The organism is Streptomyces sp. NPDC047841 (assembly GCF_040704085.1).
Taxonomy (GTDB): domain Bacteria; phylum Actinomycetota; class Actinomycetes; order Streptomycetales; family Streptomycetaceae; genus Streptomyces; species Streptomyces argyrophylli.
Map to the genome: position 1 here is coordinate 1 of NZ_JBEYRP010000028.1, position 57,671 is coordinate 57,671.

A 57,671-nucleotide genomic window follows, 5' to 3' on the forward strand; every position below is an offset into this window, starting at 1 on the left:
CGGACGACGCAACTCTGGCACATCTTCGCGACGCCCGGACGCAGGGGTCCGCTAGGAGGCATTCGCCCACCCCACCAGGGTGGTGGCCGTTTTCGGCCCCCGCCCCCGTCTCCCGGTGCGCGGCCCACCCGCATCAGTAGCCGCGCGCCGGATCCACCACGTTGCGCAGCGGCCGACCCGCGACGAACCGGGCCAGGTTGTCCAGCAGGAGGTCCAAGCACCGCTGATCCGTCTCGGGCGTGGCGTCCGCGCTGTGCGGCGTGATCAGCACGGCGGGCTCCGACCACAGCGGAGACGACGCGGGCAGCGGCTCGGCGGCGAACACGTCCAGAGCCGCGCCGGCCAGCCTCCCGGTGCGGAGCGCGGACAGCAAGGCGGCCTCATCCACCACCGGGCCCCTGCCGACGTTGACCAGCACGGCTCCCGGCCTCAGCAGCGCCAGTTCGGCGCTGCCGATGAGCCCGGCGGTCTCCTCGGTCAGCGGCACGGCCACCACGAGGACATCGAGTCCGGTGAGGAACTCCTCCATCCGCTCGCGCCCGTACACAGACATCCCCGGGACCGGGAAACCGGCACCCGGGCCGCCTCCCGCACCGCGCCGACAGCCCCTCACCCGCGCCCCGAACGCGTCGAGGAGGCGGGCCGTACGGCTGCCGATGTCCCCGAGACCCAGGACTCCGGTCCGCCGGCCGCGCAGTTCCGCGGCGACCGGCACCTTCCAGTCCCGCTCCCGCTGCGCCGCCAGCGTCTGCGGGAGGCCCTTGAAATGGGCCAGCAGCAGCGCCAGGACGTGTTCCGCCACCGCGCTGCCGCGCGTCCCGGCGCCGTTGGTGACCGTGAGACCGGTGGCGTCCGCGTGCCGCAGCACCGCTCGCGGCACCCCCACGGCGGTGGTGTGGAGCCAACGGCACTCCGGGTGCGCTTCCAGGAACGCCGCCACCTCGGCGTCGTCGCCCTGCCACACGAGTGCGGCGGCGCAGGGGCCTGACGTCACGGCGTCTTCCGGTCCCGTGCCCGCCGGCGGGCCCGGCCACAGAGCGGCGACCCGCTCGCACGCCTGTGGCGGCAGCCCGAACAGCCGCAACCACTCACGCTGTTCCGAGGCCACCTAACCCTGCGCCCCGGTACGCTCCCGCACACTGCGCGGACGCAGGTCGGTCCACACCGTGTCGATGTGCGACAGGCATTCGTCGCGCGTACCCGTACGCCCCTCCCTCCGCCAGCCCTCCGGCAGCGCACGGTCCGCGGGCCAGATCGAGTACTGCTCCTCGTCGTTGACGACCACCGCGAACTGCTCCGTGTTTCCCTGTGTTTCCATCACGATGATTTCCTTCTCTCACTTCATCCGGTGAGCGGAGACAAGAAAAAAGGTGAACTACTCAAGAGCCTATTTCTTGGACCAGCGGAGTCGACAGCGGCGCGGAGGTGATGCTCTCAGCGGATTGTTGAGGCGTTTCCGCGAACCCATGACCGTAGTTGATCCGGCCGTTCATTGCCCCCGGCTCCGGGTCTTCCTAGGGTTTTGCGTGGGCGGTCGCATCGCGGACTGCCCAGCGCGGTACCGGACGCGAGCGACCGAGTGACGAGCAGAGAGTCTGGGTCAACCGAATGGATCGCACCAAGCATCTGTTGGACACCTGCGTGGCCGGACTCCACCGCCATCCCGCGGTGCGTGAGGCCATCGGCACCACACACAGCGACGGCGAGCCGATCGTGTACGTCGTCGTCGAGGACGGCCACGCCTTCGACGAGGCGGAGTTGCGCCGGCACCTGGAAGAGGAGGCTCGTCCGGTGCCCGACGGGACCGCTCTCGTCCCCGTCCCGGAGCTTCCGCGCGCCGGTGACGGCTCCGTGGACCGGGCGGAACTCCCCGCGTTCGGCATCCTCGGTGGTCTGCTGCCCCTGTGGCGGGAGGCGTTCGAGGACGACGGCATCGGCCCGGACGACGACTTCTTCTCGCTGGGCGGCTACTCGATGCTGGCCATGCGGCTCGTCGGCAGGATCGCCGACCGCTACCACGTCGACCTGCCGTTGGCCGACTTCTTCGACCTGCCGACCGTGCTCGACGTGGCACACCGGCTGACCGAGCTCGGCGCGCGCCCCTCGACACCGGAGGTGTCCCCGCACCCGGCGGACGAGCTGAGCCTCGAGGACCTCCTCGCTGACATCGACCTCCTCTCCGACGAGGAAACGCTCAGGCTGCTGGGGTCGGACGGCCCCGCGGCCGACGACGCCGCGCACGGATGACCACCGGCACCGCCGCGCACCTGACCTCCCCACGGAGCTGAGCATGTACCGGATAGACCTGACCGACGCCGACCGCGCGCTGGTCGACGCCCTTCTCGAGGAACTGCTCGCCGAGGAGCCGGCGACCGACGAGCAGCTCCTTGACGCCGTCGCCCTGCGCGCGCAGGAGATGCCGCGGACGCTGCGGGCCCGGCTGAACGCCTTCCGCCTCAAAGAACCCTCCGGCGGGTGCGTAATCAGCGGCTTCCAGGTGGACGACGCCGCGATCGGCGCGACGCCAGCGCAGTGGGGCGAAGCCGACGACGACGGTCGCACCCGACGTGAGGACATGTTCCTGCTGATGTGCGCCTCACTGCTGGGCGATCCCATCGCCTGGGCCACACAGCAGGACGGGCGGCTCCTGCACGACGTGGTGCCGATCAAGGGCCATGAGCACGCCCAGCTCAACTCGTCCACGGCCGAGCCCCTCACCTGGCACACCGAGGACGCGTTCCACCCCTACCGCGCCGAGTACGTCGGTCTCCTGTGCCTACGCAACCCGGACGCGGTGCAGACCACCTACGCGCTCTTCGACGACCTGGAGCTGGACGAGGAGACCAGACGGGTGCTGGCCGGCCCGCGCTACGTCATCCGCCCGGACAACTCCCACCAGCCGGAGAACCGCACCGCGCGCAGTCGTCTCCAGGCACCGGCCGACCTCGTCGAACGCAGCGCCCGCAGGATCGACCGGCTCAACACCGCTCCCGAGAAGGTGCCGGTTCTCTTCGGCGACCCGCGGACACCCTACGGCCGGCTCGATCCCTACTTCATGGACCGGACGGACGACGACCCGGAGGCGGCGGCCGCGTTCGAAGCACTCGTCGAGCAGATCGACGCCAAGCTGACCGGCATCGCCCTGCGGCCGGGCGATGTGCTCTTCATCGACAACTACAAGGCCGTCCACGGCAGGAACCCCTACCAGGCCCGCTACGACGGACACGATCGCTGGCTGCGCCGGGTCAACGTCACGCGCGACCTGCGCAAGTCCCGGGACGCCCGGGTGAGTGCCGACTCACGTGTCGTCTTCTGATCGCCGCCGCGCGCCCCTCCGTCCCAGGCATCCAGCGAAAGGCGTGACCGCCCCATGAGGAAATACCGGCTGATGGTCCCGGGGCCCACACCGACACCTCCCGAGGTCACCGCGGCCGCAGTGCTGCCCGTCGAGGACGAGCGCACCCATGCCTACGCCGAGGTGTTCACCCGGGTCGTCGCCAACCTCCAGCGGACCTTGCGTACCCGCGCCGACGTGCTGCTGTTCGCCTCCAGCATGACCGGCGCGTTCGAAGGCACCCTGCAGAACCTGTTCTCGCCCGGTGACCGGGTCCTGGTGGCCACCAACGGCGCCTTCGGCGAGCGCTGGGTCCAGATGGCCACCGCGTTCGGGCTGGACGTCACCGAGGTGCGGCACGCCTGGGGCGAGCCGCTGGACCTGACCCGGATCGCCGCGGCGGCCGCCGGCCCCGGCCTGAAGGCCGCGATCTCCGTCCACTGTGAGACCTCGACCGCCATGGTCAACGACATCCGCGGATTCGCGGCCGCGTGCGCGCCGCTGATCACCGTGGTGGACTCCGCATCCGGGGTCGGCGCCTGTGAGCTGCGCACCGACGACTGGGGCGTCGACGTCGTCGTCGGCGGCTGTCAGAAGGCACTGATGACACCGCCCGGCCTGGCGTTCACCAGCGTCGGCGAACGCGCCTGGGAACAGCACCGGCACGCCCGCCTCCCGCGCTTCTACTTCGACTGGGACGAGGCCCGGGCCGCACTCGCGGCACCGATCCCCCGCACCCCGTGGACTCCGGCCGTCTCCCTGATCAGCCAGCTCGACGTGGCCCTGCGGCAGATCCACGCCGAGGGACTGGACCAGGTCCTGGCCCGTCATGTGCGGCTCGGCCGGATGGCCCGGGCGGGCGTGCGCGGTCTCGGGCTGCGGCTGTTCTCACCGGACGACGACCGGCACAGCGCCGTCACCGCCGCCGAAATGCCTGCGGGTGTGGACGCGACCGCGCTGGTCGACCGGCTGCTGGACCGCTACGCCCTGCAACTCGCCGGTGCCCAGGCACCGTTGGACGGCCGCGTTCTGAGGATCGGTCACTGCGGCTTCATGGACGAGTTCGACGTGCTGACCGCGCTGTCCGCCATCGAACTGGGCCTGGCCGAGTTCGGTCACCCGGTGCGACCCGGCAGCGGCGTCACGGCCGCGCTGGAAGTCCTCCACGGCCTGTCCCCCACCTCCGCCACCACCGCAAGCCGCACCGTGCTTGAGGGCCATCCCGTGCCGTGACCGGCGGCGGCCGGCCGCCGCCCGCACGTCCCGAACGGAACGCCTCGAGGACCCGCCGAAGGACCGCGTCCCCCTCACGAATCAGGAGCACGCCATGCATCTGCCACGCGCCGCCTTGGAGGACTGGATGCGTGACTTCTACTTCGACACGTCGATCGACCTAGGCAGCAGCGGTGTGCAGTGCTGGTCCCTGGCCGAACTGCGGCGCCTTCTCGGGATCACCGTCGAGGAACTGGACGTCATCAGCCTGGACGACACCCCCTCCTACGGAAGCACGGCGCTGCGCCAGGCCGTCGCCGACCGCTTCGCCGCCGGTGACACGAACCGTGTGATGACCACCCACGGCTCCACCGAGGGCATCTTCGCCGTGATGAACGCCCTGCTGTCCGCCGGTGACGAGGTCGTCGTCGTGGATCCCGCCTACCACTCGTTGACGTCCGTCGCCGAGGCCATCGGTTGCCGGCTGGTGCGCTGGCGGCTGCGTCCCGAGAGCGGCTTCACGCCCGACCTCGACGACCTGCGCGCCCTGGTCACATCCGGCACCCGCATGATCGTCGTCAACTTCCCGCACAACCCCACCGGCGCCCACCTGACCCGTGAACAGTTGAACGACCTGCTGACCCTGGTGGACGGCCACGACCTGCACCTGGTGTGGGACGGCGCCTTCGCCGAACTGGTCCACCACGGCGAGCAGCTGCCGGACCCGGCCACCCTGCACGACCGCTGTATCGGTCTGGGCACGATGTCGAAAGCCTACGGACTGCCGGGCACCCGCGTCGGCTGGTGCCTGGCCGCGCCGGAGATCCTGGCCCGTCTGGTACCGCTGCGCGACGCCCTGACGATCTGTCTGTCGCCCGTGACCGAGTTCCTCGCCGCACGCGCTCTGGTCGGCGCGGACCGCATCCTCGCCGACCGCCGTGCCCAGGCGGCGCGCAACCTGCGCCGGTTGGGCGCATGGGCCGAGGAGAACGCGGACCTGGTGTCGTGGACATCGCCGTCGGGCGGTGTCACGGCCTTCCCCGCATTTCGGGGCGTCATCGACACCGAGGACCTCTGCCGGGTCCTGGGCAGCCGCTACGACGTGCTGCTGGTCCCCGGCGCCGGCTTCGGACATCCCGACCGCGTCCGGCTGGGCTTCGGCGGTGCCGAGGACGCCTTCGGCGAAGGCCTGGCCCGCTTGCACAAGGCACTGGTGGAACGACGGGGGGCGCTGGCGCTGTGACGGACGTGGCGGACCTCCTCGCCAGGCTCAAGGAACTGCCGCCGCAGCAGCGGGCCCTGGTGGAACGGAAGCTGCGCGAGCGCGGCGGCCCGAAGACCTACGAGACCTCGGTCACCCAGCAGGGACTGTGGCTCATCGACCAGATCACCCCCGACGACCGGCTCTACACGATCGGCTGGCGCCTCAGGTTCGGCGGCCGTCTGGACACCGACGCGCTGACCCGGGCGGTGGACGCGCTGGTCGCCAGGCACGCGGCTCTGCGCACCACGTTCACCGTCGAGGACGGCCGCCCGCTCCAGGCCGTGCAGCCCCGGCTCCGCATACCCGTCCCGGTCGACGACCTGCGCGAGCTGGACGGCCCCGCGCGCGAACAGCGGACGGCGGACCTGTGCGCGGCGGAGGTCGCCACCCCGTTCGACCTGGAGAAGGGTCCTCTGGTCCGTTTCCGGCTGATCCGCGTGGCGGACGAGGAACACGTCTTCACGATCGTCGTCCATCACATCGTCTTCGACGCCGTCTCGGTGGACGTGGCCCTGCGCGACCTCTCCCGCGTCTACAACGCTCTCGTCGCGGGCGACACGCTCCCGGACACCGCGCCCGCGCCCCAGTACCCGGAGTTCGCCCGCTGGCAGCGCCGCCACCTCACCGGTCCGCGGCTGGAGCAGCTGATCGGCTACTGGCGCCGACAGCTCGCCGGCGCACCGGGCCTGCTGGCCCTGCCGACGCTACGGCCGCGCCCGGCCGAACAGTCGCACGCCGGAGCGGAGTACACCGCCGTCCTCCCCGTCGAACTCAGCGAGCGACTGCGCGATCTGGCCAGCGAGGAACGCAGCTCTCTCTACACGGTCCTGCTCGCCGGCTTCCAGCTGGTCCTGTCCCGCTACAGCGGACAGCGCGACATCCTCGTGGGGACCGTGGTCCACGGCCGGGTCCGCAGCGAGTTCGAGCAGATGATCGGCTACTTCGTCAACACGCTGGTCATACGCGGCGACCTGACGGGAGATCCGAGCTTCCGGGAGCACCTGCGCCGCACCCGGGCCACGTTCCTGTCCGCCTGCGACCACCAGGCGCTGTCCTTCGACCGCCTGGTGGAGGAACTCGCCCCGCACCGCGGCCTCAGCCACAACCCGCTCGTCCAGGTGGTGTTCGAGTCCCACGACGAGGACGAATGGCAGCAGCGGACCCGTTTCACCGGCTTGGAGATGGGACAGCTCCTGCCCATCGAGCTCGGCCGCTCGAAGTTCGACCTCAACGTGTCGGCCGTCGAGCGCGGCGGCACCATCGACGTGACCGTGGAATACGCCACCGATCTCTTCGACGAGCCGGGCGTCGCGCGCATGGTCGCCCACTACCGGCAACTCCTCGAGAGCGCCGTGGCACAGCCGGACACGCCCATCGGCGCCCTGGAGATGCTCCTCCCGCGGGAACGGCTCCTGCTCACCGAGCAGCCCGCCCCACCGGGACGCCCCGCCTGCCTGCACGACCTCGTCCGGCGGCACGCGATCGCCACGCCCCAGGAGCCGGCCGTCACGCACGGCGAACGCACTCTCTCCTACGGCGACCTCGACGCCGGCGCGACCCGGCTCGCCCAGCGGCTGACCACCCACGGAGTCACCCCGGAGACGGTTGTGGCCGTGGCCCTGCCCCCGTCGCCGGACCACGTCCTGGTCACCCTGGCGCTCCTCAAGGCGGGTGCCGTGTGCCTGCCCGTCGACCCGCGGGCGACGACGGACACGCTGCGCGCCGTCCTGGCCGACGCCCGCCCGGCTCTGGTGATCACCGACAAGGCGGCACTGCGCGAGCCGCTGGACGCCGAAACTGTTCTCCTGCTCGACGACGAAGCCCTCACCACCGACACCGTCGCCCTCGCCGGCACCCCCCGGCCCGCCCGCGTCCTGCCCGGCCAGGCCGCCTTCCTGCTGTACACCGGAGCGGACGACGCCGAACCGCACGGAGTGCTGCTCACCCATGGCGGCCTCGCGAACGGGCTTCATCACACGGCCACGACCCTGGCGGTGACGCCGGGCAGCTCGGTCCGACTGCACGGCGCCCCGGGAACCGACCTCGCTCTCTGGGAAACCTTCACGGCGCTGACGACCGGCGCCCACCTGGCCATCGCCTCCGCCGACCAGCCGTCGACCCACCACCTCACCGTCGTCGAGGGCCCGGGCCGCGCCCGGGTCCTCACTCTCATGGACGAGGGCCCGGTGACACGGGGCGCCCGGCAGGACAGTGAAGACGCGCCGACCATCGGGTACGGACAGACCGAGACCTCCGTCCACGCCCTCACAGCCGAGCTCCGGCCAACCTCGTCCGGGCTGCTCCCGGCCGCCCCGGCCGCCGCGGTGCGCGTCCTGGTGCTGGATGCGGACCTGCGCAGGCTTCCGCCGGGCGTGACCGGAGAGCTGTACATCGGCGGGCCGGGTCTGGCACTGGGGTACCACGGACGGCCGGCGCGCACCGCGGCACGGTTCCTCCCCGACCCCTATGGACCACCTGGGGCACGGATGTTCCGTACCGGCGATCTCGCCCGCCTGGACGACCGGGGGCGGGTCGTCGTCCTCGGACGCGCCGCCCATCGAGTCCTGGTGCACGGCCTGCCCCTGGAGCCCGGCGCGGTCGAGGCCGCGCTGCGGAACCACCCGGCGGTGGAGCGAGCGGTCGTGTCGACGGCCGACCACGCCGACGGCCCGCGCCCGGTGGCCCACGTGGTGCCGGCCCCGGGCGCGACCGTCGATCCGGGAGAGCTGCGGCGGTACGTCGCGGGTCTGCTGGCGGCCCACATGGTGCCCGTGGCCGTCCTGGTGGCCGGCGATCTGCCCACCGCACCCAACGGGCGGCTGGACCGGGCCGCCCTCCCCGCGCCCGACCCCGACTGCGGACCGGCCGGCCGGGAGCCGGTCACCCCCCGCGAGGCCGTGCTGCGCGACCTGTTCGCCGACGTCCTCGGCCTGCCCTCGGTCGGAATCGACGACGACTTCTTCGACATCGGCGGTCACTCCATGCTGGCGGCCCGCCTGATCGCCAGAGTGAGCGACGTGCTGAACGTCGAGATGAGGCTCCGGACGCTGTTCGAGGCGCCGACGGTGGCAGAACTGGCCCGCGCGCTCGAAACCGCGGACGAGGCGCCGGAAGCGGTCGCGGGTGACCTCGACGTCGTGCTGCCGCCGCGGATACAGAGCGATGGGACGAGTGAGCCGGGTCGGCCCGTTTCCGGCCTCTCGCCGGAGGACCTCCCCCCGCGGCAGAGCGAACCCGTCGACGCCGACTCGATCGCGTTGCGGGCTGCTCTCGACGGGGCCGCGCCCGTGCCCGCGTCCACGGCTCAACGCGCTTTGTGGTTCCTGGACCGGGTCATGGAGCCGGGTGACCGGTCCGCCTACAACCTGGGCAAGGCGATGACCTTGCACGGCCCTGTCGACCCGGACCTGATGGAGCGATGCCTGACGGAGATCGTCCGCAGGCACCAGGTGCTGCGGACCACCTTCACGGCCAAGGACGGCCTCCCCATGCAGGTGGTCCACGAGGCTGCCCCGGTTCGGCTCCCGGTGCGAGACGTCACCGCGCTCCCGTCGGCGGAGCGGGCCGCGGCGGTGCGGGCGCTGGCCGAGTGCGAGCTCTCCCGCCCGTTCGACCTGGCCCAAGGGCCGCTCTTCCGCACCCTGCTGGTGCGCTCGGCCCCGGCTGAGCACACCCTGGTGCTGGTCTTCCACCACGCGGTCTTCGACGGCTGGTCCTTCGGCGTGCTCTTCGACGAACTGGCCGCGTTGTACGCCGCGTTCGGAGCGGGAGACGGCTCGCCGCTCGCGGAACCGGCGTTGCAGTACACCGACTACTCGTTGTGGCAGCAGAGCCGGTTCGACCAAGGAGCCCTGACCGAGGGCCTCGCCTACTGGCGGCGTGCCCTGCACGGCGCCCCTGGCCTGCTGGCCCTGCCCACGGACCGGCCCCGCCCGGCCACGGCGTCGTACACCGGTGCGCAGCTCGCCTTCGTCCTGCCTCCGGAGCTGACGGCCGCCGTCCGCTCCCGGGCGCGCGCGGAGGGCTGCACCCTGTACATGGTGCTGCTTGCCGTCTACCAGGTGCTGCTGGCGCGGCTGTCGGGGCAGCGCGAGGTCCTGGTGGGATCCCACGTCGCCTGCCGGCCACGCACCGAACTGGAGGGGCTTCTCGGGTTCTTCGTCAACACCGTTGTGCTGCGCGGAGAGGCCGCGGACGAGCTCTCCTTCAGGACGTACCTGCGGCGGACCCGGCAGACGGTGCTCGAGGCACTGGAGCACCAGGACGTGCCCTTCGAGCTGGTCGTCGAGGAGCTCAAGCCGGAACGGACCCTGAGCCACAACCCACTGTTCCAGGCCATGTTCACCCTCCAGAACAGCGGCGCCGAGGACCCTGTGCGACTTCCCGGCATCGAGACCGTCCCCTGCGAGGTGACCACCCGTGACGCCAAGTTCGACCTCAGCCTGGACGTGGTGGAGGACGGCGAGACACTGCGGTGCGAGATCGGCTACCGCACCGACCTGTTCGAGCCGGAGACCGCGCGGCGGCTGAGCCGGCGCTACACGCATCTCCTCGCCCAGTTCCTCGTCGAACCAGAGCGCACTTTGGGGAGCGCGGACCTGCTCCTGCCCGAAGAGGCGTCAGCGCTGCTGCGCCAGGGCCGCGGCCCGGTCGTCCCGGGCACGCCGGGCACGCTGCACGGCCTGATCGAGGAGCAGGTTCGCCGCACACCGGACGCCCCGGCCGTGCTGTGCGACCGCGTCGACACCCCCGGCGAGATACGGGTGCCCTCCACGGTGGAGGGTGAGGTCGCCCCCGAGCGGGAGGAGCTGTCGTACACCGGTTTGAACGAGCGGGCGAATCGTCTGGCGAGGGCCCTGGTCCGGCACGGCGTCGGCCCGGAGTCCTTGGTCGCGGTCGCTCTGCCCCGATCGGCGGACCTGATCGTCGCCTTGCTGGCCGTGCTCAAGGCCGGTGGAGCCTACGTGCCGATCGACCTCGACTACCCCGCGGACCGCATCGGCTACATCCTTGACGACGCCCGACCCGTCACCGTGATCACGCAGACTTCCTTCCAGGAGACGAACCTGCTGTCCGGGCGGCACTGCGCCGGCGTCCTGCTCCTCGACGCCCCGGAGACGATGTCGCTCCTGAGCGACCTGGACGGGACGGACCTCACCCACTCGGACCGCAACGGGCTCCTGTCGCCCGAGCACCCGGCCTACGTCATCTACACCTCAGGCTCCACCGGCCGGCCCAAGGGCGTGACCGTCTCCCACAGCAGCGTGATCAACCAGTTCGCCTGGATGCAGCGCGAGTACGAGCTGACCGCTGCCGACCGCGTTCTCCACAAGACTCCGGTGGGATTCGACGTCTCGCTGTGGGAGCTGTTCTGGCCGTTGATGTCGGGAGCCTCCATAGTGGTGGCCCGGCCGGGCGGCCACCGGGACACCCGTTACCTCACCGGGCTCATCCAGGACGAGCGGGTGACGGTCGTCCAGTTCGTCCCGTCGATGCTCCAGGTGTTCCTCGACGACCGCAGGGCCCGCGACTGCGTCGGCCTGCGTCTGGTCATCTGCATCGGTGAGGCGTTGCCCCCGGAGCTGCATCGTGCGTTCGACGCCCTGTTCGACGTCCCCTTGCACAACCTCTACGGCCCGACCGAAGCCACCGTCGCCGTGACCTCGTGGACCGGCCGGCCCATGGGCCCTGACGGCGGACCGACGCCGATCGGCCGCCCCATCGACAACACGCAGGTCTACGTGCTGGACGCCTCCCTCCAGCTCGTTCCCCCCGGTGTCGCAGGGGAGCTGTATCTGTCCGGCGCACAGCTGGCCAGGGGGTACTTCCGGCGGCCCGCCCTGTCGGCGGAACGGTTCCTGCCCAACCCCTACGGTGGTCCGGGCGAGCGGATGTACCGTACCGGCGACGTCGTCAAATGGAACGCCGACGGCACACTCGCCTACCTCGGCCGCACGGACGACCAGGTCAAGGTTCGTGGCTTCCGTATCGAACTCGGCGAGATCGAGTCCGCGCTCCTGACGCATCCGGCGGTGAGGCAGGCCGCCGCCGCAGTCCGCGAGGACATTCCGGGTGACAAACGGATCGTCGCGTACGTCGTGCCGACGACGGGCGCCGCTCCAAAAGCCGCCCTCCTGCGTGCACATGTGGCGGCGGTGTTGCCGGAGTACATGGTGCCTGCGGCCGTGGTGACGCTGGAAGCGCTGCCCCTCACGGCGAACGGCAAGCTCGACCGATCTAGGTTGCCGGCACCGGCCGTGGACCGGCCGACGAGGGAAGCCGTCGAAAGACCACGCACCCTGCACGAGCGCCAGGTCGCGGACGCCTGGGCAGAGGTCCTGCACCGGGACGACATCGGCCTGCACGACAACTTCTTCGACCTCGGCGGCAACTCCCTCTCGGCCATGCGGATGGTGGCCCGCATCGAACAGGCCTGCGGCCGGACCGTCCGGCCCGCCGCCGTCTTCCAGGCACCCACGGTCGAGCAGCTGGCCGCCCTGCTGAGCCGAGAGGACGCCACGGCCGACGCGTCGCCCCTGGTGACGTTGCGCGGCAGCGGTGCCGGGGCGCCCGTGTTCCTCGTCCACCCCATCGGCGGCAACGTCCTGTGCTACGCCGGACTGTGCGACGAACTGGGCTCCGACCGGCCCGTACACGGCCTGGTCGCGCGCGGACTCAGCGACGAGGAGGTGCCGCGCGACAGCATCGAGGCCATGGCCTCCGCCTACCTGGCCGCCCTGCCGAAAGCCGCCACCGACGGGCCTTTCCTCCTCGCGGGCTGGTCGATGGGAGGCGTCGTCGCCCTGGAAATGGCCCGCCAGTTCCTGCAGTCGACGGGTCGGACGCTCCCGGTGGTGATGCTCGACAGCCACCCGCCCCGGCCGACGGTCGACCCGCACGGCGAGCACGACGAGATCGCGCTGCTGGCCGACTTCGCCGCGGACTGGGGAGGCACCCTGGACGTCGACTTCGGCCTGGCGCACAGCGATCTCGCGGAGACCGGAGTGCGCGCCGGCCTCGAGCGGTTGCTGGCACATGCCAAGGCCGCAGGCGTGCTCTCACCCGACGACGACGTGGTCCTGCTCGACCGCCTGTTCCGGACATACGCGGCACACGCCGTGGCGATGGACCGCTACCGGCCCGCCACCCCTTACCCGGGACCGGTGACCCTGCTCGCCACACCCACCGGGCGGCCGGGCGACGCGGTGGACCACGGTTGGTCCCACCAGGTGACAGGGCCGCTCAGCGTGGTGGAGGTGCCGGGAGACCACTACAGCATCCTGCGCGAACCCCTGCTCCCGCACACTGCCGCTGCCCTGCGGGCGCAACTGACGGCGAGTGACCCCTCATGAGGCTTCCGCCCGCGCCACTCCCACATCGGGCCCGCCCGGCAGCACACATCCACCGGGCCCAGCCCGTCGACGGAGCCGCCCGGCGCCCCGGGCGTACGACGAGAGCGATCGGAGACAGCCGTGGCAGGCAAACCCTATGTACTGATCGGCGGTGACCCGGACGCGGCCGCGTGGCGCGTCCTGCTGGTCCCGCACTCGGGAGCCGGAGCGGCCAACGCACGCGTGCTGAGCCCGCACCTCCCGCCGGACTGGCAGCTCGCGGCCGCGCGGCTGCCCGGCCGTGAGTCCCGTATCCGCGAGCCGGTCGGGGACCTGAGCACCCTGGCCGCCGATGTGGCGGCCACCGCACGCGCCCTGCCGGGCACGGCACCTCTGCTGGTGGTCGGCGTCTGCGCCGGTGCCGTGATCGCCCTGGAGGCGGTGCGCGCGCTGCAGAACTCCGCCCCGGGACTGGTGGCCGGTCTTGTCACGGTCTCCTACTGGTCGGTCGACCGTCCGCCGCACACCACGCGCCTGCTGCCCGACAGCGACGATCCGGCCGAACTCCTGGCGGCGGTACGCCGCTTCGGCTACGTGCCCGAGCACGTGGCCGACGACGACATGGCCCACACCTACCTGCCGCTCATCGTCGCCGACATGCGCGCCGTCCAGGACTACCAGAGCGGGCCCGAACCCGTGCTGACCTCCGCCCTGCTGGTGGTCTCCGGCGAGGACGATCCGCTGTGCCCGCCCGACCGGATGGCCGGCTGGGCGCCGTTCGCCAAACGGACTCGGCAGGCCCGAGTGTCGGGTGGCCACATGCTCCTGGTCGAACGCCCGGCCGAGCTGGTGGGGGCGATCAAAGCGAACCTGGACCACTTCCGGTGAGCCCTCACCGGCCGGCCGCACGGCGCGACGCGACACCCATGAGGCCACACGACGAGAAAGGCGCACAGTGATGGAATCGACCGACGCGGCGGCCGGAGCGCGGCTGGACCGCCTTCTGCGGCGGCAGTGGGAGCGTGAACCGGACCTGCCCGCGCTCATCCACGGCGACGTCGTCGTCACGGCGGGCGAACTCGAAGACCGTGTCCTGGCGCTGGCCGCAGCACTGCGCGACCGGGGCGTGGTCGACGGCGACCGGGTCGCGGTCTACCAGCCGCGCTCCATCGAGTTCGTGGTGTCCGTCCTCGCCGTCGTATTCGCCGGTGCCGCCCATGTCGCCTTCGACGTGGGCGACCCGCCCGAACGAACCCGGCACGAGATCGAGGACTGCGCCCCGCGCCTGGTCATCACTTCTCCGCACGGCGCGGCCCGGCTCGACCCGCCGGTGCCGGTCCTGTCCTTGGACGGCCGCGGGCTGCCGCCACCACGCACTCCGCGGCCGGACACCGACGGCGCACCGGACGCACCCGCGGTCGTGCTGTTCACCTCCGGCTCCACCGGCCGCCCCAAGGCCTCCGTCATCAGTCACGCCGCGGTGGCCTCCCGGATGACGGCCTTCCAGAGCGGCCACCCAATAGGACCCGGTGACCGCGTCCTGCACCACACCACCTGCACCTTCGACCTGTATCTCGCCGAGCTGTACTGGCCTCTGCTGGCCGGCGCGGCCGTGGTGATCGCCGAACCGGGACGCCAGCGCGACGCCGCCCACCTGGCCCGGCTGATCCGTGACGCCCACGTCACGACGCTCTGCTGCGTGCCGTCGCTGCTGGAGCTGTTCCTCCTCGACCGCGACGACGACGAACGCTACGACGGCCTCAAGTACGTCATCGTCGGTGGCGAGGCCCTCCCTCCCGACCTGGTCCGGCGCTTCCACGCGCGCTCCACGGCCTCGCTGACCAACATCTACGGGCCCAGTGAGTGCACCGTCTTCGCCACCGCCTGGACCTGCCCGCGCGACCCGGATCCGGAGCTGGTGCTCATCGGCCGGCCAATACCCGACACGACCGTGCACCTCCTCGACGAGAACCGTCGGCCGGTCCCCGACGGACAGCCGGGAGAGATCTACATCGGCGGCGTGGGAGTGGCCGACGGATACCTGGGCCGTCCGGAACTGACGGCTCAGCGGTTCGTCTCCGGCGTTCCCGGCACCGAGGGCCGCCTGTACCGCACCGGGGACCTGGCCCGCCGCCACGCGGACGGCGCACTGGAGTTCCTGGGGCGTATCGACCACCAGGTCAAGATCCGTGGGGTGCGGGTCGAGAGCGGGGAGATCGAGGCGACGGCGCTGCGGTGTCCCGGGGTGCGCCAGGCCGCCGTGGTCGCCGCGGGCGACGGCGGCGACAAACGGCTGTACGCCTACGTCGTACCGGAGCCGGACGCGGATCGGACGGCGCTGCCCGGCAAAGTACGTGATCACCTGGGGAAATGGCTCCCGCAGGCCATGCTGCCCTCCGCCGTCGCCGTCCTCGACGCGCTGCCCCTGACCCAGAACGGCAAGCTGGACCGGGGGCTGCTGTCGCAACGTGCCCTGGCCGAACGCCCGGCGCCGCCCGTGCCGCTTCCGGCGGCCACCGACCTGTCCACCCCCGAGCGCATGGAGGATCTGGTGTCCGGGATCTGGCAGGCCGTACTGGGTGTGGCCCGGCTCGCCCCGGACGAGGACTTCTTCGACATCGGGGGAGACTCCTTCCGCGCGGTACAGGTCATGGACGCCGTCCGGGCCGCGCTCGGCCGCAAGGTTCCTCTCGACGTCCTGCTGCGCCGGCCGACCGTACAGACGTTCTCGGCCGGGCTGCTGGCCCTGACCAAGAACGAAGAGCCCGCGCGCTGACCCCCTTCCGCTCGCGTTCGCCCGCCCGAAGAGACCGGAGCTCAGTCATGGCCACCACTTCCACCCTGGACTGCCTGATCATCGGCTACAACGACGTACCGTTCTCACAGCAGTGGAACCGGGTCAGCAGCCGCGGCGCACGGGATCCCGAGCGCCTGATGTTCATGCGCGACCATCTGCTGTTCGACGGTGAACGGCTGCCGTACATGGACGTGATGAACAAGGTCCTGCACCGCGCGGGAAAGCTGGACGAAAACGTCTACATACACGGCGGCGAGACACCCAACCTCGCCGCTCACTACCTGGCCAACTACCTCATCAAACGCGGCTTCTCCGCTGAGTGCACCAGTCTCTTCGGCTGCGAGCAGGACCGCATCCGCGACATCCTCCAGACCAGGCGCCCCCGCGCCGTGGCGATCACCACCACGTACTACATCATCCCGAACCCGGTCGTGGAGATCACCCGCTTCATCCGCGAGCTGCTGCCCGAGACGACGATCGTGGTGGGCGGTCCCCTGGTCGGCAACCTGCTCAAGGACCTGGAGAAGGACGAACTCTCCGAGGTGCTGACGTGGATGGACGCCGACGTCTACATCAACGAGTCCCAAGGAGAGTGGACCCTCACCCAGGTCGCCGCGGCGCTGCGCGACGGCGGCGACCTGAAGGACGTACCGAACCTGCTGCTGCCCACCGGCGCCGGTGACTACGCACTCACCCGCATCAAGGCCGAGGCCAACGTGCTGGACGAGTGCGCCGTGGACTGGTCCGTGTTCGGCGACGGCCTCGGCCCGACCGTGCACACCCGCACCGCACGCAGCTGTGCCTTCAAGTGCAGCTTCTGCGACTACCCGGTACGTGCGGGCGCGTTGACGCTGGCCAGTGTGGAGACCGTGGAACGGGAACTGCGACAGCTCGACCGGATGGGCGTCAAGCAGATGGTGTTCATCGATGACACCTTCAACGTGCCCGGGCCCCGGTTCAAGGAGTTGTGCCGGATGATGGCGCGCAATGACTTCGGATTTCAGTGGTACTCCTTCTTCCGCGCCGGCACGGCCCGTGACGAGGAGACCTACAATCTGATGGCGGAGAGCAAGTGCCGCGCGGTTTTCCTCGGCATCGAGGCCGGCGACGACGGGATCCTGCGCAACATGTCGAAGGTGGCCACGCTTGACCGCTACCGGCTCGGCATCGAACGGCTGCACGCGCGGGGCATCGACACCTTCGCCTCGTTCATCTCCGGGTTCCCCGGTGAGACCGAGAAGACCGTCCAGAACACCATCGACTTCATCAACGAGGTCGGGCCGACCTTCTGGCGCACCGAGCCCTGGTGGTACAACCACCGTGCGCCGGTGCAGAAGCAGGCGGCCGAGTTCGGGCTCTCCGGACGGGAGTACGACTGGCGGCACAACACCATGGACATCAACGGTGCGGTGGACGCCTGCAACGCCCTGTTCGACCAGGTGACCAACTCACTGTGGATGCCGGGGTACAACTTCGACTTCTGGGCGCTTCCCTACCTGCTGGGCAAGGGCCTCCAGATGCCGGACATCATCGAGTTCCACCGGCTGGCCCGGCAGATCATGGAGTTCAACGACCGCCCGGGTGCCGGTCCGGCACCCGAGATCGTCGACCGGATGTACCACGTCTTCGACAACGCGCCGCGCATCACCGGAAAGTACCGTCCGCCCGCGGGACGGGAGGCCGTGCCCGCGATGGCGGCCTGAGCGACGCGGGCCGCGCCTCGCGCAACGCCCCCTTTCCGACCTTCCGCAGCGCCAGACCACGAGGATGGAACCGCATGACCGCGCCCCAAGACCTGCTCACTCCGGGGCTGTCCCCCGGAACGTCGTCCGAGACCGCCGGCGTGCACGACGTCTTCGCCCGGCGTGCACGGGAGCATCCCGCCGCGACCGCCGTCGTCACGGTGTCGGCCTCCGGCACCGACGGGGCCGGCACCGGACAGCTCACGTTCGCCGAACTCGACGCTCTCGCCGACCGCTTGGCACACCGGCTGGTCGCGCTGGGCGTCGGCGCCGAGTCCCGGGTGGGTGTCTGTCTCGAGCCGTCCGAACGGCTGGCGGTGGCCATGCTCGGCATCATGAAGGCGGGCGCGGCCTTCGTGCCGCTCGACCCCGACTATCCCGCCGCCCGGCTGAGCCACCTGCTGGAGCACTCCGGCGCGGCCGTGGTCGTCGCACAACCGGAGACGGCGGCGCGGCTCCCGGACGGCAACGCCGAACTCCTGCTGCTGGACGCCGGATTGACAGAGCTGGCCGGTGTGCCCGCGCTGCCGCCGCGGGGGGAGACCGACCCGGACAGCCTGGCGTGCGTCATCTACACCTCAGGTTCCACCGGCGCGCCCAAGGGTGTGCTGATCACCCACCGTGGTCTCACCAACCTCGCGCAGGCCGCGGCCGGCACCTTCGGTCTCGGGCCCGGTCACCGGTTCCTGCAGCTCGCCTCCGTCAGCTTCTCCGCCGCCCTGGAGGAGATCTTTCCCGCCCTGCTCAGCGGGGCGACGCTGCTCATGGCCGGCTATCAACGGGCGCTTCCGACCGTCCGCCACTTCCTGGGGGTCCTGGAGCGGTACGAGGTCACCGGCTTCGAGATCACCACGGCCTACTGGCACCAGCTGGCCGACGAACTCACCGAGTCCGGACAGCGCCTGCCCGACACGGTCCGCTTCGTGGTGATGGGAGGCGACCGGGTGCGGCCCGACCGGGTGCTGGCCTGGCGCGAGTCCAGGATCCCGCTGATCCATGTCTACGGACCCACCGAGTCGACCGCCACCGCCACCTACCACCACTCGGGCCGCACCGTGCCTCGCGCGGACGGACTGCTGCCGATCGGCACCGCCATCGACAACACCGACGTACGGCTCCTGGACGGCACGCTGCTTCCCGTGGCCAAGGGCGACGCCGGCGAGGTGTTCGTCGCGGGTGACGCCCTGGCCCGCGGCTACCACCGGGCGCCCGGCGAGACCGCGGCTCGCTTCCTGCCCGACCCCTACGGTCCTGCCGGCAGCCGTATGTACCGCACCGGTGACATGGCGCGGCTGCTCCCGGACGGCCAGCTGGAATTCCTGGGCCGCACGGACAACCAGGTGAAGATCCGCGGCTTCCGGGTCGAACCCGGCGAGATCGAGGCGGTACTTCAGCAGCATCCCGCCGTGCGACAGGCCCTGGTCACCGTGGAACGGCGCGAGGACGGCAGCGAGAGCGCCGTCCTGCGGGCCCACGTCACACCGGCCCCCGGAGAGCGCCCGGCCCAGCCGGACGACCCCCGCGCCGCTCAACTGCACGACTACCTGGCCGGGCTGCTTCCCGCCTACATGATCCCGGCCACCGTCACCGTCCTGGACGCGATACCGCTCACCGCGCACGGCAAGGTCGACTTCGCGGCGCTGTCCTCCCCGGCACCGGGCGACACGGACGGCACGGCGGCCGGCCGGCCGCCCAGCCCGGGCACGGAGGCGGACCTGGCCGCGGTCTGGCAATCGGTGCTCAAGCTCGACCACGTCGCCGCGGACGACGAGTTCCTCGCCCTCGGCGGCAACTCGCTGCAGGCGGTGAAGATCGCGGCACGGCTGCACCGCGAACTCGGCATCGACATCCTCCCGAACGACCTGCTGGCGTCCCGGACGGTCGCCCAGCTCGCCGCCCTCATCGACGGCAAGCGACCTGACGGGCAACAAGCCTCGCAAGCGGCGCAGTTGGCCAAAGAGGTCGAGACCCGCGAGATGGCCCAATGGGCCCGCAGACGCGCCGCCGTCGAGGCCTCCCTCGCCCGGTACTCCGACGGCCGTCGCGCCGCACCGATCTCACCGACCCAGCAGGGCCTGTACATGCTCAGCCAGCTCGCACGGGACATCCCGCTGTACAACGAGGCCTGGCAGTGCAGGCTGACCGGACCGCTGGACCACGACGCGTTCGACCGCGCCATCCAGGAGATCGCCCGACGACACGAGTCGCTGCGCACCTCCTTCGGCCTCCTAGGCGGCAGCCCCGTCCAGTTGGTCGCCGCAAACACGGACATCCCCGTCCGGTACGCCGACGTGTCGGCCCGGCCGCACGACGTGCCGGCACTGCGCGAAGCGGAGATACGCCAACCGATCGACCCGAGCGTGCCTCCGTTGCTGCGCGTCCTCATCCTGTCCCTGTCACCGACCGAGCACATCGCCGTGTTCACCGCTCACCACCTCGTTGTCGACTTCGTGTCCGTGGACGTCTTCATGGACGAACTCGCCGCCTGCTACTCGGCCTTCCGCGCCGACCGCGAACCGGACCTGTCGCCGCCCGCGCTCCAGTACGGCAACTACGCCCTGTGGCAGCGCGACCACCTGCGGGGCGACAACCTGGACCGGCTGGTCGACTACTGGCGCGGCCGGCTCGCAGATCCGGAGCCCCGGCCTGTGGACCTCGGCTTCGACCGTCCCGTACCGGAGCCCGCCGACTACCGCGGCCGGCGCCTGGCGGTGGACCTGCCCGCCGCCCTGCGGGAAGCCGTCCACACGCTGGCCAGGCGCGAGGGCGTCACCCCGTTCATGGTGCTGCTCACCTGCCTTTACTCGCTGCTGCACCTCCGTTCGGGCAGCGACGACCTGTGTGTGGGCTCGCCGGTCGCCAACAGGGAGGGTCCGCTCACCGACCGGCTGATCGGCTGCGTCAGCAACACCGTCGTCCTGCGCCAGCAGGTGCCCGCAAACGTCAGCTTCCGCGACCTTCTGGCCACGGTGCGCGACACCTGCCTCGGCGCCTACACACACCAGGCGCTGCCGTTCGACCAGTTGGTGGAGAAGCTGGGCCCGCGCCGGTACCCCGGTCGCAGTCCCTACTTCCAGGTGCTGTTCGCGCTGGAGGACGCGAAGGCGCTGGAGCGCTCCTTCGGGGGACTGACCCTCGACCAGAACGTGATTCTGCCGACCGGATACGCGAAGTTCGAGCTGGCCTTCGTGCTCGAGGATCACGGCGACCGGCTGGAATTGGGCCTGACCTACCGCACGAGCCTGTTCGACGAGACCATGGCGCGTGACCTCGCCTCGGCGTACGAACGGCTGCTCACCCAGTACACCACCAACCCGGACCGGCCCGTCCCGGCCGGAACCGATGCCGCGGACACCCGCGGCCGACGCACCCCTCTCAGCAACACCGTGGAGAAACCATGACGACCGACGCAACCGATGCGCCGGAACGGCCGGCTCCGGACCGGCCGGTGGCCGAACTGATCAGGAACGCCGCCTACTGGCGGTGGGTGGCCGCCACCATGCTGTACCGGATCCCTCCCATCATGGCTCCGTTAGCCCTGGTCCTGGCCAGCACGCACTACACCGGCGGCCCCGCCGTGGGCGGCATGCTGGTCGGCTTCACAACGGTGCCCTGCATCCTGGTCGCGCCACTGTTCAGTCGCCTGTTGGAGCGGCTGGGCCGCGAACGGTGGACGCCACGGGTCCTGGCCGTGGGCGGTGTCGGTCGGCTCGCGGTGGCCGGCGGCTTTGTCGTGCACGCACCGGTGTGGACCCTGTTCGTCGCGTCCCTCATCGGCAACATGGCCACCTTCGGGGTCGGCGGCGCCATAAGGACCCTGCTGCGCACCACGGTGCCCCAGCGGCTCATCGGCTCCGCGTTGTCGCTCGACGCGGTTCTCGTCGAACTCATCGTCATTGGAGCACCCTTCGTAGTGGTCCTGTGCGCCCTGGCCGGTCCCGCGTACGCCCTCGCCGCCATGGGCGCCGCCATGCTGGCCGACGCGCTGCTGCTGTGGCCGAAGCCGTCCGGCAAAGCCGCTGTCGAGGTCGCGAATGAGACCACCGGCAAGGCGAAGGAGGACGGCGAAATCGCAGCCGGCCTCCCGGACTCGGTCGGTGTCTGGCGCAACCCGGCCTTCCTGTTCTGGGCGCTGGTGACGATGGCCTTCGGACACTTCCTGGGCACCGCCGAAGTGGGCGCCCTGCCCCGGGTGACCCTCGACGGCGGCGGTACCACCGAGGCCGCCGTCCTCACGGCAGTGCTGGGCGGGGCCAGCGCCCTGGCCGGGCTCGTCTACGCCTGGTACGCGACTCGGATCGGGATCGGGCTCACGGTGCGGGCCGTCATCCTGCTGCTCACGATGACGGCAGCCACACTGGTCATCGCCACCGTCTCGGGCTGGTGGGGCCTGGTGGCGGGCTTCGCGCTCCTCGGTCTGTGCGCCGCACCGCTGAACTCGGTGATGACGGAAGCACCCGGGTACGTGGTCCCGCAGTCCCGGATGTCCGAGGCCTTCACCGTCCTCGTGGCCACGCAGAGCATCGGATACTCCTTCGCCGGCGCGCTCCTCGCCGGTGTCAGCGTCCATCAGATGCTGCTGCTCGGCCCGGCGACCGCAATCGTGGCGCTGGCCGCCGCCGTCCTGCTGCGACCTGCTCGGGCAGCGGCCGCCCTGACCGACGCCGCACACTAGCTCTTCCAAGACCGAACCGGTGGCCCGCCCTGGGGACGGACCACCGGTCGTCATCGCCGTGCGTGTTCAGCTCGGCGGCCGCAGGGCCGGACGCCTGTTCGCGTAGCTGTGGCCCAGCAGTACCGCCTCGGTACGGGTGCGCAGGTTGAGCTTGGTGAGGATGTGGTACACGTGGCTGCGGACCGTGGCCTCCTGGACATGCAGTCGACGGGCGATGGCGGTGTTGGTGATGCCGTGCCCCAGGGCTTCCAGAACCTCCAGTTCACGCTCGGTCAGCGCGTCCTCGACCTGGGACAGCGACAGATGTTCGCGCCGGATCCCGTCCGCCATCCAGGCCACCAGGACCTCGGCGATGGAGGCGGACAGATAGGTGCGCCCCCTGTGTGCCTCCAGGACGGCGGGACCGAGGTCACGCTGACTGGTGTTGCGGTCCACGAAGCCCCGGAACGCGTGCTTCACCGCCTTGCGCAGCGTGGCAGCGTCGTCCGGCTGCATCAAGGCCACCACGGCCGGCCTCCGACCGTTCAGCGCGTGATCTTGCAGTGACGTTTCTGCCCTGTCCTTGAGGCAGGCGCCACCGACGAGCAGCACATCGGGCCGTGTCTGCAAGGCGCGGCTGGGCGCCTGGCTCGCCGAGCCGAAGTCGGCAACGATCTCGATCTGTGCGTAGGAGTCGAGGATCGCCCGGATCCCGGCCCGCAGAATCGGGTCTTCCTCCAAAATGACCAGCCGGACGGGCTGGTCCGTCGCGCGGGGCGTGAAACCGGTGCGGGGAGGTGCGGTCTGACCCTCCGTCGAGGTCACGGTGAGCTCCTTGGGACTCATGGCGCGGTCTCGTGATGTCCGGGGCGGGCGGATTTCCTGGTCAGAGCCACTTGACAACGTTATCCGAAGTCAGAGCGGACTGCGCGGTCCGGCTGGAGCCGTGCAGGGACGAGACCGATCCCCTGGAGTCCCAGCCGATGCCGTCTCCCGTCGGGGTGTCGGAGGCCGCCCTTCCGACGGCTGAGAGGGAAGCGACGGCGAGGATGGCAGCGGCCACGAGGCCCGTGATCTTGGACATGCGAAATACTCCTCGTTCACGATGCGGCAGGGATCAAGACAATCCCGAGAGGGACGATCCCTCGCTTCTGGTGGGTCGGGGATCGATCCGTCTGGTGCGGCGGTCGCCGGCGATCAGCAGTCTGGCCGACGGGCCGATGCCGATGGAATACCCACCTGGTGGCACCTCCGTGCCGAGGCACCTAGGTGCCACGTCCCTGGTCAGCCCACTTCAGGCCAACTCGCCTAGGTTGAAACGAGTCCTGCTTGGGCACAATCAGCGCACGGCGTGCGGAACGGGGGAGGGAACAAGACAGGAGAAAAACGCGCGGTGACGATGTTAGCTGTTCTGGGCCTCAGCTCGACGGCCGAAGCGGTATACATGAGGTTGGCGGGCCGGTCGCAGTCACGGTCCGTAGAACTCGCAGAAGCACTCGGCCTCAAGGAAGACGAGATCTCTGCCGCACTCGCGGAACTGGCCGAATTGTCTCTCGTCCGCCCGTCGAGAGAAGACCCAGCGAGCGTCCGCGCGGTGAGCGTATCGGTCGCCCTCACCAAGTTGATACGCGACCAGGAAGCGCAACTGGCCCAAACCATCCAGGAGTTAGCTGCCATGAGGGCGGCGGTGGTGGAAGCCGCAGCGTCCCTGGGCCTCGCGTACGACCACACGGAACGACTGATCGGCATCGACGCCATCGAGACGAAACTCGAGATCCTCGCCCAGGAGGTCAAGGACGAATGTCTCGCGGTGCTCCCCGGCGGCGCGCAGTCCCAGGCGAGCCTCAACGCCTCCCGCCCTCTCGACGAGGAAGCGCTGAGACGGGGAATCACCCTGTGCAACCTCTATCAGGACACCATGCGCTACGACGAGCCGACGCGTACCTACGCGGAGTGGCTGGTCGAGCAGGGGGGACAGGTACGCACCGCCCCCGTGCTACCACCCCGCATGCTGATCTTCGACCGGAGGGTCGCTGTCGTGCCGATGGATCCGGACAACTCCCTTGCCGGCGCGCTCATCACGCGCGAACCCGGCATCGTCGCCACTCTGGTCGCGACGTACCAGTTGGCATGGACCGCCGCCGTCCCGTACAGCAGAGGCCAGAACATGCACGAGGACCACGGTCTGACGGAGATCCAGCACAAGCTGCTGACCCTACTGGCCCAGGGCATGACGGACGAGGCCGTCGCCAAGCGACTGGGAATCGGACTGCGCACGGTACGCCGGCAGATGTCCGCCATCATGGATCGCCTCGGCGCACAGAGCCGATTCGAAGCAGGAATGAAGGTGGCGCGGAACAGTTGGCTGTGACACTGCCGGCTCACCCCGCGGTCCTCAGGCCAAGAACGAGGCTAGGGACGGACGAGGCCGGAGACAACCACGATTGTGCTGAGCCGACGTCAATGGAACGCTGATGACGGAGGCCCCGGACGGCAACCGGCGGCACCCGGTCCTCCAGCGGCAGCGGACACCCCGGTGAACGGGGCCGTCGAAGAAACCGGCTTCCGTGCCGAGACGGGGGTGCCGCGCGAGGCCTGTTCATGGCCGGGCGAGTCTGCCGACATGAAGCATGGCCGCCGGCCGCATGGCGGGCGCGGCCGGTCGCCATCTCGGTCAGATCGCTTGCCCGCGCGGGTTCGTCTGCATCTACCCCGACATCAACTTCAACGGCCAGCCCTACGTCAAACGCGCCGTCGACGGCTCGGTGCGGCACCTGCCAGACTACATCCGCGGCAAGGGCAGCTCCATCATCAACAACAGCAGCCGCACCGCGCGCGTCTACCAGAAGGACAACTATTTCGGCCGGCACGTCTGCGTCGGACGGGAGGGCGGCACCATCAGCGACCTGCGTTCCTACCAGCTCAACGACACCACTCACAGCCTGCGCAATAACGACACACCCTGCGGCGCCTCGTAACCCCCTGAACGCGTCCACCCGACTGCCGGCCGGCCCGCCGGAAAGCCCTCGGACTCGGCGCCCGACCTGCGCCGGTGCAACCGCCTGGCCCGCAGGCCGGCCCCATGGCCCCGGCACAGGATCCGCGCCCCGGCCAGTCCGGCCGCGGCACCCTCGGGCGCCGGCCCCGGAACGCGACGCGCGCAGGAATAGGGTGGGACGGCTACTGCACCCGGCTGACCCTGATAGGCGCGTAAGGAGGGTGGGCCGCCCCCGCACGAGGCGACCCACCGTGGACACGCCTGTCTTGCGGGCCGGCGTCATCTACCGCCGCATGAGGTCAGTTGCGGTGTCCTTCGCGGTGGTCACCGCTGTGACGCCGGTCGTCGTCGCGGTGATCGCGGTGACCCCAGGAGGCCTCGTCGACAAACCGGTCGCGGTCGTTGCGCAGGGTCGCGGTGTCGGAGTGGTTGTCCCACACGTACGCCCGCCGGTCCTGGTACACGTCCGACCTGGTGTCACGGCCGATGCCGGTGTGGACGCGGACGGTGGCGCGGCCGTTCAGCCGGTAGTAGTCGAAGGTGTAGGGGTGGCCGTCCTCGTCGGAGAGGGTCCAGCCGCCCAGGTTCACCGCCCGCCGCGAGTCGTTGGTCAGCTCCACCCACTCCCCGTTCAGCGAGCGGTTGGAACGGTCGTCCCGGCCCGGGGAGTCGTACTGCACATCGCTGATGTACACCACCGCGCGGTACTGGCGGCCGTGGCGGTGATCGTCGGCCGACGCCGGCAACGCCACCGCCCCCACCACCGCAGCAGCCACACCGGCGACGGCGGTCACACGACGGACGGAAGAAGAAACGGACACGAAGGTCCCCCTTCAAGGTGCGCACACCCAACCGAACCCGCGGCATCGAAGCCACGGTTCAGCCCGGTGCGTTGTGCTGGTGCGCAGCCGGTCGGCCGCACACCCACACCTTCCGGCCCGCGCCTCGAACCGTGAGGGATCGACGAAGCTCGTTACAGATTGAGCAGATTTCTGTAACACTCACCTGCAATGACCACTGATCGGCTGAATCGGGCAGACCGGTGAGGCATCGGATGCCGGACCCTTGGCACTACCGGCCTTCAAGCGACGCATCGCCGGGCTGCGCCACCCCACCGCGACGAGCGCACTCACCCGAAAGTGAGTAACAGCCCGGCCCGCCGATCGGGCCGCCGGACCGGTCGCTGGATGCGGCGGCGACTCGTTCTGAACGCGGGGAGCACGACGCGTGAGCCGTACGTCTGGTGGGGCTTTGCAGCAGTCGGCAGACAGTCGCCGCGCCGTCGGTCCAGGATTACTGGCCCACCCCCGTGGGGGTGGCCAATCGGTCTGCGGCGTCTCAGCAGTTCGCGCTGTAGCGGATGCATTCGGATGGCGGGGCGTGCCTGTGGTCCCACTCGTGCTGCGCGGCCGTCAGCGATCCGGCCGCCAAGAGAGCAACCAGCAGGTGGGCCGATCACCGTTTCAGCGGGCCTGGAAGATCGCGGCAAGACTGCCAGGATGAGTACGGCAACCAGCAGCACCCGTACCCGCGCGATGTGGGCGAGGTCGACGGCGTCGATCCGTGCTTGCTCGCCCTTGCGCTGCCCATACCTGAAGACCATGGCCCTATATCCAGTCCAGCACCATCCAGGCGGCCTCGAACAGCAACAGCGGGATGGCGAAGGCAAGGTCCACACCTGGGTGTGTTCGGTGCCACCAAGGGCGCCGGCGTTCCGGGACTGCAAAGGCGTCGGTCATGGGTGCAGGGTGCCGCCGTCGGCGGGGATACGCGTGAGTACCCGTACTCAGCCTCTTCTTTGCTGGCGGGTCACACTGTCTCGTGGTCCAGGAGGGTCAGCCCTTCGATGGATTCCAGGCGGGCCTGCAGGGCTGGATGGGGCGAGGGTGTGGTGGTGAGCAACAGCACTGGAACCGAGGGGTGGTGCGGGGCATAGAGGTCGTCTTCCTCGTCGTCGCCGGGGATCGGGTTGGGCTGGATCTCGATCCGCTCGTTGCAGGTGCCGGCGAGGTGGTAGACGCCCCGGTAGTCGCTGTCGCGCTCGGTGAAGACCAGCCCCAGGCGGTCGCCGACGAGCCGGACCAACTCGCTCACGGTGTGGGTGCTGGTGCCGTAGGTGTGGTGATCGGTCATGGTGCGCCAGAGCCTATGCCGCAGCGTCGTCGGAGGGCGTCCGCAGGGGAGTCATACGGGTCCGTAGACGGCGGCGGGGGCTCCGGTGATAAGTGCCCAGTAGCGGTCCCCGTAGGACCAATGCCACCACTCGCTCGGATAGTTGACGAAACCCTCCTCCCGCAGACACCAGGCCATCAGATCGCGGTTGTCACGCGCGGTCGACGACAGGCCCGCAGCATCAAAAGGACACCACCGCTCGTCGCCCGTGCGGTGTCCGTTCACCGCGCCGCCCATGTCCAGTTCCGCGCCATCGGCCTCGACAAGCGTGAGGTCCACAGCCGCGCCGGCACAGTGCGGGGCCACCTCCACCGGAGAGACGAACGCGCTGGCCCGGCGCCGAAGCTCTGCGGGGTCACTGACGCCCGCGCGGCGCAGGCGGTCCTCATAGAGTGCGAACCGACGAGCCTGCTCGATCGGGCTGCGATGGCCCTCGATCACAAGGAATCTGATGCCGGCAGGAAGCCCCTCGGAGGCTGCGCGCAGGCGTGCGAGCACGCCGGTCCTGACACGTCCGTACGCTCCGTGCTCGTCGCGTTCTCGCGGATCCAGCATGACGGTCGTAGCCGTGGCGATCTCCGCCAGAGGCTCACCGCAGTCCGACACCGGAATATCGATCACTCGCGGATCACTCAGCAAGATCATGCCGAGCGAGACTAGCGCCTGCACCCCACCGCTACCCGACCAGAGTAAGTCAGGCCCGAACAGAGCCGCAACAGCGCTCGTCCATGGTTCACCACGGTGACCGTACCCGAGATCCCCGCCGCTCTCACAGCGCCTTCCATGGCGGCCTGTCCTCCACCAGCGCGAAGTTGCCGCCCTCCGTGGCTGGGTTGCCGGGCTCGGCACGGCCGCGCCCCGCCTGGTCGCCGCCAATACGGAGCTGCGGGCCGTCGTGCTCACCGCGGTGGGGCCAGTCCCTGCACGGCGCCACGTACCCGCCCAAGGAGCAGCGCCGGATCTTCCGCCGCATCGGCCAGCTCGCGGCGGCCATCCACACCAGTGCCCCGGCCCGGCCGGCCGGCGGCACGCTGCCCTGGGGAAGCTGGAGCGGTACCTGGATAGAGCTCGGCCCCCAACTCCTCGGGAGGCTCCGTGGGAGCCGGGAGCGGCGCCACCGCTCTCTGCAATGACGGCACGTACTCCATGCCGCACACCACCGGGGCGGCTCCTACCGTGGAGGCGTAGCCGTCTTCTACAGGCAATACGCCAAGAGAGCCCGCCGCCGAATGGGAGGTGGCACGGCAGGGGCCGAAGCATGGCGGCACGAACGTGGCGCGTGGTAGATCGTTCCGCGTCGCGGCCCTTGGAGGCCTCATGCGCCTCGATCGGCAGCCCCGCCACCGCCGCGAAACAGGGACCGTCTGCGGGCGGGGCGGAGTGAAAGCGGGTGCTGTCGCGTGCCGTACTGGCGCGCGGCAGCAGGTCGGGCGATGGGTGTCAGGCAGCCACGGGACTGACGGGACTGACAATTCGGTATTCGCGTCCGTCCAGGCCGCAGCATCCCGTGGCCAGTTCTCAGCTATGTGGATGCGTCGGTCCCGTCAGTCCCGTGTCACGCAGTCGTACTGACTGTCGTCGTCTACCGGCTGGCTGCTGCTATCTCTGCCGCCTGGCCTTTCTGCGAGCGCAGTGTCTTGGCGCCGACTTTGCCTGGCTCGATGGTGCGGGGGTCGACGGCTTCCCCTGGGGCGCCTACGGCGTACGGCCCGTGAGGCTGCTTGTCGCGGTCGTGAGGCAAGAGGAAGAACGAGCGGCGGGCGAACAGTCCGGAGTCGGGATCGCTGGCGGCGCCCGCCTGGAGGTTGGTATAGCCGACGAGCCGACCATCGCGCGAGTATCGGGGCTTGCCCTTGCGCGTGGGCACCTTGTCCAGGGCCTGCCGGACGTAGTCGAGATTGTCCGGGTCCTCGAGCCAGACCACATCGGCTTCGTCGGTGAGCTGGCTGTCTTGCAGCATCGAGCTCATGGCCGCAGCCCCTCCTGTCCCGTAAGCCGGCCTCTGGCCGGCTCATGCGGCGCACTCACCGCTGGTCGTCTGATTCTGGCAATTATCGCAAGAGTCCGGGGCAAGGGGCCGTCGGGCTCTGTCCGGAGCGTCATTCGCCGGGTTCTGTCCCGGTGGCAAGGAGGGCCAGGCCGGGGTAGAGCTTGCGGTCGTTGTTCTTGATCATCTCGGCCGGGGAGGCCAGGCCGAGTTCCTGGCGGATGCGGCTGGCGAAGGCGCGGCTCGTGGCGGGACGGATCCCTTCGTCGGAGCACCAGCGTCCGTAGGTCTCGTACAGGAGCTTCTGTTCGACGCGCAGCTCGGGATTGGGCTGGCCGCCTTCGCCCTTGGTGCAGCGCTCGGCGATGAACCGACCGATGTGGTCCTCGGTCTTCTCGTAGGCTTCGGTGGCCAGCCGTACGCTAGCCGGTCCGTGCAGCGGGTCCCTGGTGGCAAGGTATTTCTGCGCGCCCTGGATGAGCCAGTTCAGGATACCGGGGCCTTCATCCCGGACGAGTTCCTGAGCGAGGTTATCGATCTTGAGTTCGTCGGGAACTTTCCGTTCGAAGGGGATGATCCTCATACGGCGCCAGAAGGCGTAGCCGCCGGTGCCGACCTCGGGCCGGTGGTTTCCCAGGAGCCACAGCTTGTGCGTGGGCCGGAAAGTAAAGAAGTCCTGGCGCATGCGGCGGGCCGTGATGGTGTCGCCGCCGGTGAGCAGCTTGACGCGGGCCTCGTTGAACTTGTCATTCGGTTTGAGTTCGGAGCACACGACGATGCGCCGGCCGTGCAGTTCGGTCAGCTCGGTGCTGTGCTCGGTGAACTTGCCCTTCTCCATCAGGAAGCCGGGCGGCGCTGCGTTGGCGTAGTCGCCGAGGACCTGCATCATCACCTCAAGTAGCACGGACTTGCCGTTAGCTCCGGACCCGTACAGGAAGGGCAGGATCTGAGCACCTACGTCACCGGTGACGGAGTAGCCGAGCAGCAGGTGCAGGAACGTGATCGTCTCCTGGCCCTTGGCGTCGTCACCGAAGGTGTCGCGCAGGAAGCCGCGCCAACGGGGCAGAGGCATGTCCTCTGGGCCGACGGTCGTGGCGCGGGAGTGCATGTCCGTCAGAGGGTCAGGCTTTCGCAGCTCGCCAGTCCGCAGGTCAACAACGCCGCCCGGGGTGCACAGGGCGTACATGTCCCCGTCCATGGAGTCCGGGTCAAGGCTGAGTCCCGGGGCGGCCTGCGCCTGCTGAAGCAGGGCCTTGACACCCGACGTTGACTGGGTGCGGCGCCGGTGCGCGGCTACTTCGCGGTCGCTGAAAAGCCCATGCGGATCGGTGCGGGGCATCTGCTCGGCCATGTCACCGGCCGCCCACATCGCGCCCTTTTCCCCTCCGGTGCGCTTCCACCGGTACTGGTCCCACGAGTACCAGCCCAGGCCTTCCACGTGCCGGAAGCGGTCGCTGTACAGACGCGCGAACAGTTTGGCGTTACCTCGGTCGGTCAGCTCGTCGGGCAGCAGGCCTGCCGGGGGGACTCGTCGGAGGCCCTCACTTCCTGCCTGCGCTGGCAGAAGCGTCTGGTCTCCGTGCAGGCCGAGGTCGAGAGTCGTCTGGCGGATCTGTTCGGCGGCGGCCACGGCATCGAAGCGTGCCGGCTCGGCACTGCTCATGAGCGTCCCTTGTGAAAGCCCGCGTCGAGAGGACCAGTAGGTACAACAAGAGCGGTACGCATGGTCCTGCGGGGCTCGTGCATGCCTCGGCCGCACCGGACTTCTCTGGGTCCTGACGAGCCTGCCGCAAACTGGCCGGGCACTCGAGTGTCCTTGTCCTCGCTGGTCTTCTTCATTCCGCATCAACTGCGCGGACACTGAGTCACCTGTCCAGTGGCCCCTGGAGACGGGGCCAACGGGACTGACGGGACTGAAGTATCCGCTTGCGATCAGAGGCTAGCGCACACCCCGTCATCGCAGCACACGCAACATCCTGTGTTGAACGTTCAGTCCCGTCAGCCCCGTAGAGCCGGAGTCCAACGGCAAGGAGAACACCTGGTCGGGGGCTAGCGTTGTGCTGAGTCCCGCTTCGATCCCGCGCACAAAAGGGCAGGTCAGGGGCTGCGTCCCTGGTTCCACGGGACTGACGGGACTCAAAGTCCCATATATGAGCTGCATAGCAGTAGTCGTACTACAGAAGTACGTACGCGCGCATACGCGCGCGCCTGATCTACATAACCTGCGTGCTGAGTCCCGTCAGTCCCGTTGACAGACCCTGAAGGGCTCTGACCAGCGATTTTTCCTCGCGGGACTGAAACAGGATCCACGCAAGGATAGAGTCCCGTAAACGACGGGCGAGCGAGCCGTCGGCCGTCAGGTCCTGGTACCTGGTGCCGCAGCCGGTCATCTCCCCCCAGCAGGCCACCACCTGGTCGGCCGCGCGCACCAGGCGCCGACCTCATCCGCTCCGCCAGTTTTCGGCGGGCGCGAGGCTGTGCTTCAGCCAGGCGGTGAGTGCATCGATAACCTCCGTTTCGGCCTGGGCGAGGCGGCAGGCGAACTTCAGCTCGCCGTCGGCGGCCGGGTCGGCGTTTTTGCCCCGGTCGGTCGGCGAGGGCCTGCGTCAGCCAGCCGTCGGCGACCGGGTGGTAGTTGCCGCGGTGGACCCAACCGTCGCGGCCGGCTTCGTCTCCCAGCTACAACTTTGGCTTCGCCCACTACCTGGACATGGCGGCCGGGGCGTACGAGGTCGCGCCCTGCCCGTGGTGACCGCCTTCGAGGCGATGAAGGGCGCGTACGAGGTCGCCCGTTGCGAGGGCAGCGAGGACGTCGACGTGTACTTGGAGTGCGCGGTGCAGGCGCGTTCGCGTCTGGGTGGTGTGCGCCGGCGGCAGCGGGAGCAGCTGGGTAGGCGACCGTCTGCTGCACGGTGAGGCCGGCTTTGCTGCACGAGCAGCACCCGTGTGTCGGCCGGACCGTGCGAATGCTGCGCTGCCTCCGAAGCCACGATGCAGCATCCGGGCAGCGCGACCAGGAGCACGAGCAACACCCGGAACAGCGGGCGGCTGCTACACCTCAATGAAGGCCACGACCACCACAGTCTTCAACGCCGTCACCCAGTACACGAGACGGACGCGTTCGACGTCGTCGACGTAGTGGCGCAGCCGCGGCCCGCTGCTGTCGCCGGGGAGCGGTTCGCCGGCCTCTGGGTCGACGGAGATGACAACCAGGGCGCGGTCCAGGGCGTGCAGCTCGGCTTCGCTGGTGATGGCGTCCAGTTGCTTGGCAGCGAAGTCGGAGAAGGCGATCCGAGCGCGTCGCGGGCCGTGCGGTGCGGGCATCAGGCGACGGCCGGGCGCTGGGCGGCGAGCCGGGCGAGGTGAGCCTCGCGCAGCTCCTCCCACGGCATGCAGTCCTCCACCGCAGGCAGGCCGTTGGCCGCGATGTCCTCCAGGACGGAGGCGAGCTGATCGGCGCTCTCGCGGGTCCGGGCCGCGTACGCGCGCAGCCCGTCGGCGGCGGCGGGCTCCAGCTGCTGCCGGGCGTGGTCGGCGGGTGCCGGCTGTTCGCTCATCGAGGGCTCCAGGGGCAGAACTGGCGTCTCTCTCCACGGTATCGGCCGCCTCGGGTGCTGGGGACCACTCCCGACGAACCGGGCCGTGATTCATTCAGAACGGACTTCGTGGACCTTGCTGCTCGGACCGGCCTTGGCCCGCCAGTTCTCGAGCCACGTTCGCAACTGCCCTGCGGCCAGATCGCCGGACGGTCTAGCGGCCCTGGCCTCTTGTCATCAACCGGTTTCAGTGGCTGCATCATGAGCCTCATCAGTGTCGCGGAGGGACATCTCCTGGGCTTCAGGGTGGGCGGCCATCGGCGGCGCGTCGTGTGAGGCCGGAAGCTCCCGTCCCAGGCGTGCGAGCGGGGACAGAGCCATCACCGCTGGGGACAGCAGCATGCCTGCGGCCGTCACCAGGAGACTGGTGCGCAGCCCCCACTCCTCCGCGAGAAATCCGCCGACCAGAGAACCGAGCGGGGTCATCCCCATGCCGACAAACGTGATGGTCGCGGCCACGCGGCCTTGCATCCCGTCCGGAGTGACAGCCTGCCGGACGGCCATGACCGTGACATTCACCAACTGGCCGCCGCACCCGAACACGAAGCCGACCGCAAGGAGCGCGAGAACCGTCACCGTGGCAGGGCCGTGCAGCGCGGGCACGTACAGGAACACGCCGTCGCCGAGTGCCGCCGCGCACACGAGCACCGCGCCATGACCGAATCGGCTCGGCAGGCGGGCGGCCAGCAGCGAGCCTAGGAGCGCTCCCGGTCCCGCCGCCGTGAGCGCCAGCCCGACGACGGTGCCCGACAGGTGCAGGTCCCGCGGCAGGAAGAGCAGATAGACGGTCATCACGGCCGCGAAGGAGAACTGGAAGACTGCCGAGGCCAGGCATACGGTCCGAAGCACAGCATCGCTGGCGACGAAACGCAGGCCCTCATGAATCCGCTGCCAGATTCGAGGGGAGTGTTCCGGGCGCTCCGGGATCGATTCGGCTCGGCGGATCCGCCGGATCGACAGGAACGACAGCGCGAAAAACAGCGCGCTGGAGGTGGCGGCAATCGGCGCCGACAACAGAGACACCAACGCACCGCCGAGAGCGGGACCGCCGATCTGCGCCGCGGACCGGCTGCCCTCGAGCGCGCTGTTGCCCTGCACCAGTTGGTCGCGTTTCACCAGTCGCACGAGAGACGCCTGGTATGCCACGTCGAAGAACACTGACAGAGCCCCGACAGCGAAGGCGAGCGCAAGCAGGGTGGGCAGCCCGAGCCAGCCGAAGAGGCTGGCCATGGCAGCGGCGCCCAGGGCCAGGGCCCGACCGACATCCGTGAGTACCATCGTCGTGCAGGTCCGCCACCTGTCCACCCACGCGCCGACGAAGAGCGAGAGCAACAGGATCGGCGCCTGCCCCACTGCGCGAAGGACGCCCAGCTGGCCAGGACTGGCGTTGAGCGTCAGGACGGCGAAGAGCGGCAGAATCACCAGACTTGCCTGTTCACCGAGTTGGGAGGCTGTCTGGCCCATCCAGAGTCTGCGGAAGTCTGCGTTCCGCCACAGGCTTGACGGAACAGGTCGACCGGAATCGGACACAGCGGAGGAAGCGGACGGCACGGGAATCCCTTGTGTTGCCGACAACGAGGCCCGCCACCGAGCACACGAAAGGTGCACCTACGGTTCGGGCAGGGAAAGGCTCGCTATGCCGCAACATCAAGGGCAGCACGCGATGACAGGCCGGTCACGGCCAACAACGTCAACGCGCGCTCGTAACACCGACCATGACTTGGCCAATCCCGCCGAGTGCTCCCCGTGCGTGCGGGGATGGTCCCATCCAGCGCAAGCTGGTGGTCACCTTGCCCGGGTGCTCCCCGAGCGTGCGGGGATGGCCCCGACCGCGGCGTGCCGCAGACGGTCGGCGGTGTGTGCTCCCCGCGCCCGCAGGGAGGTCCCAAGCGCGAGCACGCACAGACGTTCTCCAGGAGGTGCTCCCCGCGCGCCACGCAAGTGCTCCCCGCGCCCGCGGGGATGGTCCCGTGCCCAACGCGGCCGACGCCCCGGGCATTCAGTGCTCCCCGCGCCCGCGGGGATGGTCCCCCGGACACCGCCGCCCGGGCCGCGGTCAACCGGTGCTCCCCGCGCCCGCGGGGATGGTCCCGGGGCCGGGTCGGGTCCCACCGTGCTCAGCCTGTGCTCCCCGCGCTCGCGGGGATGGTCCCACGTACTCCATGGCGGTGACGGCCGACGGTGGGTGCTCCCCGCGCCCGCGGGGATGGTCCCCGGCGGAGCCGGGCGGCCTTGATCGAGTAGAGGTGCTCCCCGCGCCCGCGGGGAGGCCGGCGTGCCGGATGCTCTGCCGAAGTGCTCCCCGCGCCCGCGGGGATAGTCCCGGGATGCTGTAGTGGGCTGATTAGCCGGTCCAGTGCTTCCCGCGCATGCAGGGATGGGTCCACCGCCCCCCACCGCGAGGCAGCCGCCGAAGTGCTCCCCGCGCGTGCGGGGATGGTCCCGTCTCCCCTGTACCGGGGTTCTTGTCGCATTGATGGTGACCGCAGTCCGTCTCGGAAGCACGTTTTGGGTGGTATGCCGGAGTCGGCGAAAGTCATGGAAGAGGAGCCGATGGCAGGGTAAGAATGCAGGTCAGTGAGTGTGCTCCCCGCGCGTGCGGGGATGGTCCCAGCACACCGGCCAGCACATCGAACGGGTCGTCGTGCTCCTCGCGCGTGCGGGGATGGTCCCGACTGGAGGACGGCGGCCTCAGCGACGGTGATGTGCTCCCCGCGCGTGCGGGGATGGTCCCCGCATGGTGCTCATGGCCATGCGCCGGCTCGGGTGCTCCCCGCGCCCGCGGGGATGGTCCCCTCCGCGCCGAGTACAAGCGGCACCGGCTCACGTGCTCCCCGCGCCCGCGGGGATGGTCCCATGCACGTCCGGGGCGGTTACCGTCCTGCGGTGTGCTCCCCGCGCGTGCGGGGATAGCCCCGGCCGCCAAGCCTCGACGCTTGAGCCGCGTCCGCTCACGCCTGTGAGGGCTGCCGCCCGCGTCTCTCGTCGCATTGAGGGATGACGGCATTCCGTCTCGGAAGTGCGCTTTGGGCGCTACACCGGATTCGATGAAAGTCATGGAAGAGGAGTCGATGGCGCGGTAAGAATGCAGGTCAGTGAGTGTGCTCCCCGCGCCTGCGGGGATGGTCCCCCCTCGCTGTCGCTGTTCGGGCCGCGCATGGAGTGCTCCCCGCGCGTGCGGGGATGGTCCCGGCACGCAGACGTCGGCGTCGCAACCGATGCGGTGCTCCCCGCGCGTGCGGGGATGGACCCCCTTCGGAGCCCGCCGGGCGATCATGGAGGCGGTGCTCCCCGCGCCTGCGGGGATGGTCCCAAGGTTTCCGGGCATGCGAGCGCGGCCGACTCGTGCTCCCTGCGCCTGCGGGGCTGATCCCAGGAAGGTCGTCGAACGTGGCGACGAGCAGCCCGTGCTGCCCGCGCCCGCAACGATGGTCCCGAGTTTGGCATGCCGGTTCGCGACGTACTGCTCCCTGCGCCTGTGGGGATGGTCCCTTGTGGGAGACGACCGTGCATGGTGCCGGACGTTGATCCCCGCCCCCGCGGGGATGACGCGAGCAGACGTGCACGGCCGGAGCACGGCAGTGCTCCCTGCATTCGAAGGGATGGCCCCACCTACTGGTGCACCGACACGGCCAGCGAGCTCCTGCTCCCCGCACCCGCGGGGATGGTCTCCACTCGTCGGCGTCGCCGGGCGACCTCCCGAAGCGCTCCCCGCGCCCGCGGGATGGTTCCATCGGGACCGCGGACACTTGGCCGGTCATCCGGTGCTTCCCGGCCCGCGGGCATGCTCCTCGGCGCGGCGTCGCGATCAACTTTGCCCGGATGTGCTCCCCCAGCTCGCGGGGATGTCCTTGAGCCCGGCCTGCGCACACTGCCTACCGCTGGGTCCAACTGGGGGTACGGTGACCGCCATGACGGGCGGGAACAGACAGCGTTGCGATGGGTCGAGTAAGCGGGTACAGCTCACCAGCGGTGACCACTCGGGACCGAAGGACAAGCGGGGCCGGCCGGTCAGGACCATGCAGCCGGATCGACAGCAGAAGAAGGCGGCGGCAGGCAAGCAGTGGAAGGCGCTGTTCGCGCGCCTGGAGGAAGTGAAACTTCGGGATCAAGCACGGCAGCGCCGCCAGGTATGAGTTAGCCAGCATCGCAGCTTTTTAGACGCTATGTCAGATTCGGTGAAAGTCATGGAAGAAGAGCCGACGCGGCGGTACGAGTGCAGGTGAGTGGATGTGCTCCCCGCCGTCCGACGATCACGCTGGCCTTCGCGGTCGTCGTGCTCCCCGCGCGTGCGGGGACGACGGTCCCTCCGGTGGCCGGCCGGTGCTCCTCGGCCCGTGGGGATGGTCCCGGCCGCCAGGCCTTGACGCCTGGGCCGCGTCCGCCCGCGCTCGTGGAAGCTGCCGCTGGGGCCTCGTCGCATTGACGGGTGACCGCAGTCCGTCCCGGAAGCGAGCTTTGAGCTGTATGCCTGATTCGGTGAAAGTCATGGAAGAGGAGTCGCTGGCGCGGTAAGAATGCAGGTCAGTGAGTGTGCTCCCTGCGCGTGCGGGGATGGTCCCCTCTCAGAACGGACAATAGGCCGAAGGCCACCGTGCTCCCCGCGCGTGCGGGGATGGTCCCTGCGCGCGAAGCTGAGCGACAAGGAGCGCGAGGTGCTCCCCGCGCGTGCGGGGATGGTCCCGAGTTCGCCAACTCCCTGGATCCATCCAAGACATGCTCCCCGCGCGTGCGGGGATGGTCCCAAGCTGGGGTGCACGGCTCCTGCGATGCGGGCGTGCTCCCCGCGCGTGCGGGGATGGTCCCGACGAGCGGAAGACCAACGCCGAGCTGAGCGGGTGCTCCCCGCGCCCGCGGGGATGGCCCGACGGTCTACAACCGGGGCATCGTCGGCGTCTGGTGCTTCCGGCGCCCGCGGGATGGACCGCTGTCGAAGAGGGAAACCAGCGGGATCGCAGGATCTTAGGGTCGCCTGGGCGGGAACGCGCTGACGGAGGGTGGGTTATGGCCTGATGAGGCACGCGGGTTCGTCCGCGGTAATGATGAGGTCTCCAATCGGTGGGGGAGGGCCTCGGTGGGTTACGAGTTGCAGGCGGTGATCGCGGGAGATGAGTTGCTGCGTGCCGCGTCACGGGGCGTTTCTGGCGCCCGGGTGGCGCCGCTGCGTCAGGGCCTGTCGCTGATGCCGATGACGGATGAGGTCTTCGACGCCGTCACGGACGGCAGCAGCGCGGGGGCTCTGGGATTTTGGCGGTTGCCAGGGGGCTTCGAGAGGTCGCTCGCCCAATGGTCCGCTGCGGGGCCTGTCGCCTATGTCGAGGCCGAGTACTTCGGTGGCGTCGGCGAGCAACGGGCTGCCGTCTGGGCTGACGGGGCGTTGGCAGTGGGGCCACTGGATGCGCCGGCGAAGAAGTGGTTCTGGCGAGCAGTCAGCCCGATCTCGCAGGCTCTTCGGCAACTCGGCGTGAGGAGCAGCCCGGGCGAGGACGAATTCGAGACCGTGGGACTGGACCGCCATCGAAACAACGACGCCTGGATCTCTTCCAGCACCTCTTGAGTCCGCGCCGGGCGGCGGCGACTTCCCGAATCCCGCGCAGCCTGGCGAATTACTGGACAAACTCGGTCCCGGAATCTTGCGGCGCATGCTGGGCTCCTCTCGGTGCTCTCCGCGACCGCCGGGATCGTCCCACGCCGTGACCCACCGTCGGCAGGCTCCCGCCGTGCTCCCCGCGCCCGCGGGGATGGTCCCGACGCCGGCGTGCCCGTCGTGATCACTGACGTGTGTTCCCCGCGCCCGCAGGGATGGTCCCGCCCTGAGCGACCTGGTCGCCGACGGCCGCCTGTGCTCCCCGCGCCCGCGGGGATGGTCTTAGCCGCCAGCCCTCGTGCCTGGGTCGCGTCCGCCCGCGCCCGTGGAGGCTGCCGCTGCGTCCTCGTCGCATTGGCCGGTTGACGACAGTCTGCCCGGTGAGCCTGTTTTAGGTGATATGCCGGTTGGAAGAGGAGTCGCTGGCGCGGTAAGAATGCAGGTCAGTAAGTGTGCTCCCCGCGCGTGCGGGGATGGTCCCGCTGGTACTGCGCCCACAGCTTCAGATGTTCGGTGCTCCCCGCGCGTGCGGGGATGGTCCCAACTCCACCGGCTCCACCGGCTACCGCAACTCGTGCTCCCCGCGCGTGCGGGGATGGTCCCCGCTCTACCGCATTCGCCACCAGCGTGTGGTAGGTGCTCCCCGCGCGTGCGGGGATGGTCCCGACACGATCGCCCTGTCGAACTCCCTGCCGCCGTGCTCCCCGCCCCGCGGGGATGGTCCCGACTACAAGGACGCCTTGGCCGACGCCAAGTTGTGCTCCCTGCGCCCGCGGGGTGGTACCTCCCGGCCGCCAGGTCTCGACGCCTGGGACGGCCGCGTCCGTGGAGGCTGCCGCTGGGTCCTTGTTGCATTGACGGGTGACGGCAGTCCGCCTCAGCGGCACGCTTTGGGTGGTATGCCGGATTCGGTGAAAGTCATGGAGGAGGAGTCGCTGGCGCGGTAAGAATGCAGGTCAGTGAGTGTGCTCCCCGCGCGTGCGGGGATGGCCCCCCTTCGGGAACTCATCGAAGATCACCGTGATGGTGCTCCCCGCGCGTGCGGGGATGGCCCCGCAGGCTCGCCGTCCTCGATCTTGTGGCGGCCGTGCTCCCCGCGCGTGCGGGGATGGTCCGGCCCGGCACGGCTGGTACAAGGTTCGCCTTGCGTGCTCCCCGCGCCCGCGGGGATGGTCCCCCGTGGACCGCCTACGCCGGCTGGTGCCGCATGTGCTCCCCGCGCCCGCGGGGATGGTCCCCAGCCCCAGCCCGTGGGAAGGCGTTCGTCGTCGTGCTTCCCGCGCCCGCGGGGATGGTCCCACCGAGTGCACCGACCAGGCCGGCTTCTCCACGTGCTCCAAGTGCCCACGAGGGCCGGCGCGGGTCGCCGCTCCACCACATCCACGAGCCGAACGGCTGGCCGTAGCCCTTACAGGTGCGGCTGTCGCCGTGTGCTCACATGGCGTTGGCGGCGACGGCAGCCCGTCTCGAAAGTGCGCTTCGGTTGGTATGCCGGATTCGGTGAAAGTCATGGAAGAGGAGCCGATGGCGCGGTAAGAATGCAGGTCAGTGAGTGTGCTCCCCCGCGCCTGCGGGGATGGTCCCCCGCCCACCGGCGACTCCGACGACTGCCGCGAGTGCTCCCCGCGCCCGCAGGGATGGCGCGTCCGCGAGGATGGTCCTCTGGACCGCAGGGATCGGAAGGCGAAAAGGTGTAGTCACCGTGCTGGCCCGTCGGTAACGGGCGCGGTTGGAGTCGGTGCGGCCGTCCCGCCTGAGTGCCGGGCCCCAGCCTGGAGGTCACCAACCGGAAAGGGGGCCGAGCTGGAATTGGCTTCCGATTCGCCCGCTTTGGTGTGCGGAACGACTTGGAAGGGCGCAACTAGTGGCTGTGGAAGTGCACACTTCCGTAATCTGGTGTGCATGACGGAGACGACGTATTCGATCGTGGAGGCCCGTGCCCGCTTGGGCGCGATCGCGCGCGAGGTCAGTGCCACCCGTGAGCCGGTCGCTATCACCGACCACGGCCAGACTGTGGCGATACTGGTCAGCCCTGCCGATGCCCTGGAGCTGCAGGAGCTGCGGGCGCTGGCCGCCTATCGTGCTCGTCAGGCCCGTGGCGAGGACGCCGGCGTCTCCCACGCTGAGGCATACCGGCGCGTGTTCGGCGGTACGGAGGCGTGAGGTACGAGGTCATCTGGGAGCCCGAGGCACTCGCTCAGGCGGAGCGGTTCGCCAAGGACGACCCCGACGGGTTACGGCAGGTGTTCACCGCCGTCGACCGCCTCGCCGACAATCCCCGACCCGACGGAGCCTTCGGCAGCGCCGACCTGCTCCGCATCCATGTGGCCCGCTACCGCGTGATGTACGAAATCAACGACCGGCAGGTTCGCGTCAGCGTCATCCACCTCGGACGCGTACGCTGACCGGCCCGGTACGGAGAACCGCGCCCCTGTCGAGAGGGCGAGTCGGCGCACTGGCCGGTGACTTTCTGGCTGCACCGCCGCATGGTCCCTCCACCGGCGAACGGCTGGACCCGTACGTGCGGTGCTCTCCCCGCGCGTGCTGCGATGGTCTCCCACCCGGACCCCGAGGTCCGGGACCAGGCCGCCGTGCTTCCCGCGTGCGGGGATGGTCCCACCATGCGCAGCCGGGCCCGATCCGCCGGCGTCGTGCTCCCCGCGCCCGTGGTCCCGCCTCGTTTGTCAGCCGCATGGCCTGCTGAAGGTGCTCCCCGCGCCCGCGGGGATGGTCCCGGGAGTGCGCAGTGAGCGAGTACGGTTTCGACGTGCTCCCCGCGCCCGCAGGGATGGTCCCTCCGTTGAGTCGTCCCCGCTCACCTCTCGCAGGTGCTCCCCACGTTCGCGGGGATGGTCCTGGGCCAGCCCTTGAGGGGTGGGCCGTGCTTCCCGCGCCCGCGGGGATGGTCCCGCGTTCGACAACAGCCACACGGCAGCCTCAGCGTGCTCCCCGCGCGTGCGGGGATGGTCCCGATACGCTGACCTGCAACGATGATTCATGTGTGCTCCCCGCGCGTGCGGGGATGGTCCCCCTGCTCCCCGGCACGAGCGTGAGGCCGACTGGGTGCTCCCCGCGCGTGCGGGGATGGTCCCGATCCACGCGAGCAGCCCGGCCTCCCGCAGCAGTGCTCCCCGCGCCCGCGGGAATGGTCCCGCCGACCGGGCCGCGAAGGGGCTGCCGCCACTGTGCTCCCCGCGCCCGCGGGGATGGTCCCACCGAGTGCACAGACCAGGCCGGCTTCTCCACGTGCTCCAAGTGCCCGCGAGGGCCGGCGCGGGTCGCCGCTCCACCACATCCACGAGCCGAACGGCTGGCCGTGGCCCTTACAGGTGCGGCTGTCGCCGTGTGCTCACATGGCGTTGGCGGCGACGGCAGCCCGTCTCGAAAGTGCGCTTCGGTTGGTATGCCGGATTCGGTGAAAGTCATGGAAGAGGAGCCGATGGCGCGGTAAGAATGCAGGTCAGTGAGTGTGCTCCCCGCAGGCCCGGGGATGGTCCCTGCGGGCGGCGGCCGACAAGGACGTCGTCCGGGTGCTCCCCGCAGGCGCGGGATGGTCCCGCCCTCGCGTTTTTCCTGGGCGTCATGGACGGGTGCTCCCCGCGCCCGCGGGGATGGTCCCGGTACATAGGGCCTAGCTTGTGATGCAGAGTGGTGCTGCGCAGGATCGCCGCCCAGTGCTCCCTGTGCCCGCGGGGGCCGGCGCGGGTCGCCGGTCCACCACATCCGCGAGCCGAACGGCTGGCCGTGGCCCTTACAGGTGCGGCTGTCGCGCGTGGTCACATGGCGTTGGCGGTGACGGCAGCCCGTCTCGAAAGTGCGCTTCGGTTGGTATGTCGGATTCGGTGAAAGTCATGGAAGAGGAGCCGATGGCGCGGTAACAATGCAGGTCAGTGAGTGTGCTCCCCGCGCGTGCGGGGATGGTCCCGCGCCGCTCTCGCTCATGAGGTCGATCTGGATGTGCTCCCCGCGCGTGCGGGGATGGTCCCAGGGCCGCCCCGTACCCGGCGGGGTCGTGCTTGTGCTCCCCGCGCGTGCGGGGATGGTCCCGCGGCCAGCAAGGCCGCGCAGGCAGTGAAGAAGTGCTCCCCGCGCGTGCGGGGATGGTCCACAGGCCGAAGTGCCCCAGCTTCATCGTGTTGTGTGCTCCCCGCGCGTGCGGGGATGGTCCCCTCGCCGTCAGCGTCGACCCGGCAGGGAACGTGTGCTCCCCGCGCCCGCAGGATGGTCCTGCGCTCACCTCCGACCTGCTGGCGCAGCGGATCGCATGGTCCCCGCGCATGCGGGGATGGTCCGCCGACCCGAAGCTGCTGGGCATGGTGTACGTCGTGCTCCCCGTGCGTGCGGGGATGGTCCCTGCGAGGACGACACCCCCGGCCACGTCCACAAGTGCTCCCCGCGCCCGCGGGGATGGTCCCCCCTCCCGCGACGACGCCTGACGAGCCTGCTCGTGCTCCCCGCGCCCGCGGGGAGGGGTCATCTCGGCCTCCTATCGGCGTCCGTACGCCATCAGCGAGCTGCGGGCGCCGCTCGCCAGCTGCAGAGCACGGCGCACCAGATCGGGCCCGTAGAGCTGCTCCGCCGTTTCGCGGCCCATGGCCTCGACCGCCACGGTGATCAGCGAGGTGTCGCCCACCATCAGCCGCTGACGGGCCTCCTCGCGGGCCTGCGCCACCTCCGCGGCCTCGAGGCCGTCTACGCCGGACACCTCCGGCAGGGCCTCTGCGTCGGGCACGGCAGCCTGGGGCTTGGGTCCGAACGCGGCGGCGAACGCCTCGTTGACATGCCGCTGGACGGCTCGGCTGGTCGGGGCTTCCCAGTCGCCCTCGAACCGCTCGGTGCGGGCGCGGACCTGCTGGATACGGTGACGGCGGGCGGCTTCCTGGGCCCCGCGCCACTGCTCGACGGCGTCGGCCCGCTTCTCCGGGGTGTCGAGGATCGTCTCGGCACCGGCCAGCAGCGCGGCGAGCAGGCCGGAGCCCCGGCGGACCTTGGCCGCCTCGCCGCGGAAGTGGAGCCAGGCGCGGACGTCGGTCACGGTCCATCCGGCATCGGCGAGGTTCCGGGCCACCCAGGCGATCCGGGGCACCGAGCAGCCGCGCAGCCAATCCAGCTCCTGAGTGAGCTCACGGGCCAACTGGTGGCGGCGACCCACGCGGTTCAGCCTTCGGTGACCGCCGGCCTTGGCCTTGGACTTCTTCGGGGTGGGGGACTTGCGCTTCCCGCTGGCGAGCTTGCTCTCAGGGGGGAGGGAAGTACCACCTGCAGAAGAAACAGTTGAGGTCCCGACCTGCATTGGGGTGCAACGGACCTCATCAGAAACGGCCGTCACAACCCCCTGCTCAGCAGCCTTCCGGGCACCCTTCGCCGGGGCCTTCGAGGACGCCTTCGGCCGGGGCCGGCGCACCCTCCGGGCCGCCTTCTTCGCCAGCTTCGCCATCAGCTCCCGGCCGGCCTCCGCGATCCCGGACACCGCCCGCGTGTACGCCGGAGCGTCCTCATCCCGCTGCACCGTGCGGATCCCCAGCGCAGCATCGAACTCCGGCGGGATCATCCGCGCGAACTCCGATGCCTGCGCCGCTTCACCGCGCACCCGGGTGCCCTTGACGATGTAGGCGAGCAGCCCGGCCTCCCGCAGCATCGCCAGGTGATACTCCACCGACCGCTCCGACAGCCCGGTGTGACGCACCAGGTACTCGATCCCCGGACGACACGGGAACAGCGCCGCCAGCTCCTGGGCCACGCGCACGGTCGTCGCACCGAAGCTGCGCGGGCCGTGCGACCGGTGCCGCCGCGGCTGGTACAGCCCAGAGCCGGCCACCCAGTGGACCGCCTGCATCCACGAGTAGCCATCGCCCGCGATCCGGCCCGCAGACGTCGACAGCCACTGCCGCACCTCCGGCACGAACAGCCCAGGAAGCACGTCGACCACGTCAGCGCCGTCAACCGAACGGCGCGGGGCGGGAACCATCACAGCGGCCGGCACCGCCACCGAGCTCACCGGACCGTCCGAACGAACGTCAGCAAGTGATCCATCTGGCGACCGTGGATCAGATCACCCGTGGACAGATTCCAGCGAGCGCCGATGGTGCTGTGGACAACCAAGGGCAGGACTCGCACGAGGGGGCGTCCCGCCACGCGAAACGCGCAAGAGTCCTGCCGCAGGGCTGAACTTATCGGGCATATCGGGCTGTGAAATCGGTCAAGGCGGGATTTCACAGACCGCCAAATGGGGATGAAACAGGCGTATGTGGGCTGGCGAAAGCCCAAGCGGTCATGCAGAATGACACCGCTCCCTTCGCGCAGGAGTGGGCACAACGAAGCCCCAACTCGGGTGCTTCGGGTTCTGGGGAGAACCGAGATCGAACCGCTCGCAGCCGGCGGCAACCGGGGCGGGCAGCTCCTCCAGGAGGCGGCAACCTCTTGGAGGGAAGATGGGCTCAGGTCCTGGTGACGGCAATCACCGGAGACCGAGGCCCGGGGCGGCCTGAAGTCCTGCGATGCAGGCGCCGCCCCCGGCAGACCTACGTCATGGCCGCCCCCTCAGTGAAAGGGGTGCGGAACGTCTCAGACAGCACGAACACCCCGCCGAAGGACCAGCTCGCGCTCACGCGCTGCTGGCACCACGGCGGGGTGCTGTGTGACTGGGGCAGGGTACGGGTACCCTGATGCATGTCGATCACCTTGACTCTGCTGAAGGGGTGGTCGGCTGGCCGCAGGACTCCTTCCACAAAGTCCTTCGGCCCGCCCCCTCGACTTGCTGAAGGTCGTGGGGGCCATTTTCTGTTGATCAAGCTCGAAGACACGATACTCCCCCGCATCGGGGTTTCGGACCCCAGGGTCTTACGTGTCGCAACAGCCGCCATTTGCTCTCGAGTCTTCAACTGTGCTGCTGCCTGCATTAAGTGAAAGCGGCTCAGGCGCGCACGAACATCCTGGCCTGCTGAGGTTCCCAAGATCCCAGCCAATTCTGACCACGAAAGGAGACGGGGGGCTTTGCGCAGCAATTTCCGCCGCCCAGCCTGACGGGAAGGAAGCCGAACGCTCGTCCCGCCAGACGGGAGGAATGCGAGGATCAACCCGACGGACAGCGGCGAGCACGAGACGGTATCGCTGCCTGTCAGCCCTGCCAGATAGGCTCGTTGACCGTGGCCCGACTCGCCCTCTTCGACCTCGACAACACCCTCATCGACCGGAATACCGCCATCAGCGACGCCGTCGTAGCCCTGTGCCTCGCACACGGCTGCGACATCACCATCGAGCAGCGGCTGCGCAGCGAGTTGACCGACCGCGCGTACCCAGGTGACTTCGTCCGGCTGCGTGCTGCTTTCGGTCTGCGGGAAGCCGCTGAGAAGCTGTGGCAGGAGTACGTCGACCTGATGGCGGCCGCCGTCACCTGTAGCCCGGAGGTCCACACCGGCCTGGTGCACTTGCGCGAAGGCGGCTGGACCATCGGCATCGTCACCAACGGAGCCTCGGACATTCAGCGCGCCAAGCTCACCGCGGCCGCCCTGGCCGATCTGGTCGACGGCGTCGCCGTGTCGGGCGACCTGGAGATTCTGTTCGCGCTCGCGGCCACCCGCTGCGGGACGAATCTCGACGGCGGTGGCTGGATGACGGGCGACAACCCGGGCGGGGACATCGGCGGCGGACGCGAGGCTGGCCTGCGCATCATCTGGGTTCGCGGACGCTCCTGGCCTGACGGCCTCCCACCTGCGGACCATGCCGTCGATGAGGTCACCGACGCCATCAACTTCCTGCTCACCGAGACGGAGTAGCACCGTGGACAAGCCGACCGTCGGCATCCTCCACCCCGGAAGCATGGGCGCCGCTGTCGCAGCCTGCACCGCGAGGAACGCGGACGCGGTCCTGTGGTGTTCGCATGGCCGCAGCCCCGCGTCGGCGGCGCGCGCCGAGCAGGCCGGGCTGACCCCAGTTTCCACGCTCCGGGAGCTGCTGGACCATAGCGGCATCGTCATCAGCCTCTGCCCGCCGGCCGCCGCCGAGGACTTGGCCCGTGAAGTCGCCGGGCACACCTTCGTCGGGGTGTATGTGGAGGGGAACGCCATTAGCCCGGAGAGAGCGGAGCGGATCGCCGGTCTGCTCGGGCCGGCTGCAGCCGTTGTAGACGGTGCCGTGGTCGGCTCCCCACCCGTACGCGGCAAGACGCCCACGTTGTATCTGTCCGGGCCGACTACGGCGACCACCATGGTGGAAGCGGTTTTCGCCGGTACGGCGGTCCATACGAAAGTGCTCGGTACGGAGGTGGGGCAGGCATCCGCACTCAAGGTGTCGTACACCGCCTTCCAGAAGGCGTCGCGTGTGCTTGCGGCGCTCGCGACCGGGATGGCCCGCCAGTACGACGTCGACCAAGAGCTCCTCGAGGTGGCCGCCCGGCGCAGCACCTCGTACCTGGCAGAGCCCGAGTACATCCCCAAGGTGGCGGCGCGAGCCTGGCGCTGGGGCCCGGAGCTTGAAGAAGCCGCCGACACGCTCGCCGCCGCCGGCCTTCCGCCGGAGATGCTGAGCGCGGCCGCGTCCACGCTGGCACGCTGGCACGACGCTAAGGACGACAGCGAAATCAGTGTCGCTGACGCCTTGGAGCAGCTCACCCTGCCGTAACCCGCGCTCATGCTCGCGCCGCTCCCGCCCGCCGGACCAGCTGGTCGATGAGCCGCGCCGACTCCTCTGGCGAGGTCTGTGCCGTGTCCACAGTCAGGTCCCAGACCATGCCCGGGTGCGCGTCCAGGTCCTCTCGGGTCGCGTCCCACGCCGCCAGCCGAGCCGTCGTGTCGGCGTCACCCCGGTCCTCGGACCGCCGTGCGGTCACCTCGCGCGGGCACCACAGCAGCACCACTGCCCAGTTGGCCGGATAGCCACCGACCAGGGCGCGGATGCCGTCGACCTGCCCGAGGTGCACCACCGGCACCCCAGCCGCGAACGCCGAGTCGAGGCCGGGCCGGTCGATGATGTAGGTGTTGCCGTACCGGCTGTTTGCGTAGACGACGTCGCCCGCGGCCTTCAAGTTGACCAACTGCTCAGCCGTGCCCATCCGGTAGCCGACGGACCTGCCCGAGCCGACCTTGAGCCGCGCGAAGTGTCCGTACCGCTCGTCGAACTGGGCGAGCGCCGCGGTCACGGTGTCCTTGCCTGCCGCGGGCGGGCCGTAGAGGACAACTCCCTTCTGCTGACTCACCCGTACATCGCCCCCATCGCCTGCCGGGCCTGGTCCGCGAGCGAGACTGCAGCCCCGAGCCGGTTGTCGACGACTAGGTGCGGCACCGCAGGCCGCAGGTCCAGGTCGATCGTCGCCATGTACTCATCCCACCGCTGCAGCTTCCAGGCGTCCCGTGCCGCACCCCGGAAGCCGATGTACTCGCGCATCGACTCCTCATCACAGCGAACCCAGACCGGATAGACATCGACGCCCATGGACGCCGCGCGGTTGGTCAGGCGCTGCATCCACGCCTGGTCCGTCATCTCCGCGATGAACGGCGCCGTGAGTACCGTGCTGATCCCGCACCTGATGTTGGCCATAGCGGACTGCATCAGGCAGTCGTACTCCACAGGCCGGACCTGAGTCCGATACAGGTCGGTGTGCCGGTCGTTCGAGTCACCACCGAGCGCGACCAGCAGCTTCTCCACCAGCGGGCGGGTCAGCGGGTCCTTGTCGAGCAGTGGCCAGCCGGTGAGCTGAACGAAGAACCTCGCCAGCTCGGTTTTCCCACTGCCCGCGTATCCGCCGACCAGGATCAGGACTGGCCGGTGCGGGTCACCGCCGGTGTGTCGGCGTTTCCACGCGTCAATGATCCGCTGCTGCAGCCCGAAGTGATCGGCGTCGTCACTGCCGGGCGCGATGCGGTGGACTGCACGCTCGACTGCCAGTACGTGCGCGCCGTTGAGACGATCGTCCATCGGCGTGAGCGTGAAGGAGGTTTCCTCCCCCGGCAGAGCAGCGCGGAACCCGAGGTCCGGCTCCGTTGCCCTGTAGAGGAGACAGTAGGCGCGACGGTAGTGCGGGCCGGGGTAGACCTCCCCCTGCTCGTGCTGCCACAAGGTCTGGGGATTCGCGGCGGGGATGCCCTTCAGCTTGGCCTGCTCGGCAACTTCACGGAGGCGCTCGCCGGCCTTTTCCAAAGTCAGCCCGTGAGCCTCGCGCTGCTCACGCAGCCGGTCCGGCCGCCACCCTGCCCGGTGCTTTCCCACCCTGTTCCCCTCCGTCTTCGTCATGGTCGCGAGCCTAAAGCGCAGCCCCGAAAACCCATGTGTACGCAGATGTTGAAAACCCGTGCACGCGTGTGCGCACGGGCTTCGACAAGTCGCTGTGATGTTCCGTTCTCGCTGGGACGAGTGTGATGGCCCCCATAAACCGACGCGTTGAGGGGGCACAGCATGGTGGAACGATCGAGCGCCACGTCAGACTACTACCTTAAGTCGACCACCCTTAAGGTTTCGGGCGAAGCCTCTCGATCTGATGGGCAAGCCCGGGTGGGACTGCCCTCAGGGAACCTTGACGGCGTATCGCATTCGGTACCGGTGAGCGGCCTTGGTCAGCAGGGAGACTTCGATCGGACGCTCGCTGTTCGAGTACACAACGCGGAACGTCATCATCACCGGCATGTCCTTCGGCAGCTCAAGGGCGACCACCTCTTCCTCGGTGGGGATTTCCGAGGAGACCTCGTCGACAAAGGCGACAGGCGGGTAGCCGAGACCGGCGAGCAGGGTTGGGGTCCCACCCTTGATCTTCCGGCGCTCCATAATGGCCGTCCCCTCCGCCAGCTCAAGCGGGTAGTACGACCGTGTCAGCTCCGTGGGCTCGTCGTCCAGGAACAGGATCTGCTTGCGGAGCAAGGCCTGGCCGTCGTTGCCGAGGCCGAGGGCCTGGCGCACCTCGTAGGGTGGCGTGACGGTCTCAACTTCCAGCAATGTCACGGAGCCCCGCTGGGAGCGCTTCTCCGCCTCACTGATCCAGCTGTACGTCTGCCCCTCGCCCGCCGGAGTCATGTAGACCTCGGGCGCAATGGAGCGCTGGGTGCCCCCCTGCACGAAGACGCCCTTGCCGGGCTGACCGACCAGGAGCTGCTCCTCTTTGAGCATCTGGAGCGCCTTCTGCACCGTGGTGCCGGCGACGCCGTACTCCTCCATCAGGGCTGGCGTCGAAGGCAACTGATCTCCAGGCCGAAGGTCCCCCCGCGTGATCTGCCGCCGAAGTCTTGCCGCGATCTTCTGGTGAGCCGACCTCGGGTCTGTGAACGACCTCGCCATCTCTCAGCTCGCCTCCTTCCTCTGTCGGTAGCGGAGGTGCCGCGTCATCGTCATGACGCTCACCTCCATGGGCTCTCCAGTGGTGGACCTGGTGAACCGCGTCAAGATCAGGACAGGCGAACCCGGTCGCAGGCCCAGCGCGTCGCAGTGGCTGGGGGAAGCGATTTCGGCAGAGACATCTTCGAGCGGGCTGTCTTCCGGGATGAAGCCCATGGCCGCCAGCAGTGTGACGGCACCGCCCCGGATCTTTCCGGCCTCAGCGAGCCGCGTACCGCGCGCAACGCGCGCCGGGTAGTAGGAATCGGCGAGCTCGACCGGTTTGCCGTCAAGCAAGATCAGTCGGCGGCGGACCACCGCCTTCTCCTCTGGGTCCATCTCGAAGAAGTTGCGCACGACGCTCGGAGGATCAACCTCCTCCACTGCGAGCAACCGCTGGGTGCCGCGGTGTCCACGTATAGCAGCCTCCGAACTCCAGGCGTCACGTTCCCCCTTCCGACGTGGCGTGAGGTACGGCTGGGCGTCCCCAATCCACGCATCATCGCTGCTCACGCTCATCCCTCTCAGCCAGCCGATCTGTGCCAGAACCTTAATGCTCTGCGACTTGACCCAGCATGGCGCGCCCTCATCCTTGCTACCTTAAGGCGTATGGCCTTATGGTCTCATGCAGGCCAGCCTGGAAGGGCCAGGCCGCCGGGAGACGCTCGTTCCGCCTGCCTTAGTGCAGTTGAACGGCGGTGTCCCGCCCCACGGCGGACCTCTACCGAAAGGAGCTCCACCCCATGAACGTCACCGATCACCCCACCACCGAGGACTTCGACGCGGAAACGCTCGCGCTCCTGGATGCGGTAGAGGTGCCGCTCCCCGAGTTCACCGCCCTGGACCTGGACGTGGCGTTCGGTACACCGCTAGAGATGTACGAGCCCGTTGGCGCTCGGCGCGAGATGCGCGCCTACGCCGCCGCCATCGTGGTCGCCCCGGGCCAGAGCTACCAGCTGTCACCCAGCCACGGCGCCGAGATCCGGGCCCGCGTGGACGCGGCCCGCGACATCCTCGCGGATGACCCGACCATCACCGCCCGGGTCCGTGAGCGCCTCGTCGACGTGCTCCTGCCTTACGCCGCGCAGCTGCGCATAGCGCTGCAGGACGCCGTGGGTTTTCCGATCGCGGCCTGATCCCACCGCCGGGGGGTCCACATGGACCCGGCTCCCCCACCCGGAACCGCCCGATGAGCGGCGCCGGATGAGGGAGCCGGATCGAACGGTCCCCTTACAAGCACCACCGCAGGAAGTCGTCCGCCCGTCGGGGCGGCCGGGGTCGAGAGCTCCACCAAACTCCTCCGGGCCTGACCGCGCGACTACTGCGCGCACGTCACAGCGCTGTGCGCTGTCTGTCCTGCGGGACGCCGGCCTCGCCGTGCGGCCCGGAGGGCGGAGAGAGCACCGCGACCCGCGCGCCGCCACTCCGTCCGTGAGGAGTCCAGATGTCTGCTTCGCCCCTTGAGCGCACCGCCCGTCCTCGCCGGAGCCGGACCCGCTCCCGCAACGTCAACGGCCGCCCGGCTCTCGCCGTCTCCACCCTTCGGCCCCACCAGTACGACCTGCGCCCCGCCTGCGCGTCGCTGGTCTGCCCCGACTGCAAGACGTGGGTGCCGATCACCGGCATCCAGGCCAAGCGGCAGAAGTTAGTCCCGCACGACACGGGCCGCGCGGGGAAGGACGCGGCGGTCCGCTGCCAAGGCAGCAATCGCCTGGTCAGCGTCGACGTCGCCTTCGAGGTGTGGCAGAAGCGCCTGGAGGACGGCGGCGCTGAGACCGCCGCCCGCCGTCGGACCACCGTGAGGCGCAAGCCGAAAGTCGCGGTCACGCCAGCCGTTGCTCGCATGGTAGTCCAGGACCTGGACACCAAGGGCGCGCTCCGGCTGTACCGGGCTCACGCCGAGCAGTGCGGGGTGTGTCAGGAGTCCGGCCACGCCCACTGTCCTGAGGGCAGCCCGCTCGCCCGCCTCTACCTCTACAAGCTGCGCAACGCGCCCGTCGCCGCTGCAGCTCGGAAGGAAGAGGAGGAACCGGGCGACGGCCGGACCCCGGGGCTTCTGCGCAAGAAGCAGTGGGCGTCGACCGAGTCAGCGGTCCGCGAAGCCGACACCCGGCGCGCGCAGCTGCCCGGTGGTGACGCGCCGCTGGGCGCGCCGCCGGTGCCGCTGAAGACGCTCCACCCCAAGCGTCCCGCGCGCTGACCCGTTCCTGGACGAACGACCACGGCCCCGGCCACCCTGCACAAGGGGCGGCCGGGGCCGTGGCTGCTCGTACGAGAGCCAACACGACGAGCGCCCCGGTGACTTGAGACCCGCCGGGGCTGTCCAGGACCCGCTTGGAGGACCTGATGCACACCAGCATCGCACAGCACCCCGCCGACTCCGACCCGGACATGGACGAGGCCCTGCGCCGCGTTCGGCAGGGGAAGTGAGTGGCATGGACTGGCGCCACAACGCGGTCTGCCGCGACGAGGACCCGGACCTGTTCTTCCCGATCGGGGACACCGGCCCGGCCCTGCTCCAGATTCGGGAAGCCAAAGCCGTCTGCGCCCGCTGCCCGGTCATCGAGCGGTGCCTGCAGTGGGCGCTTGAATCCGGCCAGGACTTCGGTGTCTGGGGCGGTCTGAGTGAGGCGGAGCGGCGCTCGCTCAAGCGCCGTGCCGCCCGCAATCGTGCCCGGACCACAGAGTGAGGCGATGACGGACGCCGACCAGGCTTTCGGCTCCCGTTGACATCGCTGCGCCCCAGCACCGGCGCGCTGATGCACCCCTACGCAGGTCCAGATGCGGCCACCTTGCACCCGGCATCGCTACCTGTGCCGCGTCCCTCGCAGCCTGCGCTGCCCGCATCGACCGAGCCCCCGGGCTCGATGGAGTGCGCAGGATCAGAGCGCAACTGCCCCGCCATGGGGCCCGCACGCGACGAACCCCCAGGGATGCGCCCCTGGGGGTTCTTTTCGCGGTCATCCCACCAGAGAGGACAGACCACATGCCCAGCATTGCATCCCGCCAGATCCGCCCGAGCGTCGAGGACGAGATCGGCCCCCGCCGGCCGGGGGCCATCTACCAGAACGTGGACGGCCGGTTCGAGGTCCTGGCGCTCGTCATCAACCCGGCAGACGCCGCGCAGCTGCTGCGCCGGACCGCTGCCCGGTGGGCGCTCATCGTCCGCGACACCCTCCGCCCCGAAGCCCAGCCTTTCGCTGTCGGCACGGTATGGACGGACAGCGACTACCTGATCCGCCCCGCCAAGCCCGCCCTCGCGGCCGTCGCCTGACGGCCAGCCACGGTCCGCCTCCCGCCCACCAGAGCACCAAGGGCGGGAGACGGGTCGTGGCCGGCCGTCCGGCCAGCCAAAAGGTGACGGCCCCGGAGCTCTGACCTTCCGGGGCCGTCTGTGATCAAGAAAGCGAGACTCTCTCTTGAACACGACGATGATCACACGCCCGGTCACCCGGGCACCACAGGTCGGTGACGACAGGTTCGCCCGGGTCCTGGACGCGGTCAACTCCCACCGCGCACCTCGCTCGGACCGCCGGACGTGCGCCGTCGAGCCCGGTTCCGCCCTTGGTGCCCACCTCATGGCGGTCGTCCGCGCGCAGGACGCTGCGATTCCGGCCGGCCGGCGCGCGCCGCGCACGGTCGCCGAGATGCGGGCCCGGCTCACCGCGCTGACCGAGGACGAGCAGGACGCGTGCGGGCTGTGCGGCTACTGGCAGTGCCGTTGCTCCCAAGGACGCGTCCAGACAGCCGGAACGGCAGTCGCCTGATGCGCACCTGCCTGACCATGTGCACCAGGTCCTTGCGGCACTTGTGGCAGTGCGCCGTGTGCGGCCTGTGGTCCGACACCCAGGAGTGCCAGCACTGCTGAATCCCATAGACGCGGCTCGGGCGGCGCAGCAACGCGCCGCACGAGCCGCATCCACTGTCGGTCCCGTGCATCCCTTGGCACGTCTGCTGCTGGCGGCCGCCGCTTTGGCGGCTGCCACGGCGTGGGAGGCCGGGCACCGTGTCACCGACCTTCACCCTGCCCGCCGGCATCACCACGAGAGACAGGCCCGTGCCTGACGACCTGTACCAGCGCTACCAGGCAGCTCACCGTGCCTATCAGATACACGTCGCATCCTGCGACGGCTGCACCCGCGACACCCCCAACTGTCCGGCCGGAAGGCGGCTGTTCGAGTCGTTTGCCCGGCTCCAGGACGCCTACCTCGCCAAGCAGAAGCAGAAGCAGAAGCGAGGCTGACCGCACCACGGGACGGAGAGCGAACCTCCCTCCCGTACCGCGCTGATCGACCAGGCCGACCACCCGCCGTACGGGCGGTCGGCCTCTCCCATACCTCAGCCCGGGGACGCCTCGGGCCTGCCGTTCTTCACCAGGAGAGCCCATGCGCCACAGCAGCCAGCTCGACACCGCCACGACCGCCTCCGGCACCGCCCGGCTACCGGAAGCCTTGTGCACGCACACGCCGACGTGCCCGACCGCCGAGAGCCCGGACCGGGAGGCCGCGCACACGGTGGCCGCCTACCCGGAGCAGGGCTGGAGCCTGCTGTGCAACGGCGTCCTGCTCTTCGAGGACACCGGCGAGCTGCTCCCCGACGGCCGGGTCATCGCCCCGCACCGTCCCCTCGCGGCCGCGGCCTGACGGCTGCCTGATCCGCCCGCACCAGCCCGCCGGTCTTTCCGGCGGGTCGGGTCGGGCGGTGACGGGGAGCCGGACAGTCCGGACCATGACCGAAAGGACGGGTCATGCGAGGAACGCGTATCACGCTCACCACCGACGTCGAGGCGCTCGGCACCCGGCACCACACCGGGGATCAGGGCACCGTCGAAGAGGTCCACGTCGACGGCGACCTCACGGTCCGTATGGACGACGGCCGCCGCACCTTCCTGGGCAGCGAGGAATGGGTCAGCGCCTCGCAGTGAGCCCGGCTGGCGGTTGCCTGATCCGCCCGCACCGACCCGCCGAGTCTTCCGGCGGGCCGGGTCGGGCGGTGACGGGGAGCCGGACAGACCGGACCCAACGAACCCCGAGATGAGGCTTACATGCCCGAGACGACGACCGCCCCCGCTGCTGCGGTGTTCTCCGACGTGACGCTGAGCAAGGCGGCCGAACTCGCCGCTGACTCCTACCTGCCGCTGTGGATCGGCCCGTCCGGTGAGGAGTCCTGCGGCGAGGCCGTGGCCCGCCATCTGGAGGCCACCATCGCCCTGCTCGAACAGGACGGCTGGATCCGCGTCTATGACTACAGCCGGGACTGGTCGACCGGCGGCGTGGACGTCGCCGCCGACGACTCCATGACGGTCAAGGACATGCTCCGCGCGCTGTTGCGCTTCGTCCACGACGAGAGCGAGAGCGGCACCGGTCCACAGCGGACGATGGCCACCGCCCTGCGTCACGTCGGCGAGGACGGCGGACACGGCGACACGGACACCGCGTTCGTAGCGGGCTGCGTCCTGGACCGGGTGATCCAGGCGCACACCGGGTCCGAATCCGCCCGCGCCACGCCCTGGTCGGAGCGCCAGCACCGCACCCACGCGGACGTCACCGCGCTGCTGACCGCCGGCGCCCGGTTCGCCCGCACCTACGGCCCCGGCACCGTCGGCTTCGAGGAGCAGGCGGCCTAACCCGCCTCCAGCACGCATTGGGACGGCCGACCACACCGTGGAGGCCGTCCCGTCAGCTCCACCTCTGTGAGACAGCGCCGCCCACCCGGGGCGGCACCCGATCTGGAAGGAGGCGGCGTGGCCGCCACCCGAACCCGCAACAAGAGGCCGACCGCCCGGAAGAAGCCGGCCCTGTCCCGTCTGGCTGCGCAGCCCACCGCCTCCACCACCGACGCCCTCCCGGCCCCGGCCGACACAACGGACGCGAGCTTGAACCTGGAGGCGCCGGCCGGAGTCACGGACGCCCGGGACCGGGCCGCCGACATCATCGACACCGCGCGCGAGCAGGCCGCCGCCCTCCAGGCGGAAGCCGAGAATCAGGCAGCGCGTACCGTCGCCGCCACTCACGAGCAAGTCAGCACGCTGCTGACCGAGGCACAGACCCGAGCGGCGGGCATCACCGCCGACGCCGACCAGGAGGCCACCGCCCAGCGCACGGCGGCCAAGACGGAGATGGAGACGGCACGCGGCAAGGCCGACCGGCTCCTGACCGAAGCACGCGAGCGTGCCGAAACCATCGTGAGCGAGGCCCGAGCACAGGTCGCCGACCTGACCGAGCTGGTCGCGACCGACCGCGCGGCGACCGCGACGGCGGTTGCCGAGCTGCGGCGCCTGGCCGAAGCCGACCTCACCGAGATCTCCGCTCTGGTCGAGCAGCGTCGTACCGAGGCCGGCGCGATCCTCGCCCGCGCGCAGGAGCAGGCCGACGAACTGGTGGCCGCGGCGCAGCGCGAGGTGGAGCAGTCCCGCGAGCGGTTCGCCCAGCTCGCCAAGACGGCCGCCGGCCAGTACGACGCCCGCCGGGCTGAGGCGGAGGCGCTGTACGCGGACGCGGTCAAGGCCGCCGACGACCGGCGCCGCGAGGCCGACGGCTATGTCGCCGCCGCGCACGCCGAGGCGGAGCAGGCCCGCGCCGAGCTGCGTGAGCAGCTGCGCACGCTCTCCGATCAGTTCGACGCGGAGGCCGCCGCCAAGCGCAAGGCCCTCGCCGACGAACTCGGCACGCTCAAGGCCGCGTGCGACAAGCAGCGCGAGCGGCTGCGGGAGGAGGCCAAGACCGTCGCCGCGCAGCTGCGCCAGGCCGCCGAGAAGGAGGCCGAGCGCATCACCGCTGAGGCTGAGCGCAAGGCCAAGGGCATCACGGAGCGGGCGCAGGCCGACGAGGCCCGCGCCCGCCGGCTGCTGAACGAGGCCCGCGAGGCCAAGAAGTCCGCCTCGAAGTGGCGTGGCTGGCGACAGAACCTCGGCAAGAAGGTGTGGACGGGGGCGCCCTGGGTCGCGCTGGCCGCCGGCGTCGGTCTCGCCGCGTCCGGCGAGTACGAACTGGCCCGCATGGTCGGCATCAACGACTACGTCGCTCCGCTCCTGCCGGTCAGTATCGACGTCTACTGCGTCACCGCGTTTAGGGCCAAGAAGGACATCCCCTACGCTCTCGCGCTGATGGCGTCGGCCAACGTGGTCTACCACCTCTCCGAGCAGGCGAAGCTCGTGCCCGAGGGCGGCTCGGCCCCGTGGCAGCTCACCACCTTCGTGGTGCTGATCTTCGTACTCGTGATCTGGCGCGTCCACACCCTCATGCACACCGACGCGACGGACGGCCACAGCGGCACGGACACGCCGTCCGGTACGGCCACCGCAACGCCGGTCCGTACCGGTACGGACGGCGGAAACGGAACGCCCACCCGTACATGTACGCACCGCCGGACGGACGGTACGGACAGTGCGACGTTGGGCCGTACGCAGCCCGCTCACAGCGACCTGTACGCCGCGAATAGCGGCGGACAGGCGGACGGTACGGGCCCCGGACACGACGGTACGGACCCCGCATCCGCCCCGACTCACCCCTCGCACCACGACGGGGGGGAAGCGGCGTTGACCAGGGAGTACAGCGACCGTACACACGGCGTACACACCACCCCGGACGGGGCGGCGCGTACAGGTACGGCGGCCCGAGAGCGTACCCGTACGGCACACGCGGCCGTACAGGGACGCACGGGCACGGTCAGGGTCCGTACAGAGTCCGGCCGCGAGGGC

47 protein-coding genes and 4 CRISPR repeat arrays (1 of these 51 running past the window's edge) are annotated in these 57,671 nt (G+C 69.9%); of the genes, 28 read left to right on the top strand and 19 right to left on the bottom strand.

From position 1 onward, the window contains the following. Positions 1-133: 133 nt before the first annotated feature. Together AB0947_RS34565 and AB0947_RS34570 are read right to left on the bottom strand one after the other, a co-directional pair. Positions 134-994, bottom strand: a complete 861-nt coding sequence (locus AB0947_RS34565) for a D-2-hydroxyacid dehydrogenase (RefSeq protein ID WP_366754330.1) — start codon at positions 992-994, stop codon at positions 134-136. 114 nt (positions 995-1,108) lie between these two features. After that, positions 1,109-1,318, bottom strand: coding sequence for an MbtH family NRPS accessory protein (locus AB0947_RS34570; RefSeq protein WP_366754331.1), 210 nt, complete (start codon positions 1,316-1,318; stop codon positions 1,109-1,111). A gap of 290 nt (positions 1,319-1,608) precedes the next feature. Here AB0947_RS34570 and AB0947_RS34575 point away from each other — a divergent pair, with 290 nt between their 5' ends. The 10 genes from AB0947_RS34575 to AB0947_RS34620 all read left to right on the top strand — a co-directional run bounded on the left by AB0947_RS34575 (position 1,609) and on the right by AB0947_RS34620 (position 22,355). Continuing rightward, complete coding sequence (locus AB0947_RS34575) at positions 1,609-2,247, top strand: phosphopantetheine-binding protein (protein ID WP_366754332.1); 639 nt, start codon at positions 1,609-1,611, stop codon at positions 2,245-2,247. A 43-nt stretch (positions 2,248-2,290) separates the two neighbouring features. Next, positions 2,291-3,316, top strand: a complete 1,026-nt coding sequence (gene gntD, locus AB0947_RS34580; protein ID WP_366754333.1) for a guanitoxin biosynthesis L-enduracididine beta-hydroxylase GntD — start codon at positions 2,291-2,293, stop codon at positions 3,314-3,316. A gap of 54 nt (positions 3,317-3,370) precedes the next feature. Then, positions 3,371-4,567, top strand: coding sequence for an alanine--glyoxylate aminotransferase family protein (locus tag AB0947_RS34585; protein ID WP_366754334.1), 1,197 nt, complete (start codon positions 3,371-3,373; stop codon positions 4,565-4,567). 94 nt (positions 4,568-4,661) lie between these two features. Then, entirely contained in the window at positions 4,662-5,789 is a 1,128-nt protein-coding gene (vioD, locus tag AB0947_RS34590) for a capreomycidine synthase (protein ID WP_366754335.1), read from the top strand. Continuing rightward, entirely contained in the window at positions 5,786-13,162 is a 7,377-nt protein-coding gene (locus AB0947_RS34595; RefSeq protein ID WP_366754336.1) for an amino acid adenylation domain-containing protein, read from the top strand. The genes vioD and AB0947_RS34595 overlap by 4 nt, the downstream gene beginning before the upstream one ends. 120 nt (positions 13,163-13,282) lie before the next feature. Next, complete coding sequence (locus AB0947_RS34600) at positions 13,283-14,029, top strand: alpha/beta fold hydrolase (RefSeq protein WP_366754337.1); 747 nt, start codon at positions 13,283-13,285, stop codon at positions 14,027-14,029. Positions 14,030-14,099: 70 nt separating this feature from the next. Then, positions 14,100-15,917 carry a non-ribosomal peptide synthetase gene (locus AB0947_RS34605; protein ID WP_366754338.1) on the top strand — a complete coding sequence of 606 codons (1,818 nt, stop codon included), beginning with the start codon at positions 14,100-14,102 and terminating at the stop codon, positions 15,915-15,917. A gap of 47 nt (positions 15,918-15,964) precedes the next feature. Continuing rightward, on the top strand, positions 15,965-17,641 hold the full coding sequence (locus AB0947_RS34610) for a PhpK family radical SAM P-methyltransferase (RefSeq protein WP_366754339.1): 1,677 nt from the start codon (positions 15,965-15,967) through the stop codon (positions 17,639-17,641). Positions 17,642-17,715: 74 nt separating this feature from the next. Next, the gene (locus AB0947_RS34615; RefSeq protein ID WP_366754340.1) at positions 17,716-21,081 is read left to right on the top strand and encodes an amino acid adenylation domain-containing protein; all 3,366 of its coding nucleotides are present in this window, start codon (positions 17,716-17,718) and stop codon (positions 21,079-21,081) included. Further along, positions 21,078-22,355, top strand: a complete 1,278-nt coding sequence (locus AB0947_RS34620) for an MFS transporter (RefSeq protein WP_366754341.1) — start codon at positions 21,078-21,080, stop codon at positions 22,353-22,355. The genes AB0947_RS34615 and AB0947_RS34620 overlap by 4 nt, the downstream gene beginning before the upstream one ends. 66 nt (positions 22,356-22,421) lie before the next feature. Here AB0947_RS34620 and AB0947_RS34625 read toward each other — a convergent pair whose 3' ends face one another. Then, the gene (locus tag AB0947_RS34625; RefSeq protein ID WP_366754342.1) at positions 22,422-23,159 is read right to left on the bottom strand and encodes a response regulator transcription factor; all 738 of its coding nucleotides are present in this window, start codon (positions 23,157-23,159) and stop codon (positions 22,422-22,424) included. Between the two features lie 61 nt (positions 23,160-23,220). Then, positions 23,221-23,418 carry a hypothetical protein gene (locus AB0947_RS34630; RefSeq protein ID WP_366754343.1) on the bottom strand — a complete coding sequence of 66 codons (198 nt, stop codon included), beginning with the start codon at positions 23,416-23,418 and terminating at the stop codon, positions 23,221-23,223. 315 nt (positions 23,419-23,733) lie between these two features. Here AB0947_RS34630 and AB0947_RS34635 point away from each other — a divergent pair, with 315 nt between their 5' ends. Both AB0947_RS34635 and AB0947_RS34640 read left to right on the top strand, forming a co-directional pair. Next, entirely contained in the window at positions 23,734-24,705 is a 972-nt protein-coding gene (locus AB0947_RS34635; RefSeq protein ID WP_366754412.1) for a LuxR C-terminal-related transcriptional regulator, read from the top strand. Between the two features lie 259 nt (positions 24,706-24,964). Beyond that, complete coding sequence (locus AB0947_RS34640; protein WP_366754344.1) at positions 24,965-25,312, top strand: peptidase inhibitor family I36 protein; 348 nt, start codon at positions 24,965-24,967, stop codon at positions 25,310-25,312. Between the two features lie 319 nt (positions 25,313-25,631). On the opposite strand, the gene AB0947_RS34645 is transcribed toward AB0947_RS34640, so the two are convergent. The 10 genes from AB0947_RS34645 to AB0947_RS34690 form a co-directional block, all read right to left on the bottom strand. Continuing rightward, positions 25,632-26,153 carry a lamin tail domain-containing protein gene (locus tag AB0947_RS34645; protein WP_366754345.1) on the bottom strand — a complete coding sequence of 174 codons (522 nt, stop codon included), beginning with the start codon at positions 26,151-26,153 and terminating at the stop codon, positions 25,632-25,634. Between the two features lie 517 nt (positions 26,154-26,670). Continuing rightward, positions 26,671-26,763, bottom strand: a complete 93-nt coding sequence (locus tag AB0947_RS34650) for a hypothetical protein (protein WP_366754346.1) — start codon at positions 26,761-26,763, stop codon at positions 26,671-26,673. A gap of 176 nt (positions 26,764-26,939) precedes the next feature. Next, positions 26,940-27,071, bottom strand: coding sequence for a hypothetical protein (locus AB0947_RS34655; RefSeq protein WP_366754347.1), 132 nt, complete (start codon positions 27,069-27,071; stop codon positions 26,940-26,942). A gap of 70 nt (positions 27,072-27,141) precedes the next feature. Next, on the bottom strand, positions 27,142-27,465 hold the full coding sequence (locus tag AB0947_RS34660) for a hypothetical protein (RefSeq protein WP_366754348.1): 324 nt from the start codon (positions 27,463-27,465) through the stop codon (positions 27,142-27,144). A 51-nt stretch (positions 27,466-27,516) separates the two neighbouring features. Continuing rightward, positions 27,517-28,149 carry a M15 family metallopeptidase gene (locus tag AB0947_RS34665; RefSeq protein WP_366754349.1) on the bottom strand — a complete coding sequence of 211 codons (633 nt, stop codon included), beginning with the start codon at positions 28,147-28,149 and terminating at the stop codon, positions 27,517-27,519. A 937-nt stretch (positions 28,150-29,086) separates the two neighbouring features. Continuing rightward, complete coding sequence (locus tag AB0947_RS34670) at positions 29,087-29,473, bottom strand: DUF6009 family protein (RefSeq protein WP_366754350.1); 387 nt, start codon at positions 29,471-29,473, stop codon at positions 29,087-29,089. A gap of 130 nt (positions 29,474-29,603) precedes the next feature. After that, positions 29,604-31,154: a phage/plasmid primase, P4 family gene (locus tag AB0947_RS34675; protein ID WP_366754351.1), complete on the bottom strand. Its 1,551-nt coding sequence runs from the start codon at positions 31,152-31,154 to the stop codon at positions 29,604-29,606. A gap of 1,388 nt (positions 31,155-32,542) precedes the next feature. Further along, positions 32,543-32,815 (bottom strand): hypothetical protein, encoded by a 273-nt coding sequence (locus AB0947_RS34680; protein ID WP_366754352.1) that lies wholly within the window; start codon positions 32,813-32,815, stop codon positions 32,543-32,545. Then, positions 32,815-33,048, bottom strand: a complete 234-nt coding sequence (locus tag AB0947_RS34685) for a hypothetical protein (RefSeq protein WP_366754353.1) — start codon at positions 33,046-33,048, stop codon at positions 32,815-32,817. Before AB0947_RS34685 ends, AB0947_RS34680 begins: the two co-directional genes overlap by 1 nt. A 216-nt stretch (positions 33,049-33,264) precedes the next feature. Next, complete coding sequence (locus AB0947_RS34690; RefSeq protein ID WP_366754354.1) at positions 33,265-34,638, bottom strand: MFS transporter; 1,374 nt, start codon at positions 34,636-34,638, stop codon at positions 33,265-33,267. Positions 34,639-34,824: 186 nt separating this feature from the next. Next, positions 34,825-35,531: direct repeats of the CRISPR family, unit length 29 nt; unit sequence GTGCTCCCCGCGCCCGCGGGGATGGTCCC. A gap of 1,467 nt (positions 35,532-36,998) precedes the next feature. Between AB0947_RS34690 and AB0947_RS34695 the strand changes: the two genes are divergently transcribed. From AB0947_RS34695 to AB0947_RS34710, 4 genes are all read left to right on the top strand, one after another. Next, a complete protein-coding gene (locus AB0947_RS34695; RefSeq protein WP_366754355.1) occupies positions 36,999-37,223 on the top strand; it encodes a hypothetical protein in 225 nt (74 codons plus the stop codon). A 397-nt stretch (positions 37,224-37,620) separates the two neighbouring features. Beyond that, a CRISPR array of direct repeats spans positions 37,621-38,015; the repeat unit is 29 nt; unit sequence GTGCTCCCCGCGCGTGCGGGGATGGTCCC. Between the two features lie 146 nt (positions 38,016-38,161). Then, positions 38,162-38,644, top strand: coding sequence for a hypothetical protein (locus AB0947_RS34700; RefSeq protein ID WP_366754356.1), 483 nt, complete (start codon positions 38,162-38,164; stop codon positions 38,642-38,644). A gap of 482 nt (positions 38,645-39,126) precedes the next feature. Next, positions 39,127-39,459: direct repeats of the CRISPR family, unit length 28 nt; unit sequence GTGCTCCCCGCGCGTGCGGGGATGGTCC. A gap of 1,117 nt (positions 39,460-40,576) precedes the next feature. Further along, a complete protein-coding gene (locus AB0947_RS34705; RefSeq protein ID WP_030643897.1) occupies positions 40,577-40,837 on the top strand; it encodes a type II toxin-antitoxin system Phd/YefM family antitoxin in 261 nt (86 codons plus the stop codon). After that, positions 40,834-41,079 carry a type II toxin-antitoxin system RelE/ParE family toxin gene (locus AB0947_RS34710; RefSeq protein ID WP_366754357.1) on the top strand — a complete coding sequence of 82 codons (246 nt, stop codon included), beginning with the start codon at positions 40,834-40,836 and terminating at the stop codon, positions 41,077-41,079. Before AB0947_RS34705 ends, AB0947_RS34710 begins: the two co-directional genes overlap by 4 nt. Positions 41,080-42,569: 1,490 nt before the next feature. After that, a CRISPR array of direct repeats spans positions 42,570-43,149; the repeat unit is 29 nt; unit sequence TGTGCTCCCCGCGCGTGCGGGGATGGTCC. Positions 43,150-43,160: 11 nt separating this feature from the next. On the opposite strand, the gene AB0947_RS34715 is transcribed toward AB0947_RS34710, so the two are convergent. Then, positions 43,161-44,672 (bottom strand): helix-turn-helix domain-containing protein, encoded by a 1,512-nt coding sequence (locus AB0947_RS34715; RefSeq protein WP_366754358.1) that lies wholly within the window; start codon positions 44,670-44,672, stop codon positions 43,161-43,163. A gap of 1,147 nt (positions 44,673-45,819) precedes the next feature. Between AB0947_RS34715 and AB0947_RS34720 the strand changes: the two genes are divergently transcribed. Both AB0947_RS34720 and AB0947_RS34725 read left to right on the top strand, forming a co-directional pair. Further along, entirely contained in the window at positions 45,820-46,449 is a 630-nt protein-coding gene (locus tag AB0947_RS34720) for an HAD hydrolase-like protein (protein WP_366754359.1), read from the top strand. Positions 46,450-46,453: 4 nt separating this feature from the next. Then, positions 46,454-47,293, top strand: coding sequence for a DUF1932 domain-containing protein (locus AB0947_RS34725; RefSeq protein ID WP_366754360.1), 840 nt, complete (start codon positions 46,454-46,456; stop codon positions 47,291-47,293). A 7-nt stretch (positions 47,294-47,300) separates the two neighbouring features. Here the strand turns inward: AB0947_RS34725 and AB0947_RS34730 are convergent, their stop codons facing one another. The 4 genes from AB0947_RS34730 to AB0947_RS34745 all read right to left on the bottom strand — a co-directional run bounded on the left by AB0947_RS34730 (position 47,301) and on the right by AB0947_RS34745 (position 50,485). Further along, complete coding sequence (locus AB0947_RS34730; protein ID WP_366754361.1) at positions 47,301-47,867, bottom strand: guanylate kinase; 567 nt, start codon at positions 47,865-47,867, stop codon at positions 47,301-47,303. Next, positions 47,864-48,901, bottom strand: a complete 1,038-nt coding sequence (locus tag AB0947_RS34735) for an AAA family ATPase (protein ID WP_366754362.1) — start codon at positions 48,899-48,901, stop codon at positions 47,864-47,866. Before AB0947_RS34735 ends, AB0947_RS34730 begins: the two co-directional genes overlap by 4 nt. Positions 48,902-49,171: 270 nt before the next feature. Further along, positions 49,172-49,936: a GntR family transcriptional regulator gene (locus tag AB0947_RS34740; RefSeq protein WP_366754363.1), complete on the bottom strand. Its 765-nt coding sequence runs from the start codon at positions 49,934-49,936 to the stop codon at positions 49,172-49,174. Between the two features lie 3 nt (positions 49,937-49,939). Further along, positions 49,940-50,485 carry a UTRA domain-containing protein gene (locus AB0947_RS34745; protein ID WP_366754364.1) on the bottom strand — a complete coding sequence of 182 codons (546 nt, stop codon included), beginning with the start codon at positions 50,483-50,485 and terminating at the stop codon, positions 49,940-49,942. A gap of 230 nt (positions 50,486-50,715) precedes the next feature. Between AB0947_RS34745 and AB0947_RS34750 the strand changes: the two genes are divergently transcribed. The 10 genes from AB0947_RS34750 to AB0947_RS34795 form a co-directional block, all read left to right on the top strand. Beyond that, positions 50,716-51,108: a hypothetical protein gene (locus AB0947_RS34750; protein ID WP_366754365.1), complete on the top strand. Its 393-nt coding sequence runs from the start codon at positions 50,716-50,718 to the stop codon at positions 51,106-51,108. A gap of 308 nt (positions 51,109-51,416) precedes the next feature. Continuing rightward, complete coding sequence (locus tag AB0947_RS34755; RefSeq protein ID WP_366754366.1) at positions 51,417-52,172, top strand: hypothetical protein; 756 nt, start codon at positions 51,417-51,419, stop codon at positions 52,170-52,172. Positions 52,173-52,407: 235 nt separating this feature from the next. Beyond that, complete coding sequence (locus AB0947_RS34760) at positions 52,408-52,662, top strand: WhiB family transcriptional regulator (RefSeq protein ID WP_366754367.1); 255 nt, start codon at positions 52,408-52,410, stop codon at positions 52,660-52,662. Between the two features lie 296 nt (positions 52,663-52,958). Next, on the top strand, positions 52,959-53,246 hold the full coding sequence (locus tag AB0947_RS34765) for a hypothetical protein (RefSeq protein ID WP_234339838.1): 288 nt from the start codon (positions 52,959-52,961) through the stop codon (positions 53,244-53,246). Between the two features lie 157 nt (positions 53,247-53,403). Then, on the top strand, positions 53,404-53,739 hold the full coding sequence (locus AB0947_RS34770) for a hypothetical protein (protein WP_366754368.1): 336 nt from the start codon (positions 53,404-53,406) through the stop codon (positions 53,737-53,739). 239 nt (positions 53,740-53,978) lie between these two features. Next, on the top strand, positions 53,979-54,215 hold the full coding sequence (locus AB0947_RS34775; RefSeq protein ID WP_366754369.1) for a hypothetical protein: 237 nt from the start codon (positions 53,979-53,981) through the stop codon (positions 54,213-54,215). Between the two features lie 208 nt (positions 54,216-54,423). After that, a complete protein-coding gene (locus AB0947_RS34780; RefSeq protein WP_366754413.1) occupies positions 54,424-54,615 on the top strand; it encodes a DUF5999 family protein in 192 nt (63 codons plus the stop codon). A 104-nt stretch (positions 54,616-54,719) separates the two neighbouring features. After that, a complete protein-coding gene (locus AB0947_RS34785) occupies positions 54,720-54,896 on the top strand; it encodes a hypothetical protein (protein ID WP_158712506.1) in 177 nt (58 codons plus the stop codon). Positions 54,897-55,016: 120 nt separating this feature from the next. Further along, a complete protein-coding gene (locus tag AB0947_RS34790) occupies positions 55,017-55,598 on the top strand; it encodes a hypothetical protein (protein WP_366754370.1) in 582 nt (193 codons plus the stop codon). A 117-nt stretch (positions 55,599-55,715) separates the two neighbouring features. Then, positions 55,716-57,671 carry the 5' portion of a hypothetical protein gene (locus AB0947_RS34795; protein WP_366754371.1) on the top strand. It continues 276 nt past the right edge of the window, so only the first 1,956 of its 2,232 coding nucleotides appear in the window; its start codon is at positions 55,716-55,718; its stop codon lies off the right edge, out of view.

Coding starts and splice junctions, on each gene's coding strand:
- AB0947_RS34570 (WP_366754331.1), bottom strand. CDS start 1,318: ATGGAAACACAGGGAAACACGGAGCAGTTCGCGGTGGTCGTCAACGAC.
- AB0947_RS34575 (WP_366754332.1), top strand. CDS start 1,609: ATGGATCGCACCAAGCATCTGTTGGACACCTGCGTGGCCGGACTCCAC.
- gntD (WP_366754333.1), top strand. CDS start 2,291: ATGTACCGGATAGACCTGACCGACGCCGACCGCGCGCTGGTCGACGCC.
- AB0947_RS34585 (WP_366754334.1), top strand. CDS start 3,371: ATGAGGAAATACCGGCTGATGGTCCCGGGGCCCACACCGACACCTCCC.
- vioD (WP_366754335.1), top strand. CDS start 4,662: ATGCATCTGCCACGCGCCGCCTTGGAGGACTGGATGCGTGACTTCTAC.
- AB0947_RS34605 (WP_366754338.1), top strand. CDS start 14,100: ATGGAATCGACCGACGCGGCGGCCGGAGCGCGGCTGGACCGCCTTCTG.
- AB0947_RS34610 (WP_366754339.1), top strand. CDS start 15,965: ATGGCCACCACTTCCACCCTGGACTGCCTGATCATCGGCTACAACGAC.
- AB0947_RS34615 (WP_366754340.1), top strand. CDS start 17,716: ATGACCGCGCCCCAAGACCTGCTCACTCCGGGGCTGTCCCCCGGAACG.
- AB0947_RS34620 (WP_366754341.1), top strand. CDS start 21,078: ATGACGACCGACGCAACCGATGCGCCGGAACGGCCGGCTCCGGACCGG.
- AB0947_RS34630 (WP_366754343.1), bottom strand. CDS start 23,418: ATGTCCAAGATCACGGGCCTCGTGGCCGCTGCCATCCTCGCCGTCGCT.
- AB0947_RS34635 (WP_366754412.1), top strand. CDS start 23,734: ATGTTAGCTGTTCTGGGCCTCAGCTCGACGGCCGAAGCGGTATACATG.
- AB0947_RS34640 (WP_366754344.1), top strand. CDS start 24,965: ATGGCCGCCGGCCGCATGGCGGGCGCGGCCGGTCGCCATCTCGGTCAG.
- AB0947_RS34655 (WP_366754347.1), bottom strand. CDS start 27,071: ATGACCGACGCCTTTGCAGTCCCGGAACGCCGGCGCCCTTGGTGGCAC.
- AB0947_RS34660 (WP_366754348.1), bottom strand. CDS start 27,465: ATGACCGATCACCACACCTACGGCACCAGCACCCACACCGTGAGCGAG.
- AB0947_RS34665 (WP_366754349.1), bottom strand. CDS start 28,149: ATGATCTTGCTGAGTGATCCGCGAGTGATCGATATTCCGGTGTCGGAC.
- AB0947_RS34670 (WP_366754350.1), bottom strand. CDS start 29,473: ATGAGCTCGATGCTGCAAGACAGCCAGCTCACCGACGAAGCCGATGTG.
- AB0947_RS34675 (WP_366754351.1), bottom strand. CDS start 31,154: ATGAGCAGTGCCGAGCCGGCACGCTTCGATGCCGTGGCCGCCGCCGAA.
- AB0947_RS34680 (WP_366754352.1), bottom strand. CDS start 32,815: ATGCCCGCACCGCACGGCCCGCGACGCGCTCGGATCGCCTTCTCCGAC.
- AB0947_RS34685 (WP_366754353.1), bottom strand. CDS start 33,048: ATGAGCGAACAGCCGGCACCCGCCGACCACGCCCGGCAGCAGCTGGAG.
- AB0947_RS34695 (WP_366754355.1), top strand. CDS start 36,999: ATGACGGGCGGGAACAGACAGCGTTGCGATGGGTCGAGTAAGCGGGTA.
- AB0947_RS34705 (WP_030643897.1), top strand. CDS start 40,577: ATGACGGAGACGACGTATTCGATCGTGGAGGCCCGTGCCCGCTTGGGC.
- AB0947_RS34735 (WP_366754362.1), bottom strand. CDS start 48,901: ATGACGAAGACGGAGGGGAACAGGGTGGGAAAGCACCGGGCAGGGTGG.
- AB0947_RS34740 (WP_366754363.1), bottom strand. CDS start 49,936: ATGGCGAGGTCGTTCACAGACCCGAGGTCGGCTCACCAGAAGATCGCG.
- AB0947_RS34750 (WP_366754365.1), top strand. CDS start 50,716: ATGAACGTCACCGATCACCCCACCACCGAGGACTTCGACGCGGAAACG.
- AB0947_RS34755 (WP_366754366.1), top strand. CDS start 51,417: ATGTCTGCTTCGCCCCTTGAGCGCACCGCCCGTCCTCGCCGGAGCCGG.
- AB0947_RS34760 (WP_366754367.1), top strand. CDS start 52,408: ATGGACTGGCGCCACAACGCGGTCTGCCGCGACGAGGACCCGGACCTG.
- AB0947_RS34765 (WP_234339838.1), top strand. CDS start 52,959: ATGCCCAGCATTGCATCCCGCCAGATCCGCCCGAGCGTCGAGGACGAG.
- AB0947_RS34770 (WP_366754368.1), top strand. CDS start 53,404: ATGATCACACGCCCGGTCACCCGGGCACCACAGGTCGGTGACGACAGG.
- AB0947_RS34785 (WP_158712506.1), top strand. CDS start 54,720: ATGCGAGGAACGCGTATCACGCTCACCACCGACGTCGAGGCGCTCGGC.
- AB0947_RS34790 (WP_366754370.1), top strand. CDS start 55,017: ATGCCCGAGACGACGACCGCCCCCGCTGCTGCGGTGTTCTCCGACGTG.